38 protein-coding genes (1 of these 38 cut by a window edge) are annotated in these 49,764 nt (G+C 46.0%); 19 read left to right on the top strand and 19 right to left on the bottom strand.

Annotation, left to right across the window (positions count from 1 at the left end):
• The first annotated feature begins 251 nt into the window (after positions 1–251).
• Positions 252–1,445, top strand: a complete 1,194-nt coding sequence (locus tag ACE5CV_RS04600) for an anhydro-N-acetylmuramic acid kinase (protein WP_374948987.1) — start codon at positions 252–254, stop codon at positions 1,443–1,445.
• 201 nt (positions 1,446–1,646) lie between these two features.
• Here the strand turns inward: ACE5CV_RS04600 and ACE5CV_RS04595 are convergent, their stop codons facing one another.
• Both ACE5CV_RS04595 and ACE5CV_RS04590 read right to left on the bottom strand, forming a co-directional pair.
• Positions 1,647–2,966 (bottom strand): amidohydrolase family protein, encoded by a 1,320-nt coding sequence (locus ACE5CV_RS04595; protein WP_374948986.1) that lies wholly within the window; start codon positions 2,964–2,966, stop codon positions 1,647–1,649.
• A gap of 22 nt (positions 2,967–2,988) precedes the next feature.
• Complete coding sequence (locus ACE5CV_RS04590) at positions 2,989–6,069, bottom strand: amidohydrolase family protein (protein ID WP_374948985.1); 3,081 nt, start codon at positions 6,067–6,069, stop codon at positions 2,989–2,991.
• Between the two features lie 144 nt (positions 6,070–6,213).
• On the opposite strand from ACE5CV_RS04590, the gene ACE5CV_RS04585 reads away from it, so the two are divergent.
• The 6 genes from ACE5CV_RS04585 to hflX all read left to right on the top strand — a co-directional run bounded on the left by ACE5CV_RS04585 (position 6,214) and on the right by hflX (position 12,776).
• Positions 6,214–6,660 (top strand): cytochrome B, encoded by a 447-nt coding sequence (locus ACE5CV_RS04585; protein WP_374948984.1) that lies wholly within the window; start codon positions 6,214–6,216, stop codon positions 6,658–6,660.
• A gap of 213 nt (positions 6,661–6,873) precedes the next feature.
• A complete protein-coding gene (locus ACE5CV_RS04580) occupies positions 6,874–8,283 on the top strand; it encodes an anthranilate synthase component I family protein (RefSeq protein WP_374948983.1) in 1,410 nt (469 codons plus the stop codon).
• A gap of 35 nt (positions 8,284–8,318) precedes the next feature.
• Positions 8,319–8,888: an anthranilate synthase component II gene (locus tag ACE5CV_RS04575; RefSeq protein WP_374948982.1), complete on the top strand. Its 570-nt coding sequence runs from the start codon at positions 8,319–8,321 to the stop codon at positions 8,886–8,888.
• Positions 8,889–9,040: 152 nt separating this feature from the next.
• The gene (gene trpC / locus ACE5CV_RS04570; RefSeq protein WP_374948981.1) at positions 9,041–9,826 is read left to right on the top strand and encodes an indole-3-glycerol phosphate synthase TrpC; all 786 of its coding nucleotides are present in this window, start codon (positions 9,041–9,043) and stop codon (positions 9,824–9,826) included.
• Positions 9,827–9,875: 49 nt separating this feature from the next.
• A complete protein-coding gene (locus ACE5CV_RS04565; protein WP_374948980.1) occupies positions 9,876–11,288 on the top strand; it encodes an ATP-dependent RecD-like DNA helicase in 1,413 nt (470 codons plus the stop codon).
• A gap of 303 nt (positions 11,289–11,591) precedes the next feature.
• Positions 11,592–12,776 carry a GTPase HflX gene (gene hflX / locus ACE5CV_RS04560; protein ID WP_374948979.1) on the top strand — a complete coding sequence of 395 codons (1,185 nt, stop codon included), beginning with the start codon at positions 11,592–11,594 and terminating at the stop codon, positions 12,774–12,776.
• 71 nt (positions 12,777–12,847) lie between these two features.
• Here hflX and pepT read toward each other — a convergent pair whose 3' ends face one another.
• On the bottom strand, positions 12,848–14,131 hold the full coding sequence (pepT, locus tag ACE5CV_RS04555) for a peptidase T (protein WP_374948978.1): 1,284 nt from the start codon (positions 14,129–14,131) through the stop codon (positions 12,848–12,850).
• An 87-nt stretch (positions 14,132–14,218) separates the two neighbouring features.
• On the opposite strand from pepT, the gene ACE5CV_RS04550 reads away from it, so the two are divergent.
• From ACE5CV_RS04550 to ACE5CV_RS04535, 4 genes are read left to right on the top strand one after another with little or no spacing between them, the layout of a single operon-like run.
• Positions 14,219–14,941, top strand: a complete 723-nt coding sequence (locus ACE5CV_RS04550) for a hypothetical protein (protein WP_374948977.1) — start codon at positions 14,219–14,221, stop codon at positions 14,939–14,941.
• Complete coding sequence (locus ACE5CV_RS04545; protein WP_374948976.1) at positions 14,938–15,294, top strand: MmcQ/YjbR family DNA-binding protein; 357 nt, start codon at positions 14,938–14,940, stop codon at positions 15,292–15,294. The genes ACE5CV_RS04550 and ACE5CV_RS04545 overlap by 4 nt, the downstream gene beginning before the upstream one ends.
• A gap of 18 nt (positions 15,295–15,312) precedes the next feature.
• Complete coding sequence (locus tag ACE5CV_RS04540; protein WP_374948975.1) at positions 15,313–17,055, top strand: M14 family zinc carboxypeptidase; 1,743 nt, start codon at positions 15,313–15,315, stop codon at positions 17,053–17,055.
• A complete protein-coding gene (locus tag ACE5CV_RS04535; RefSeq protein ID WP_374948974.1) occupies positions 17,055–17,657 on the top strand; it encodes a rhomboid family intramembrane serine protease in 603 nt (200 codons plus the stop codon). Before ACE5CV_RS04540 ends, ACE5CV_RS04535 begins: the two co-directional genes overlap by 1 nt.
• Here the strand turns inward: ACE5CV_RS04535 and ACE5CV_RS04530 are convergent.
• The gene (locus ACE5CV_RS04530; RefSeq protein ID WP_374948973.1) at positions 17,654–18,643 is read right to left on the bottom strand and encodes a hypothetical protein; all 990 of its coding nucleotides are present in this window, start codon (positions 18,641–18,643) and stop codon (positions 17,654–17,656) included. The two genes, ACE5CV_RS04535 and ACE5CV_RS04530, sit on opposite strands and share 4 nt — an antisense overlap.
• A 42-nt stretch (positions 18,644–18,685) precedes the next feature.
• On the opposite strand from ACE5CV_RS04530, the gene ACE5CV_RS04525 reads away from it, so the two are divergent.
• Positions 18,686–19,708, top strand: a complete 1,023-nt coding sequence (locus tag ACE5CV_RS04525) for a dipeptide epimerase (RefSeq protein WP_374948972.1) — start codon at positions 18,686–18,688, stop codon at positions 19,706–19,708.
• Between the two features lie 157 nt (positions 19,709–19,865).
• Here ACE5CV_RS04525 and amt read toward each other — a convergent pair whose 3' ends face one another.
• The 4 genes from amt to dinB all read right to left on the bottom strand — a co-directional run bounded on the left by amt (position 19,866) and on the right by dinB (position 26,815).
• The gene (gene amt / locus ACE5CV_RS04520) at positions 19,866–21,167 is read right to left on the bottom strand and encodes an ammonium transporter (protein ID WP_374948971.1); all 1,302 of its coding nucleotides are present in this window, start codon (positions 21,165–21,167) and stop codon (positions 19,866–19,868) included.
• Positions 21,168–21,234: 67 nt separating this feature from the next.
• Positions 21,235–21,567, bottom strand: a complete 333-nt coding sequence (locus tag ACE5CV_RS04515; protein WP_374948970.1) for a hypothetical protein — start codon at positions 21,565–21,567, stop codon at positions 21,235–21,237.
• A 203-nt stretch (positions 21,568–21,770) separates the two neighbouring features.
• Positions 21,771–25,586 carry a cadherin-like beta sandwich domain-containing protein gene (locus ACE5CV_RS04510; RefSeq protein WP_374948969.1) on the bottom strand — a complete coding sequence of 1,272 codons (3,816 nt, stop codon included), beginning with the start codon at positions 25,584–25,586 and terminating at the stop codon, positions 21,771–21,773.
• Positions 25,587–25,708: 122 nt separating this feature from the next.
• Entirely contained in the window at positions 25,709–26,815 is a 1,107-nt protein-coding gene (gene dinB / locus ACE5CV_RS04505; RefSeq protein WP_374948968.1) for a DNA polymerase IV, read from the bottom strand.
• Between the two features lie 73 nt (positions 26,816–26,888).
• Here dinB and ACE5CV_RS04500 point away from each other — a divergent pair, with 73 nt between their 5' ends.
• The 5 genes from ACE5CV_RS04500 (at position 26,889) to ACE5CV_RS04480 (ending at position 30,935) form a co-directional block, all read left to right on the top strand.
• Complete coding sequence (locus tag ACE5CV_RS04500; RefSeq protein ID WP_374948967.1) at positions 26,889–27,452, top strand: thiamine diphosphokinase; 564 nt, start codon at positions 26,889–26,891, stop codon at positions 27,450–27,452.
• A gap of 139 nt (positions 27,453–27,591) precedes the next feature.
• Positions 27,592–28,755, top strand: coding sequence for a DUF6515 family protein (locus ACE5CV_RS04495; RefSeq protein ID WP_374948966.1), 1,164 nt, complete (start codon positions 27,592–27,594; stop codon positions 28,753–28,755).
• 84 nt (positions 28,756–28,839) lie between these two features.
• Positions 28,840–29,919, top strand: coding sequence for an SGNH/GDSL hydrolase family protein (locus ACE5CV_RS04490; protein ID WP_374948965.1), 1,080 nt, complete (start codon positions 28,840–28,842; stop codon positions 29,917–29,919).
• 61 nt (positions 29,920–29,980) lie between these two features.
• The gene (locus ACE5CV_RS04485; RefSeq protein ID WP_374948964.1) at positions 29,981–30,325 is read left to right on the top strand and encodes a four-helix bundle copper-binding protein; all 345 of its coding nucleotides are present in this window, start codon (positions 29,981–29,983) and stop codon (positions 30,323–30,325) included.
• 16 nt (positions 30,326–30,341) lie between these two features.
• Entirely contained in the window at positions 30,342–30,935 is a 594-nt protein-coding gene (locus ACE5CV_RS04480; RefSeq protein WP_374948963.1) for a flavodoxin family protein, read from the top strand.
• A gap of 60 nt (positions 30,936–30,995) precedes the next feature.
• Here the strand turns inward: ACE5CV_RS04480 and ACE5CV_RS04475 are convergent, their stop codons facing one another.
• Genes ACE5CV_RS04475 through ACE5CV_RS04465 form a run of 3 tightly spaced genes read right to left on the bottom strand, consistent with a single transcriptional unit; the run spans position 30,996 to position 34,778 of the window.
• Positions 30,996–33,155: a xanthine dehydrogenase family protein molybdopterin-binding subunit gene (locus ACE5CV_RS04475; RefSeq protein WP_374948962.1), complete on the bottom strand. Its 2,160-nt coding sequence runs from the start codon at positions 33,153–33,155 to the stop codon at positions 30,996–30,998.
• Between the two features lies 1 nt (position 33,156).
• A complete protein-coding gene (locus ACE5CV_RS04470) occupies positions 33,157–34,137 on the bottom strand; it encodes an FAD binding domain-containing protein (protein WP_374948961.1) in 981 nt (326 codons plus the stop codon).
• Positions 34,134–34,778: a (2Fe-2S)-binding protein gene (locus ACE5CV_RS04465; RefSeq protein WP_374948960.1), complete on the bottom strand. Its 645-nt coding sequence runs from the start codon at positions 34,776–34,778 to the stop codon at positions 34,134–34,136. The genes ACE5CV_RS04470 and ACE5CV_RS04465 overlap by 4 nt, the downstream gene beginning before the upstream one ends.
• A gap of 114 nt (positions 34,779–34,892) precedes the next feature.
• Here ACE5CV_RS04465 and ACE5CV_RS04460 point away from each other — a divergent pair, with 114 nt between their 5' ends.
• Positions 34,893–36,080, top strand: coding sequence for a class I SAM-dependent rRNA methyltransferase (locus tag ACE5CV_RS04460; RefSeq protein ID WP_374948959.1), 1,188 nt, complete (start codon positions 34,893–34,895; stop codon positions 36,078–36,080).
• Here the strand turns inward: ACE5CV_RS04460 and ACE5CV_RS04455 are convergent, their stop codons facing one another.
• The 8 genes from ACE5CV_RS04455 to ACE5CV_RS04420 all read right to left on the bottom strand — a co-directional run bounded on the left by ACE5CV_RS04455 (position 36,081) and on the right by ACE5CV_RS04420 (position 47,793).
• Complete coding sequence (locus ACE5CV_RS04455) at positions 36,081–38,975, bottom strand: DEAD/DEAH box helicase (RefSeq protein WP_374948958.1); 2,895 nt, start codon at positions 38,973–38,975, stop codon at positions 36,081–36,083.
• Between the two features lie 131 nt (positions 38,976–39,106).
• The gene (locus tag ACE5CV_RS04450) at positions 39,107–40,723 is read right to left on the bottom strand and encodes an ATP-dependent DNA ligase (RefSeq protein WP_374948957.1); all 1,617 of its coding nucleotides are present in this window, start codon (positions 40,721–40,723) and stop codon (positions 39,107–39,109) included.
• The gene (locus ACE5CV_RS04445) at positions 40,720–41,787 is read right to left on the bottom strand and encodes a ligase-associated DNA damage response exonuclease (RefSeq protein WP_374948956.1); all 1,068 of its coding nucleotides are present in this window, start codon (positions 41,785–41,787) and stop codon (positions 40,720–40,722) included. The genes ACE5CV_RS04450 and ACE5CV_RS04445 overlap by 4 nt, the downstream gene beginning before the upstream one ends.
• Before the next feature lie 129 nt (positions 41,788–41,916).
• Positions 41,917–44,052: a carboxy terminal-processing peptidase gene (locus tag ACE5CV_RS04440; RefSeq protein WP_374948955.1), complete on the bottom strand. Its 2,136-nt coding sequence runs from the start codon at positions 44,050–44,052 to the stop codon at positions 41,917–41,919.
• 195 nt (positions 44,053–44,247) lie between these two features.
• The gene (locus tag ACE5CV_RS04435) at positions 44,248–44,868 is read right to left on the bottom strand and encodes a hypothetical protein (RefSeq protein WP_374948954.1); all 621 of its coding nucleotides are present in this window, start codon (positions 44,866–44,868) and stop codon (positions 44,248–44,250) included.
• 310 nt (positions 44,869–45,178) lie between these two features.
• The gene (locus tag ACE5CV_RS04430; protein ID WP_374948953.1) at positions 45,179–45,865 is read right to left on the bottom strand and encodes a porin family protein; all 687 of its coding nucleotides are present in this window, start codon (positions 45,863–45,865) and stop codon (positions 45,179–45,181) included.
• A gap of 162 nt (positions 45,866–46,027) precedes the next feature.
• Positions 46,028–46,870, bottom strand: a complete 843-nt coding sequence (locus ACE5CV_RS04425) for an isoaspartyl peptidase/L-asparaginase (RefSeq protein WP_374948952.1) — start codon at positions 46,868–46,870, stop codon at positions 46,028–46,030.
• Positions 46,867–47,793 carry a cyanophycinase gene (locus tag ACE5CV_RS04420; protein WP_374948951.1) on the bottom strand — a complete coding sequence of 309 codons (927 nt, stop codon included), beginning with the start codon at positions 47,791–47,793 and terminating at the stop codon, positions 46,867–46,869. The genes ACE5CV_RS04425 and ACE5CV_RS04420 overlap by 4 nt, the downstream gene beginning before the upstream one ends.
• Before the next feature lie 157 nt (positions 47,794–47,950).
• Between ACE5CV_RS04420 and cphA the strand changes: the two genes are divergently transcribed.
• On the top strand, positions 47,951–49,764 hold the 5' portion of the coding sequence (gene cphA, locus ACE5CV_RS04415) for a cyanophycin synthetase (RefSeq protein ID WP_374948950.1). 814 nt of this gene lie beyond the right edge of the window; only the first 1,814 of its 2,628 coding nucleotides appear in the window; the start codon lies at positions 47,951–47,953; the stop codon falls past the right edge of the window.

Here is a 49,764-nt window from a genome sequence, read left to right as displayed (position 1 = left end):
TTTGCCTTCGGACTGCCGGGTGCGGATGAGCGCTGCGATGCGCTGCGCCACTGCTACCGATGCCGTTGCCTGATCGGCATAAACCGTTACCGGCAGCTTCTCATAACGCGTCTCTTCCAATAAGTTTAATCTTGCCATAATCAGGGGGTTGATCGTGTTTATAAAGGTTACAAAACAAATATATTCAACTATTTAAATAAAGGCCACTTTATTTTTATTTGCGCCGGGCGCTAAAACAATTAATTTAGGGCATGCCGAAATTAAACCATAACCTGCAAAATTTAGTCGACGTAGCACAGAAAAATGAAACTTTGGGTATAGGCCTGATGTCCGGCACATCATTGGATGGTTTGGATATTGCTCTTTGCAGTTTTACCGGCCATGGCACAAATACCCGGTTCACACTAAAGCACTTTATCACTATACCATACGATGCGGATTTTAAAGAAAGAGTACAGGAAGTGTTTGCAAAAAAGCAGGTTTCTTTGAAAAAAGTAACCCTTTTAAATGCTTTTACCGGCAGTTTTCATGCAAAGTTAATTTTGCAGGCATTAACAGAATGGGGTGTAGCGGCAACCGATGTAGATTTCATTGCCAGCCATGGGCAAACCATTTATCATGCGCCAAAACATCAGCATAACCAAACCGGGTACGGCAACGCTACCCTGCAGATCGGCGATGGCGACCATATAGCCGTAGGTACCGGAATTTTAACCATAAGCGACTTCCGTCAAAAACATATCGCTGCGGGCGGAGAGGGTGCGCCGTTGGCATTATATGGGGATGTTATTTTAGGCAGCTTACCTGGTGAGGACCGTATTTTGCTGAACATTGGCGGAATTGCCAATTTAACCTATCTGCCCGGTAATGGCGACAACTCCCGTATCATATGTACAGATATTGGCCCGGGCAATACTTTGATAGATGCCGCCTGCCGTAAATACTTCGGCAAGGCTTATGATAAGGATGCTGAAATAGCTTACTCGGGTACCGTAAATGATACGTTGCTGGATGCTCTTTTGCACCACCCTTTTTTTAATGAGGCCCTGCCAAAAACTACCGGCCCTGAACTATTTAATCTTGAATATGTTGCAGATGCACAAAAGGCAACCCGGCTGCTCAATATCAGTAAAGCCGACCTTGTGGCTACTTTAAGTGCGTTTACCGCGAGGTCGATAGCGCAGTTTATCCGGGCAAATTTTAACCTTAATGGCATTAAACTCTTTACCAGTGGCGGCGGTGCCAGGAACCCGTTTGTGACAGACTATCTAAAAAAGGCCTTACCGGATATAATGATAGGTAACACTGAGGATTTAGGCATTGATCCCGATGCTAAAGAGGCCATACTTTTTGCCTTGTTAGGTAATGAGGCCCTGTGCGGCGAGCCGTTGCAGATCGGCAGTAACCCGGCGGTGCTGATGGGGAAATTCAGTTTTCCCCGATAAAGTGTTCACGTTCACTGCCGTGAACACTTGCGAAATATTACAAACGACTCATTATCAGCTATTTGATTTTTTTAGTTTGTAACAATCGTGAACGGCTGCTTTTCAGTGTGCTAATTTTCATGAAAGTGGTAGGGCATCGCATAAACAAAAATAGCGACGGGTATAAACCCATCGCTATTAATTAAAAGATATTCGATTGCGTTAATCGGCTTTTAAGCCATATTTCTCGCTGAATTTACGGTAAAGCTGTTTGTGCAGGTTATCCAGGTTGATGTTGCGGCCCTGGATAAATGCAGTCTCTACATTCAGGCCTATCATATCCAACGCGTCGCCGGTTGAAATAAACAGGTTGGCATCTTTACCGGTTTCTATAGAGCCGGTGGTTTTATCGATACCCAAAATTTTGGCGTTGTTCAGGCTGATCATCGATACCGCCTGCTCTTTAGTTAAACCGTAACCAACAGCTTCGCCGGCCTCGAAGGGCAGGTTACGCTGGCGCCAAAAACCGATACCGGTAAGGCCGTATAGCACACCTGCATCCTGCAGCATTTTGGGTAATTTGTAAGGTAGGTACACGTCATCCTCATCCCTGTCCGGCAAGGTTTGTGTTTCACGTAGTATTACCGGTACGTTGTTCTCTTTTAAAACGTCAGTAACCAGGTAAGACTCTTTGCCGCCTACAATTACTACTGGTACACCCATTTGCTTGCCAAAAGCAACAGCCTGCATAATTTGTTTAGCGCCATCGGCAATTACAAACAGCTTTTTAGTGCCGTTAAATAATCCCTTCATCGCCTCGAACCGGATGTTTGCAGTAGCCGGCCTGCTGCCATCAGCATAGCCTTTTGCTTCAACAAATAAGCGTGTAATGGCATCGATAGATTTTTGCGCACGCTCGGCAGGGGTTTCCTGCGCTACACCAGGTACTGCAGGGTTAAAACCACCCCTGCGGCCACGACCTGCCGCGGCAGACGGCCAGTTTAAATGCACTGCCATGTCTTTTTTGTAAGTAGCATCTTCCCAGTTCCAGGCATCCAGCTGTACTACAGACGATGTGCCTGAAATGGTACCGCCCGAAGGTGTAGGCTGCGCCAGCAAAATGCCGTTTGTACGTACAGTAGGGATCACTTTAGAATCGGTGTTGTAAGCAACAATCGAGCGTACATGCGGGTTAAGGTCGCCGGTTTCTTCATCATCAACCGTACCGCGGGCGCCCGACTCCACTTCTACCAATCCGAGGGTGGTCATGGGTGCTATAAAGCCAGGGTAAATTTGTTTGCCTGAAGCGTTAACTACTTCATAAGCGCCTGTTGGGCCGGCACCTTCGCCAACACCGGTTATTTTACCTTTATCGAAAGTAATGTACCCGTTGTTGATCACCTGGCCGTTGCCTACGTGAATGGTGCCACCGGTAATTACCACCGGTTTGCTTTGTGCTTTTGCCGGCAATATGGTTGCCTGCCCGTAAATGAGGTTAATGCCAAGCAATAATCCTCCTAACGTTAATATAGTTTTTTTCATGTTGATTTCTTAATTAGGGGGTTTACTTGATTTTGGCTGCTCTTCTCTCTGCCGAGCGCACTTTTTCCATTTCGGTGTACTCATCAGCAACTACAAAGTTGTCTTCCTCTAAGCTTTCGCACTCGTAAAGGCGCGGGCGGCGGCCAAATGCAGGGCGCTGCGTGTTGTTGCCGGCGTTTTTAGACTCCAGCATTTTTTGCACAATACGGGCGCTCTCGTTAGTCATTGCTTTTTGTTTAGCGGCAGCTTGTGATAAGTCCCAGTAAGGGATCCCATCAACATAAGTTTTTTCAACCACAGCATAAATTGATAGCGGGTTAGCCGACCATAAAACCACGTCGGCATCTTTACCTGCTTTGAGGCTGCCAATGCGGTTATCTACGTGCAGCATTTTAGCCGGGTTAAGCGTTACCAGTTTTAAAGCCTCTTCCTGGCTCATGTGGCCGTAAGTAACTGCCTTGCCGGCTTCCTGGTTTAAGCGGCGTGCCATCTCGGCATCGTCTGAGTTAAAGCCGGTTACCAAACCAACTTCGTGCATTAGCTTACCATTATAAGGGATAGCCTCGGCCACCTCGTTTTTGTAAGCCCACCAGTCGCTAAAGGTCGATCCGGCAATGTTATGCGCCTTCATTTTATCGGCCACCTTATAACCCTCTAATATGTGGGTAAAGGTGTTGATCTTAAAGCCCATAGAGTCGGCAACGTGCATCAGCATATTAATTTCCGATTGTACATAGGAGTGACAGGTAATGAACCGTTTGCTATCCAGAATTTCGGATAAGGCATCCAGCTCCAGGTCGCGGCGGGCGGTGCTGCCCTTAACTGCGCGGGCCGCTTTGTATTCTTTTGCACGGGTAAAGGCATCTACATAAACCTCTTCAACACCCATACGTGTTTGCGGGAAACGCAGCACCTGGCCAAATTGAACATTGTTATTGCTACCCTTCACATTCTCGCCCAATGCAAATTTGATGAAGCCATCGCTGCCTTCAAACTTCATTTCCTCGGGTAATTTACCCCAGCGCATTTTTATTAGCTGGGTTTGGCCGCCTATAGCGTTAGCCGAGCCGTGCAGGATGTGCGATGTTGTAACACCGCCGGCCAGCTGGCGGTAAATGTTTACATCTTCCGCGTCGATCACATCGGCGATGCGGACTTCTGATGTTACCGATTGTGTACCCTCGTTAATACCGCCTGTAGCGGCAATATGCGAGTGTTCATCAACAATACCTGCAGAAATGTGCTTACCGGTAGCATCAATCACTTTAGCGCCTGCGGCAGATAGATTTTTTCCTACGGCTTTTATCTTACCGTTTTCTATCAGCACATCCGCATTTTGCAGGATGCCTTCCTTTTCGTTTGTCCAAACGGTGCCATTTTTAAATAGTACAGTTTCGGCTCTTGGTGCCTCGGCGTTACCAAAGGCGGTGAACGGATAAACGACCGGGCCAACAGCAATGCTTGGTTTTGGGGTGGGGCGGGCTGCCTGCGCTGCGGGTGCCGCACCGGCATAAACCGCGCTAAATGCCGATTGCGAACCATCGGGCATGATCGCGTTGCCTCGTATGGTTAACGGCGATGCAGAAGATATATGGCCCGCCAGGCGGATAACGCCTGCCGGTTTAGTACGCAGATTAAAGTATATGCTCACATCATCGCCGGTGCGGGTAATGGTGCCACGCGCTTTAGCGCTATCGGCACCGGTGCGCTCCACGTTTGCTTCGTAGGTGCCAGGTGTGCCGCTTATTTTGAGCGTGGTGTTGGCAAAGCCATCGCCCGCCATGGTATAGTTGCCACGCAGGTCAGACACATCCATTTTCGATACAACGTACTGGCGGCCTTCAACCCAGTTCTCATAGATCACGTTATCAGCTTTGAACAAGCTGTCAGAAGTGATCAGGAAGCTGGCCATCTTACCTTTTGCCAGGGTGCCTACTTTATCGCTTACGCCCAACATTTCTGCAGGGATAGTAGTTAAGGCATTTAAGGCTTGTTTTTGCGTAAGGCCGTAGTTGATGGCGCTGCGCAGGTTAGTCCAGAAATCGCGCGCATTGGCTATGCCGTATGAGGTAATGGCGAATTTAACGCCTGCTTTTTCTAAAGTTGCGGGGTTGGTTGGGGCAAGCTCCCATCCCTTTAACTGCTCGTAGCCTATGCTGCGGGCATCTAAAGCATCTTCTACATCAAATGCAGCAGGGAAGGTTAAGGGGATGATAAGCGATGCGCCGGTTGCTTTTACAGCTGCGATACGCTGGTACTCCAATCCATCAGTTTTAAAGATATACTGTTTGCCGAATTCCCTTGCGATCTTGGCGGCGCGGAAAATGCTTTGCGGATCACTCACCTCAAAGATCTGCGGCAGGGTTTGCGTGCGGTTAAATTCATCTAATGAGATGTTGTACTCCTGCTTTTGCGTTTTGTACCATTGGGCATCATAATAAGTTTGGCGCAGTAAAGCAATGCTGCCCATTAATGACGACGGGTAATTGGTTGCCGCGGTACCTTTGCTGAACGAGTAATGCGCGGCAGTGTTATCATTCAGGATAACATAATTGTCGCGCTCATCGGCAAGGCTAACGGTAATGGATGTGCCGCGTGCTATTCCATCATGAATAAGGGATTGCACAGTGCTAAAACCGTTCTTTTTTAAAGCTTCGGCAGCGGTAGCATTTACATGGAAAACCGTTTTGGCACTCATCTCCGGCTTAATGGCCTCATTCCAGCCGTAGGCACCGGGCTTGGTAGATACCGGTACAGATGAGCGGCCGAAACCGCCGGCAGCAAATGCCTGGCGCGGCGCCTCGGGCATACCATAAGTGGTGTAAGCATCAACCAGGCCGGGATAAATAAATTTACCTTTAAGATCTACCGTTACATAGCCTTTAGGCACTTTAACATCCGCACCGATAGCTTCTATCACGCGGTCTTTAATAAGTAGCGTGCCGTTTTTGATACTGGCATCGGCACTGGTTACAATGGTTGCATTGGTGAATGCATAAGCCCCCGGGCGAATGTCCCACGAGCCGTTTACCGGAAAAGTTTCTTGCGCGTAACCCACATGCAGCGTGAGTACCGAGAAACAAAAGAGTAAAAGTTTTTTCATTTAGTTTGTCAGTTAAGTTAATCGCATTAAATATATAAATATTCAAGATTATTAGTGTTTTAGCAGCTATTGGCGCACAAGTTTGTTACAATTAATAAGGCAAAATATTTTAATACCTATATTAGTAGCAAAAAAAATAAGGTCATGACCGCGTATAGCTTTTTCAAATATTTCCACTCCGGTTTCCGTTACATCGTAATTATTTTGATCCTTGCAGCAATTATTGGCGCCCTTGCAGGTTGGTTGGGCAAAAAAGGATATACCGATGGCAACCGCAAGCTTAATCTGTTTGCCATGATATCGGCTCACACCCAATTTTTATTGGGGCTGGTCTTATACTTTTTAAGTCCGTTTGTAGTATTTGCCAAAACAACCATGAAAGACCCGATGGCCCGGTACTGGACGGTGGAGCATATCACGATGATGATATTTGCGATAGTGCTGATCACTATCGGCCACAGCAAATCCAAAAAAGCGGCGCTGCCCGAAGCAAAGCACCGCTCCATAGCGATATTTTATATCCTGGCGTTTATTGTAGTTGCGGTAGCCATTGTGCAGAGCCAGCGCCCGTTCTTTGGCGTAACCCACTAAAAAACAGAAGAAAAAAATTTGGTAATTCAAATTTCTTTATAAATTTGTTTCCACATATGACAAAAACTACTCATAATACCAATTGGTGGCACTATGCAAAACATAGCAGCCGGATAGTTTTTGATATATAGTACACTAATCAAATATAAACCTAATTTGAAACCGGCGAACGCTCAATTCGCCGGTTTTTTTTGTTTAATACTCTGAGATAAAATGAATACTTATAAAATTACCACCACCCAAAAAAAACTGCTTGCCGATACTACAACCCCGGTAAGCATCTACCTGCGTTTGCGTGATGTGTTCCCTAATTCGCTGCTGCTGGAAAGCTCGGACTATCATAGCCGCGAAAATAGTATGAGCTACATTTGTTGCGCACCAATAAGCGGTTTTGTGCTTGACGATGATCAGCTGAAAATGAAGTTCCCCGACGGGGCGGAAGAAACTAAAGCCCCGGGTACGTTTGAACTAACCGATGAGATCACCCGCTTTTTAGGGCGTTTTGATGCAAATGAGCAAACCGGTAAAGTAATATCCAACGGGTTATTTGGCTATTTTACCCATGAGGCGGTTGAACACTTTGAAACCATTAAGCTTAAAAAGTCAGACGATACCACCCGGAGGATCCCGGTGATGCAATATCATATTTACCAATACATCATCGCAGTAGATCACTTTAAAAATGAATTGTACATTTTTCACAACCAGGTGCAGGGACAGTCCCAAACCAATGGGTTGGAAAAAATTGCTGACCTGATCAAGAACAAGAACTTCCCGGAATATAGCTTTAAAAGCAGCGAAACGGAAAAGTCTAACCTCACCAACGAAGAGTTTATTGCCATTGTCGAAAAAATGAAACAGCACATTTACCGGGGCGATGTGTTCCAGATAGTGCCGTCGAGGGCGTTTTCCCGCGGTTTCCTGGGAGATGAATTTAACGTTTACCGGGCACTACGATCTATCAACCCGTCGCCTTATCTGTTCTATTTTGATTTTGGTGATTTCCGGATCTTTGGTTCATCGCCCGAGGCGCAGATCACGGTTAAAAATAACGTTGCCGGCATTTACCCGATAGCGGGTACGTTTAAACGCAGCGGAGACGACGAAAAAGATGCCGAACTGGCCCGCCAGCTGGAAGCCGACCCTAAAGAGAGCGCCGAGCATGTGATGCTGGTTGACCTTGCCCGCAACGACCTGAGCCGCCACTGCGAGCAGGTGAGCGTAAAGGCCTTTAAAGAGGTACAATACTATTCGCACCTTATCCACCTGGTATCGCACGTGAGCGGTAAATTAAAGCAGGGTACGTCATCATTCAAAATTGTGGCGGATACTTTCCCGGCAGGTACCCTAAGTGGTGCCCCCAAGTACCGCGCGATGGAGATCATCGACGAGAATGAGAAAACAAAACGCAGCTTTTACAGCGGGGCTATCGGCTACTTTGGCTTTAACGGCGATTTTAACCACGCTATCATGATCAGATCGTTCCTGAGCAAGAACAACACACTGCACTACCAGGCGGGCGCAGGCATTGTGGCAGGATCTGTTGCAGAGAGTGAATTAAAAGAAGTAGATAACAAAATAGCTGCACTGCGCAAAGCACTTGAATTGGCAGAGACGCTATAGAAAAGATCAGAGTTTAAGATTAGAGATTAGGAATAATGAAAAAGATTTTAATAATAGATAATTACGATTCGTTCACCTATAACCTGGTGCATTTGGTTAATGAGCTGGGCCGGGAGTGTGAGGTGTGGCGTAATGATAAATTCGATATAGCTGATGTAGATGCATTTAACCATATCATTCTTTCGCCCGGGCCGGGCATCCCAAGCGAGGCAGGTTTACTGCTGGAAGTGATAGAAAAATATGCGCCCACAAAAAGTATGTTTGGCGTTTGCCTTGGCCAGCAGGCCATTGCCGAGGTATTTGGCGGCAAGCTTTATAACCTGCCCCAGCCAATGCATGGCATTGCCACACCTATAAAGGTAACAGATGCCGGCGAAGAGCTGTTTGCCGGGCTGCCGGAAACTTTTAAGGTGGGCCGCTACCACTCCTGGGTGGTAGAAAAAGACCTGCCGCAAGTACTGGAAATAACCGCTATTGATGAGCAGGATGGATCTGTAATGGCGCTGCGGCACAAGCATTACGATGTGCGCGGCGTTCAGTTCCACCCGGAATCGGTACTGACGGAATACGGTAAAGAAATGATGCAAAATTGGTTAAACGCATAGATCCCCTACCTGTCATTTCGAACGAGCAGTGGGGTGGCGGGAGCGAAGACCGAGGAGAAATCTTGTTCATTATTACAGGCGTCTGAGCATGTAGTATCAGGATTTCTCACTATGGTTCGAAATGACATAGGTTTATTATAGATTTGAATTAAATGAACATACTCGATAAAATAGTTGCCCACAAAAAGAAAGAAGTGGAACGGGATAAGGTGCGCACATCTTATACCGTGCTGGAAGAGTCGGAATATTTTCATAGGGAAACCTACTCTTTCAGAGATTTTTTGCTGGCACCTGAACGTACCGGTATCATTGCCGAGTTTAAGCGGAAATCGCCCTCAAAGGGAATTATTAATGATGATGCACTGGTAAAGGACGTAACTAAAGATTACGCTTCGGCGGGCGCCTCTGCATGCTCGGTACTAACAGATTACGGATTTTTTATGGGCCGCAAAATGGATGTTACCCGGGCAAGGCGTGCCGTTAACATTCCCATCTTGCGCAAGGACTTCATGATAGATGAGTATCAGGTTATCGAAGCAAAATCTTTGGGTGCAGATATCATCCTGCTGATTGCCGCCATACTTACCCCCACCGAAATTAAAAACCTGGCGGCATTGGCTAAAAGCCTGGAGTTGAACGTGCTGTTAGAGGTGCATAACCTGGAAGAACTGGAACGCAGCATCGATACTAACCTTGATGCCGTTGGTGTGAACAACCGCAACCTGGCAGATTTTACCGTATCGGTAGAAAACTCCTTTAAACTGGCCGGGCATATCCCAGCCGAATTTATGAAGATCTCGGAAAGTGCCATTAGCAATACAGACACTATTAAAGAGTTGAAAAAAGCAGGTTTTAACGGATTCCTGATAGGTGAGAATTTTATGAAGGAGCAGGATCCCGGTGCAGCCATGCGCGAATTTGTGAAGGATTTGAAATAAGTTATTGCTAACTTTTTTAGTTTTGCTGTAAATTGATATCTTAGCCGGAATGTCGGCCGAGATCACTTTAAACGTAGAACAAAAGGCAGCCTTTAAGGCTATCGAAAAGTTTTTAGAGCATCCTGCAGCTAATGTATTTGTATTGAAGGGTTATGCAGGTACCGGCAAAACTTTTTTGATGCAGCGCCTGGCCAAAATGCTCACGGATACTGAACAGGATTTTTGCATGCTGGCATCCACAGGACGGGCTGCAACGGTACTTAAAGGTAAAACCGGTTTCGAAACCAAAACCGTTCACGGCGAGCTTTACAATTTTAGTAAGGTTGATGGCATTGAACACATTGCCAGGGGCAACTCCGGCCCGGCAGATGTAAACCAGATGAGTTTAGAATTCCTGGTACGCTCGGCCGATGAAGAAAAGCGCGTTTACATTGTCGACGAATCGTCCATGCTGTCTGGCGAAGCATCCAGGGACGCATCATTTACCAATTTTGGATCGGGTAATCTGCTTGATGACTTTTTTAAGGTTGCAGGCAACAACAAGATCATCTTTGTTGGCGACCCCTGCCAGCTGCCGCCCGTAGGCCAAAACATCAGCCCGGCGCTTGATACTAACTGGCTCGCCGTGCAAAACCGGGTGGCCGTATCGTTCACGCTGCAAAAGATAGAGCGTGTAACTGCCGGTAATGACATTTTAAGGCTTGCTGCCGCCGTGCGCGAAATGAGCCAGCAAAGCACCTGGGAACGGTTCCCTAAGCTACCCGCCTCCGATCTGAATAATGTTAAACTCCATCCGTCTAACGAGGCGCTATTTGACGCCTATGTGAAAGTTTACCGTTCAACAGGCCCAAATGAAACCTTAGCCATTGCACGCAGTAACCGCGCCGTACAGGAAATTAACCGTAAAATGCGACAGGAGCTTTTTGGCGACGGATACGTCCCCTTACAAGTTGCCGAAGTGCTTTTGGTGACACAAAATAATTATACGGTGCCGCTATCCAACGGCGATTTTGTTGAAATACGCGAATTGGGTGCCATAGTGACTAAGGCTGATATGAAGTTTCAGAAAGTAAAAGTAAGGCCTATTGCTACCGAGATAGATTTTACGCTGATGCTGTCATTAGATGCGGTAAACCACATTAAAGGTAACTTAACCGAGGATCAGACCCGTGAGCTGATGGTTGATTTTAGTTACCGGATGAATGATAAACAGATCCAGGCAAACTCGGCCGAGTATCATAGCGCAATGCGCAAAGATGAATTTTTGGGTTGCCTAAAGGCCACTTACGGTTATGCAGTAACCTGCCATAAAGCCCAGGGCGGCGAGTGGAACAACGTGTTTTTGTTTTTGGAAAAGAGCATGTATGGGATGGACCGGCTTGAACTTTGCAAATGGTGGTACACATCAATAACCCGTGCAAGGGTACAGCTGCATCTGGAAAAGAATTGGTGGATAAAATAAGGCAGCTAAGCAGTAGCTGGTTCGTAACGCCAACCCATTTGTAAATAGCCCTGTTTTATAATATCTTTGTATCATCATGTACATTCAATAATACTTCCCAAACGCCTTACTTAATTTTAGCATAGGCCCCTGTAGTATCCGCGCATTGTCTGCGCCGTTAATACCTGCAATTAATTTAATTTTCACGGAAGTGCTGCAAGGCGTTTCCAAAACACGTAACTATGTGAACATAACCGCAAATAGCGAGTTATTATTGGGGTGATATCTTTTATTGCCCCGTTGTTTAATTGATAATTGTTTTTTATGAAGCCAAAATTTTTTGATACTGCTGTGAAGCAGGAAAAAGTTGTGCTGGTAGGGGTTATTACACCTAACGAAACCGAAGCGCAGGAAAAAGAATATTTAGAAGAGTTAAAATTTCTGGTGGCAACTGCCGGTGGCGATACGGTGAGAAATTTCACCCAAAAATTACAGCGGCCGGAGCGGTCTACTTTTGTTGGTACCGGTAAACTGGAAGAAATAAAAGAGTTTGTTGCTGCCGAAGAAATTGACATCGTAGTTTTTGACGATGAGCTTTCGCCATCGCAGCTGCGTAATATCGAACGCGAGCTGCAGGTAAAGATATTGGATCGCAGTAACCTTATCCTGGACATTTTTGCCGGCCGTGCACAAACCGCGCAGGCAAAAACGCAGGTTGAGCTGGCACAGCTGCAGTACCTGCTGCCACGCCTTACCCGCCTCTGGACACACCTTGAGCGCCAGAAGGGTGGTATTGGTATGCGCGGCCCCGGTGAAAGCCAGATAGAGACTGACAGGCGTTTGATCCTGAATAAGATCTCGCTTTTAAAAGAGCGCCTTAAACTGATAGACCGCCAGAACGAAACGCAGCGCAAAAATCGCCAGCAACTTATCCGGGTAGCATTGGTTGGTTACACCAACGTAGGTAAATCAACCATTATGAATATGCTCTCCAAATCAGAAGTGTTTGCAGAGAATAGGCTTTTTGCTACGCTGGATACTACTGTGCGTAAGATGGTGATAGAGAATGTTCCGTTCCTGCTGTCAGATACGGTTGGTTTCATCCGCAAACTACCCCACCATTTGGTAGAGTGCTTTAAGTCGACACTTGATGAAGTGCGCGAGGCTGATATTTTAATACACGTGGTAGATATATCGCACCCTAATTTTGAAGATCAGATCCGTACGGTAAATGAAACGCTTAAGGACCTGGGCGCTATTGACAAAACCATTATTACCGTATTTAATAAAATAGATGCTTTTGTGCCCGAACAGCATCATGTTGATGTGACCGAAGAGCCGTTAACGCTGGATGATTTCAAACACAGCTGGATGGCCAAAAACAATAGCCCTGCTATTTTTATATCGGCTACTCAGAAAGAGAATGTAGATGAATTCAGAGACCTGCTTTACAAATATGTGAAAGAGGTGCATACGGCAAGGTACCCTTATGATAATTTGCTGTATTAAAGAAAGAAGATCCGATTATAAACGTGAACGCCGGTAGATAATATCTTTCGGCGTTCAATGTTTAAAATAGATCATTTAATAGTAATTACGGTTTTTGCGGGCGGTGCAGTTTCCTCCCAAACCATGCACAAATGCAAAATGGTTTCTACCGCTTTTTGCATATCCTGTACAGAAACCCATTCTTCTTTACCATGAAACGCATGCTCGCCTGCAAAAATATTTGGCGTGGGTAACCCCATAAAAGACAGCCGCGAGCCATCGGTACCACCGCGAATGCTGCAAAGTTTGGGCTCCATCCCGGCGCGTTTGATAGCTTCCATTCCATAGTCAACAATCTGCGGATATTTGGCCAAAACATTTTTCATATTGCGGTACTGTGGCTTTACATCTAGCACATAAGTAGCGTTTGGAAAGTTCACTAAAACCTCTTCCGTTATTTTCCTGATCACATCGGCATGGTTAGACAGTTTTTGTTCGTCGAAATCCCGGATGATAAAATCAATGGTTGCAGTTTCTACGTGGCCTGTTATATCGACGGGGTGTACAAAGCCCTGCATCCCCTCCGTTCCCTCGGGCGATAGTTCGTGTGGCAGCGCTGCGACGATGAGTCCGGCAATTTTTATGGCGCTTTCCATTTTACCTTTTGCGAAACCCGGGTGCGCGCTGATGCCGTTGATGGTGAGTTTGGCACCATCTGCACTAAAGGTCTCATTTTCCATATTTCCAGCACTTTCACCATCGATGGTGTAACAGGCAAATGCACCAATCTTGCTAATGTCGGCTTTATCCACACCTCTTCCAATCTCTTCGTCGGGTGTAAACAAGATTTTGATAGTGCCGTGCTTTATTTCCGGATGATGCATGAGCTGGTAGCAGGCATCCATGATTTCGGCAACCCCCGCCTTATTATCTGCCCCAAGCAGCGTTGTGCCCGATGCTGTAATTACATCGTTACCTATTTGGTTCTTCAGGTCGGGATGGTCTTTTAGCCTTAGCACCTGTGTTGTATCATCAGGCAAAACAATGTCGGCCCCATCATAATTTTTATGAATGATAGGTTTTACATTTTTACCACTGCAATCCGGCGAGGTGTCCATGTGCGAGCAGAAACAGATCACCGGTATATCGGGCTTTGCGGAATTGGCGGGTATAGTAGCGTACACATATCCAAATTCATCCAGGTGAGCGTCGGTAACGCCCATAGCAAGCAGTTCCTGCACCAGTACCCGGCCAAGCTCTTTTTGCTTTTCGGTAGATGGGCAGGTTGGTGATGAGGGATCGGACTGGGTATCTATCGTTACATATCTTAAAAATCTTTCGGTAGCGGTAAAACTTAAGGGCGTATTAAAAACCATAAAAGCCTATATTAGTAGATTATTATATTTTTGCAGGTGTTATAAAGCACAGACCGTATTTTGTAAATATCCTATATATAAATCACATTGAAAAAGCTCATTTTATTTATTGCCATAACACTTACTGCGTTAGCCGCAAATGCGCAATACAATTATAATACCCTTGGTGTAGGTATCGGTGCCAGCAGTGTTAGAGGCTATACAAATGTTAAGCGCAATTACGATGAAAAGGCTTACAACCTTAACATAATATACAATTACAGCCCCTATGTACCGGTAGCTGTTGAGTTTCAGTTTGGTAAACTTACCGGTGGTGGCCTTACCGTCGACCGTGACCTGTACCGCAGGCAATATTCTAACAAATACAAAGCGCTTATTGTACATGCCGACCTGTATGCCGGCGAGGTAATGGATTATGACAACAGCTTCTTCAAAAACTTTCTGAAAAACTTCTTTTTAGGTACCGGCGTGGGCGTAATAAGTAATGACCTTACCGTGCAGCGCACCAGTTTAGATGATCCAAACTATGTGTTTCCGGGTGATAATAGCGGTGTCAACCTGATGATCCCGTTGCGTGCCGGGTATGAAATACGCCTTTATGGTGAGTACAACCAACCGTTTGTCGGCCTGATTTTAGGGTATAACCACAGTGTTGTATTTGGCGAAGGGCTGGACGGCTACAACGACCCATCAAGCAAGTTTAGGAACAACGCGCTAAGCCAGTATCGCCAGATTACGGTGGGCTTAAGGGTTAATTTTGGTAACGAAGTATCATACACTAAACCCATACGCGGAGGCCAGTCGTTTTGAATATTGAAGAGATCCGCGAGTATTGCCTTGGCAAGGCCGGCGTAACCGAAAGTTTTCCGTTTGGCGAAGAAACCCTTGTTTTTAAGGTTGGCGATAAATTATTTCTATTGTCGGGACTGGGCGAGCATAGTTTTAACGTAAAATGCGACCCGGAGATGGCTGTTGACCTGCGCGAACAGTATAGCGAAGTGCAACCGGGCTATCACATGAATAAAAAGCACTGGAATACCGTGCGCACCGATGGCTCACTTACCCATAGACAGCTACGCCAGATGATTGATCATTCTTACAACCTGGTTAGGGCCAGCCAGCCTAAAAAACAACAGGCCGAAATTGCCGCGCTTGATGAGTAGCCAGCCAAAGTATTACTTATGAAAAGAGTCCTGATATTTTTTCTTTCGATGATTTACTGTTTAGAAGTTGACGCGCAGCAAACGCCCTTTGAGCTAAGCAGGGATAAAAATTATACGGCAACTTATGCCGAGGTGATGAGCTATTATCAGAACCTTGCCAAACAACAGCCGCAAATGCGCTTGTTCAATTACGGGATGACAGATATTGGAAAGCCGCTTACCCTGGTAGTACTTTCTAAAGATAAAGTATTTGACCCGCTGCAGATCAAAAAGCTAAATAAAAGGGTATTGCTCATTAACAACGGCATCCACCCCGGTGAGCCCGAAGGGATAGATGCCAGCATGATGCTGGCCCGAGACCTGCTGAAAAAAAACGAACTGCCAAAAGATGTGGTGATATGCTTTATAGCAGTTTACAATATTGACGGTAACATGAACCGGGGCATCTCCCGTGCCAACCAGAACGGACCGGGGGCTTATGGGTTCAGGGGCAACTACCGCAACCTTGACCTAAACCGCGATTTTATTAAGGCCGATAGTAAAAATGCTTTAGCCTTTGCACAGATCCTGAATACCTGGCAGCCCGAAGTTTTATTAGATAACCACGTTAGCGATGGTGCCGATTATCAGTATGTGATGACGCTGATAGAAACGCAAAAGGATAAGCAAAACCCGTTGCTGGCCGATTATACAGCCAAAACCATGACCGCCGACCTATACAAGGGGATGAAAAAGAGCGGTTATGAGATGATTCCCTATGGTGCCGGTGAAGAGGACCTGCCTGACTCCGGCATTGTAAGTTTTATGGAAACGCCGCGCTTTTCTACCGGTTTTGCAGCCCAGCACAACATTATCAGCTACATGACCGAGACGCACATGCTAAAACCATTTGCCCAGCGTTTGCAGGCCACTTATAATTTTATGCAACAGCTCATTGCTATTTGCCAACGGGATGCAAAGCAACTTGGCGACTTGAAAAAACGTGTTGATGCCGAAGTAAGCAATCAAAAAACATTTGGTTTAGCATGGGCGGTTGATAATAATAAGGTGGATACCATCACCTTTAAAGGCTATGTGGCAGGCTACAAAACCAGTGAAGTAAGCGGGTTAAAGCGCCTTTATTACGACCGCAGCAAGCCGTACACTAAAACCGTTAAGTTTTTTAATACTTATAAACCAACCGCAACAGCTGATAAACCCGTTGCCTACATTATACCGCAAGCCTGGGCAAAAGTGATAGATCTGTTTAAATTGAACAGGGTTGCCATGAGCCGCCTGAGCCATGATACTACCCTGAACCTGCAGATGTATTACATTGGCGATTACAAAACGGCTACACGGCCTTATGAGGGCCACTACATTCACACCAATGTTAAGCTGAACCCGGTAAACAGCAAGATCAGGTTTTATGAGGGCGATTATGTAGTTTATGTAAACCAGCCCATTAACCGTTACATTGTAGAAACGCTGGAGCCGCAGGGAGTAGATTCGTTTTTTGCCTGGAACTTCTTCGATTCGGTATTAGGTCAAAAAGAATATTTTTCTGATTATGTGTTTGAAGATATTGCTGCCGACCTATTAAAGAACGACCCGGCGCTGCGCAAAAAGCTTGACGATGAAAAGGCGGCCAACCCCGCTTTGGCCAACAGTGCGGCACAACAATTAAATTTTGTTTACCGCAATTCGCCTTACTTCGAAAAAACATTTATGCGATACCCCATCGGGCGATTGCTAACCGACACCAAACTTGATCTTAAATAATGGAATTACTACAGTATGCCCCTGTGGCATCCGTGATATTTATTTTAACTATTGCTACATCGCTTTGGGCATTTAATGATGAAAACATCTATGCCCGTTTTATATTGAACCCTTACGGCGTATCGCGCGGTGAGCGGGTGTACGCGGTGATCACCAGCGGGTTTATCCATAAAGACTGGAACCATTTGCTGTTTAACATGTTCTCGTACTTTTTCTTCGCTTTTCAGTTAGAGGAGTTGATAGGGCACTGGCAGTTCGGCCTGCTTTATATGCTCAGTTTGATTTTAAGCGATTTGCCATCTATCCAAAAACATAAAGAAGATATCTGGTATAATAGCCTGGGCGCTTCGGGAGCGGTAAGCGCCGTAATATTCAGCTATATTATGTATAACCCGCTGGCCAGCCTGGGTATTATGTTTATTCCAATTCCTATCCCTGCCTGGATCTTCGGAATTTTGTACCTGGTTTATTGCCACTTTGCGTCAAAGCACGCCAGAGATAACGTAAACCACGATGCACACTTGTTTGGCGCTATTAGTGGATTAGTGATCACCATTGCGCTTAGCCCGCATGTGGTGCATGATTTTATCACTAAATTTTAGTTAGGCAGTTCAATATCCGCGGCATTGATCTTATTACCGTCTTTGTCGAATAAAAAGCTCATCGGCTTTTCGGGATTTTTGATGATCTCTAACAGCAGGAACCCCCAGTTTTTCCAGAAATTTTCCAAAACCTGGCCGTATGTTTTATTTATCCAATCGTCAAACAGTGGTTTGCTGCTCATACCGCGAAGGGGCATGGCTTCGATATAGATCTCATCGCCAACGGGCAATATATTGTACTCGGGTAAGCGGTTAAACAGGTAGTTGGAGTAAAAAACACGTCCCGAAAACTCTTCAAACTGAATGGGATGCAGCGTATCGCCCTTTATTTGATCATAAATTTCGCGATGGTACATGCCGTTGGCGCCGTTGTCCTGCAGGCAAATCACCAGCCCAAAATCTTTTATGCGCAAGGCAAAAGTTTGGGTATTGATCTCGTCCCGGTAACCAAATTCCGCCTCGTTATTATCTACCCGGAACAAAAACAAACTGTATGGGGTAAAATCCTCAAAGTGCAGCGGCAGGTTGATGCTCTGCAGCATCATATGCAGGTGGCTGAATTTATGGATAATGGATTGTGATATATTAAAATCTTCGCCCTGTGAATGCATCAGCCGGATACCCGCCTGGATCTCGTTAAAGATGATACCGTAAAGCAGCTTTGCAGCCCATCGGTAAAGTTTGCTAGTGTCTAACGCCTTTACGCCATCGTAACCATTGGCAAATGCTGCGGCGATATCTTTTTCAAGCGGTTCTAAAAATTCGTCGTTTATGGCAGCCGAACAAGGGATTTTCAAATCCTTGTAAGTGGCGATTGTTTCATCGAGCAGTTTAAAAGGCTGATCTTCCAGGTTGTAAAGTGTCATTAGCCATTGCGGAAAAACCTGGATCTTTTCTTCCTCGCTGTTCAATATCTGCCCGCTCAGAAAGCACTGCTTATTGCTGAAGTTGAATTTTTGGAACGGGGAATAAATTTGTGCCGGCATGGCGGCAAAGATAAGCAGGATTTTAATTGTAAAACTTTAGCTTTGATATTTGACATGCAGCTTACTTACCAACCATTCGAACTACTGCTGAGGCACACTTTTACTATTGCCAAATTCTCCCGCAATTCTACCCCATTAATGCTGGTTCAGGTTACGCACGAAGGGCACACCGGTTATGGTGAAGCGAGCATGGTGCCATACATGGGCGAAAGCCATCAGACGGCTTTAGCGTTCTTAGACAAGGTTGATCCGTTAAATTTTAAATATCCATTCAATTATGACGAGATCATCGGTTACCTGGATAGCATTGCCCAAGGGCTGCCTGCTGTTAAAGCGGCAATTGACATTGCCCTGCATGATCTGGATGGCAAGCTGCAAGGCAAACCTTGCTGGCAGCTACTAGGCAGCAACCCCGGTTTAATGCCGGTAACAAGCTTTACAATTGGAATTGACACGAAAGAAATAGTTGTCCAAAAAGTTAAAGAGGCCGAAGGCTTAAAAGTTATTAAGGTGAAGCTGGGCCGCGATACGGATAAAGAGTTAATTCAAACTATACGCTCGGTTACCGATGTGCCGCTGTATGTAGATGCCAATCAAGGATGGACCGACCGCAAACAGAGCCTGGATATGGTCTATTGGTTAAAAGAGCAGGGTGTAAGGCTGGTAGAGCAACCTATGCTTAAAACCGACATGGATGGCAACGCCTGGCTTACCGAGCATAGCCCAATTCCCATCATTGGCGACGAAGCCGTGCAGCGCCTGCCTGATGTGGCGAAAGCAAAAGGTGTTTACCATGGCATCAATATCAAGCTCATGAAATCTGCCGGGATGCATGAAGCGCAGATGATGATCAAAAAAGCCCGTGAACTTGATATGAAAATATTGATAGGCTGTATGAGCGAAACCAGTTGTGCCACCCTTGCTGCCGCTGCCCTTGCCCCCCAGTGTGATTGGGCTGATTTAGACGGCCCGTTGCTTACCAGCAATAACCCGTACTTAACGCCGGACATGGTTAATGGTAAATGGGTTTTGACCGATGCGGCCGGATTAGGATTGCAGTTATAAACGGGATTAAAAGCATTCGCTTTAGTGCTGATAACATGCAATTCCTTCAGATTATCAACGCTAATTAGCTCCAACAAACAGCTTAAATCAAAAAGGGAATGCTTTCGCATCCCCCTTTCTTCGTTAGTTAATTATGAGTCAGTTTAGTTAATGCAATTTAAAGTTCTTCGTCGTGTTGTGAGATGTCAAGGCCTGCAATTTCTTCTTCAGGGGTTACGCGTAACGGGCTGATCAGGTCGGTAACTTTCAACAAAATAAATGCTCCTACGAACGCGAATACCGATACGGCAACCAGTGCAACCACGTGTTTGATAAATAATGCGGTTTCGCCATAAGCCAAGCCTTCGGCACCGGCGCTGTTGACTGCTTTGGTAGCGAAAATACCGGTCATCAGCATACCAACCATACCGCCCACACCGTGACAAGGGAAAACGTCCAGTGTATCGTCGATATTTGTTTTGCTTCTCCATATCACTACCAGGTTACTTACCACCGCGGCAACAATTCCTACAATTAATGAGCTTGATACCGTAATGAAACCGGCAGCGGGTGTAACCGCAACCAAACCAACAACAGCACCGATACAGGCACCCATCGCCGATGGTTTTTTACCTCTTAAGATATCAAAGAAAATCCATGACATTGCAGCCGCTGCAGACGCGGTAGTGGTAGTAGCCAGAGCGGTAGCTGCCAATTCACCTGACCCTAATGCTGAACCGGCGTTAAAGCCAAACCAGCCGAACCACAGCAAGCCGGTACCCAATATTACGTAGCTGATACGTGCAGGGGTATGAACTTCTTCTGCCCCGGTACGCTTTTTAAGATACAATGCTGATGCCAACGCTGCCCAGCCGGCGCTCATGTGCACAACGGTACCACCGGCAAAATCTAACACACCGTATTTAAAGAAAATACCTTGCGGATGCCATGTTGCGTGAGCAAGAGGGATGTAAATCACTACAATAAATAGTGTGATAAAAATCAAGTAAGAGTTAAAGCGGATACGCTCGGCAAATGCACCGGTAATTAGCGCCGGGGTAATAACCGCGAATTTTAACTGAAACATAGCGAACAGGATTACTGGAATTGTACCCCAGGCCACACCTAAAGTATTTTGCATCATAAAAAATGATTTAGGGTTACCTATCAAACCCATTCCGCCAACATCTTCGCCAAATGCCATACTGAAACCAAATACCACCCAGATGATAGTGATCAGGCCCATACATACAAAGCTTTGCAACATGGTAGATATGACGTTCTTTTTACGTACCATACCGCCGTAAAAGAAAGCGAGGCCCGGTGTCATTAATAATACCAGCGCCGTAGAGATAAGTAACCAGGCAATATCCGCACCGTTATAAGTGGTTGCCGGTTTTGCAGCTGCAACGTTACCCGGGAACATGAAAGCCAGGATAACTACAATAACAAGAATGCCAAAGGGTACAATTTTTTTCATTTTTTTAGTTATTTGTGATAAGTTAAGTTAGTTGTGCGTTTATGTTTTTAAGGGGTGGTTGGTGATTTTAACGGTCAGTCAAAATTGCCGTTCGCGCTGACATCTTTAAAAATGATTTTCTCATCCTTATATTGGTAAAACAAATTGATTTTTCATTTGACATGGAAAATCCCAATTGTAAATCATCACTTTGTATGCTTATTGAGCTATATTTACTTCGAGAAGGCAATATTTTATAAAATTTAGCCTTGGTATCCACATTAATCGACTTAACTTTTAAATTAATATTTAAATTTGGTTGCGGATATGGAACTATTTTGGTAGAATAAGCTAGAATAGCAATTGAAGTCATAAATATTGACGTCATAAAAACAAAATTTTTTGCTTTATTGGATTGCATAAGTTAAAAATATACTTTAAAAATCAATATGTCAATAAAAAACTCAATTTTTTAAGATAATTGTTTTTAAATATTATAAAATATGCAAATATATTACTCGTGATATGCTGAGAAACTAATTTAAGCTCCGGAAATCTGGTTGAAACTTTATAATAATTATGGGAGAAGAATAAGGAAGCATTAAAGTACCCGATTCACAATACTTATCGTATGATCATCAGATTTCCTGACATGGTATTAACATTGTTTTTAATAAGGTAATAATAACTGCCTGGCGGAAGTAATAGTCCTTTATAGGTGCCATCCCATGGCACACCGTAGCCTAATGAATTGAAAACTTTCTGCCCCTGGCGATTAAAGACTTCGATGGTGGTATTGGGATAGGCATCTACATCGCCGATATTCCAGGTATCGTTAATACCATCGCCATTAGGCGTAAAAGTATTGGGGACGAAGATCTTTAAATGTTCTCCGCCTATAGTGAGTACACCTGCCAAATATTTGAACAAATAATTAGGTGATAAGCCGTTTGATACACTAATTACATACTCCCCAATTGGCGAGCGTGTTATGGCGTTGGTGTACGCTGTCGGCTGGATCAATAAATTTTCAGGCTCCTCATTGTTTACAAACCCGGTATATGTAAGTGTAAGCGGCGGGTTAACCGCGCCAAAATCTTTCGTCAGGTTATTGGCGGTAACCGTAAGCAATACCGGTTCAACAATAACATCGCCCGGTGCGTAAACTATTTCATAGTTAGCTAATAAAAAACCATTGCTGCCCAATACATTCGACAGCGTAATGGCGCCGGGATATTTCCCAACAGCGGCTAATGCATCTGCACCTGCATTGTAGTTAAGTGCAACAGCGCTAACCGTATTGTTATTTTTTAAAGCACCCGCAACGATCTTGAATTTGTCAGATGCGTTATCATCGGGTAAGGGCGTGCCGTAAGTTTTAGTGACGTTATTTGTACCTATAGTGAGTGGCGCAGGCTTAACTATACAATCAACCAGGTTGATAATTGCATCATCCGCACCGCTACTAGTTACGATAATTTTGTCGTTTAAAGTGCCGGCCGGTGCGGTAGCTGCCAGTCGGGCGTAAATTGGAGTAGTGGCCAGGTCGGCAGTTAAAGGACTTAATAATTCGTTGTTCGATCCTTTAGTAATGGTAACAATATAAGTTTTTGTGGTAAATCTGTCTGGCGCGGTCACTACTGTGGTGATAATGGTGCTTCCATTTGTATTTAATGGTATGGGGGACGAAGCGGTGCCGGCTATAACCGGTTGACCGTTAACGGTTATGGTAGTGTTAGCGTCGGCTGGTATAATAGTTTGCTGGACGCTGGTTACCGCCGGCGTTACAGAACCGATATAATTGTTTGTGCCATCAATAGCCGTGAGATTGACAGATGGTGTTAGGTAAAGTTGGCTAACGTCCGTATTGGTCGATCCATTTTTATTCACGGTTACAGTGTACGTTTTGGCACTTACCCTGTCCGGAGCGGTAACAATAGTAGTTATAACCGTGCTCCCTGTTGTATTGAGTAACACAGGAACAGATGCGGACCCATTTCTAACAGCTGTGCCGTTTACGGTAACCGTTGCATTCGGATCGTCGGGAATTACAGATAGCTGCACACTGTTAACCGATGGAGCGACAGAGGTTAAATAGGCGGACTGCGAAATTGGGGTAAGGGTTTCGGCAGGTGTTAATGAGATTTGCCTGATAGCGGTATTGGTAGAACCATTTTTGCTCACTATTAACTTTATAGTTCTGCTGGATACGCCATCTTGTGCTTTTATAACTGTGGTTATTGTAGTAGTTCCTGTTGGGTTCAGGGGGATCGCTTCAGATGCAACGCCTGCACTTGCAAGCGCACCATTTATTCTCAAGGTTGCATTTTTATCCTGTGGCGTAATTGTCTGCAGGATGCTGTTAACGTCGGCAGCAACCGAGGTGGTAAAGTCGTTCGTGCCCGGTACCTGTATAAGCGTTGAGTTAGGTGATAATGTGATGTTAGAGACCGAGGTATTGGACGAGCCGTTTTTGCTGATGATAAGCGAGTAAGTTTGGGTAGTAAGCCCATCCTCGGCTGTAACAACATTAGTAATAGTAGTAGTGCCGGTTGCGTTTAGCGGGATAGGCTGAGATGGCGCACCCGAGGTAGCCGCAACACCATTTACTTTAATCTTCGCATTTGGATCGACAGTGGTAATAATTTCCTGTACACTTGTGGCATCCAGGCTTACAGAAGTGGTGTAATTTTGAGTGCCTAACGCCTGACCTATTGTTGATGGTATAGTTAGCGAAAGCTTGGCAAGGTTAGCATTTGACGATCCTTTTTTATTCACGATAACGGTATAAGTGACGGTAGTCGTGCCATTTGGTGCAGTTATTCCAACCGCAATGCTGGTTGTGCCGGTTGTATTTAACGGTATAGGATTGGAAAATTCCCCCGATGATATCAGTACGCCGTTTATTTTAATCACTTGTTGCTCGTCATTGGCAGTAGCAGCTAATTGAACAGTGGCGAGGGTTGAGCTAACCGAAACGTTGTAGTTACGTGTGTTACCGATTTGAGTAAAATATGAAAAAGGCAAAAGTGTAAACCTTGCAAAGCTGGTGTTGGTTAGCGAACTTTTGTTTACCGTTATAATGTAAGTTTGGTTAGTTATCCCATCCTGTGCGGTTATGGTGGTTGTGATGGTCGTAGTGCCTGTACTATTAAGCGTAACAGGTGCCGAAGCCGTACCGGATGCCGTAATTATTCCGTTTACTTTTATTACCGAATTGGCATCGCTCGCTACCGCTATTAACTGTAACGAATTAACACCCGATGGCACTGTTGTAACGTAATTGGTAGTTCCCAACGTGCGGTTAAGCGTATACGATGGTGTTGTGATCAGTTGCGCTAATCCGGCGTTAGACGATTTGGTGTTAATAACTGTCAAATTATACGTTTTAACGGTTACGCCGTCCTGAGCGGTAACGGTAACCGGTACCTGGTTAGGGCCGTTTTGTAAACTGATGCTTCCTGATGTGCTGCCTGGCGCAACCACCTGTCCGTTAACCTTTACTGTCGCGCCGGAATTATTCACAGTCGGGGTAACGGTAATTGCGCCATTGTAAACAGTGGTAGTGTAATCCAGCGTACCCGGTGTAAATGTTGGGCTGATTGTCCCCTGGTCGGTACTTAAATTTGATAGCGTGGCGTCGGACGAACCTGCCCTGGTGATGTTAAGTGCGTAGTTTTTTGTAGTGATACCGTTTTGGGCTGTGACGGTTATAGCTATGACATTTTGCCCGGGGTTCAAGGATATTGACCCGGACGATGCCCCACCCGGCAAGTCAACCCCATTTATTTTGACAGAAGCTGCTGCAGATGCCGTAACCGGTCTGACATTAATCGCTTCTACGCTATTTTCAACCGTGGCGGTAAACGTTGTGGTGCCGTTATCCGTAGTAGTTGTACGGGCAACGTCCGGGTTCAAATTAATATAGCTTAGATCTGCATTATCATCGTTCAGGGCAATTAAATTTGAAAACGTTATACCATCCGCACTTACTTCAAAACCGGCGGGAGGTTTTATCTCAACCCCAGACCTTAAGTACTTGCCTGATACCGTAAAGATTCCAACAGCCGACAGCGTACCGTAAACGGTGTTTAAGGTGATATCCGGATTGGTAATGGTTATAACCGGTACTGTAGGGTTAACCGTGATATTTAAAGTGATTACCGGGCAACCTGCTGCACCTAATGCTGTTACGAATGCAACAATCGGGTTATTCCCGCTGTTTATTGCCTTAAAAGGAGAAATATTGCCGGTGCCGCGTGCTGGTAACCCTATCTGGGGGTTGCTGTTTACCCAATTGTAACTGCAGCCGGTATTTAAGAAATTGATGGAAGTAGTGAAAGCGCCATTATCAACTAACTGATTGGATTGCGCCCAAGATTGCCGACTAAGCGTAACTATAAACGTTATAATGCCTATAACAAGCAATAAGCGTTTCATGGATTTCAACAGTTATAGCAGGGGTTAAACTAAAGCGCTAATTTAATTATATTTTTTAATGGTTATGCGCTGATAATCATTTACTTCTAAATGAAGTAGCGTTGTGTAATTATAACACAAGGCTAAAGATTAAATAGTGTCAATTGAGTTGAAGGCGCTTTCTCAACCGGTATAGGTGCCGTGAAATTTGATAGGGTGATACCAAGCAGCCTTACACGGTCAGTGTCCGTAAAGGCTTGTTGCAGTAGGTTTTTGGCTGTGTTTAAAATAGTATCTGTTTCATTTAAAAAGGCAGGGAATGACTGGCTACGGGTAACCTGCCTAAAATCGCTGTACTTAATTTTAATTGTTACCGTACGGCCTTTAAGTTGGTGCTTTACCAGGCGGTCATGCACCACAAGCGCAATTTTTTCTAACTCCGAATACATTTCCTCTAACGATGTCAGATCATAAGCAAAAGTGTCTTCGGCACCTACAGATTTTGTTTCGCGGTGGGGTTGTACCGGGCGGTCGTCTATACCCCTCACAATTCGGTAATAAAAGCTGCCCGCTTTGCCAAAATGCTGTTTAATCTCCTGCTCAGTTAGCTTCTTAAGGTCGGCGCCGGTAAATAATCCCATCCGTTTCATTTTATCGGCAGTTACCCTGCCCACTCCATAAAATTTTTCAACGGGAAGGTTTTCTATAAAGTTCTCAATGGCTGACGGGCCGATAAATGTGAGCCCGTCCGGCTTTTGCATATCTGACGCTACCTTAGCCACAAACTTGTTTACCGAAACCCCTGCAGATGCGGTTAAATTCAATTCGTTTTTAATGGCCTGTTTAATTTCTTTGGCAATATCAATGGCCGAGCCAATGCCCAGCTTATCTTCGGTCACATCCAGGTAAGCTTCATCTAACGACAGGGGTTCTATCAGGTCGGTGTAGCGGCTAAATATCTCCCTGATATGCTGCGATACATCCTTATATACCGCAAAGCGGGGGCGCACAAATAAAGCATGAGGGCATAGCTTTAACGCTTGCTTAGATGGCATGGCCGAGCGTATCCCAAACTTTCTGGCCTCATAGCTGGCGGTAGCAACCACCCCACCGCGCCCTTCCGGCAGGCCGCCAACCACCAAAGGTTTGTTCCTGTATTCCGGAAAGTCGCGCTGCTCTACCGACGCGTAGAAAGCATCCATATCAATATGGATAATTTTTCGGCGTGCAGGTGTTGCTTTTTCTTCCAAAACTAGGCTTAGATATTAAATTGCTTAATTATTTATCTTTGTTAAAGGTAAACACCAGCACTTAAAAAATAGTATGTCATCTCATCATATCATACGCGAAAAACAAGAACCTGCCTTGCTGATCTTAGGGCTTGATAATTTTGACGACGAATTTTTAGGGCAGTTGCTGGAATGGAGCCCAACCATAATTACCACGCCACTTACCGCCGAGCAGATGAATTCCCAGGGGATTAGAGTCGATATAGTGATCAGCAACGATGTGTTGGATGTGCAGTCGGATGTCAGGCTGATCAAAACCGATGGGAATGTTGTTGCTACCGTGTTAGATTTCCTGATTGCCAATGATTACAAAGCGGTAAACATTATTACTGACGATTTCCGGACGGAAGATTTTTTGCGATATGCGGACAAAATCAACCTGGTGATATTTTTCGGCGATAAGAAGATCTATCCTGTTACAACCGGGTTTAGTAAGTGGAAGCCCGCAGCAGAAATTATTACGGTTTTATCGCCATTTGGCAGTTTACAGGCCACCGGCTTAACCCTTTCAAATGCGGCAAATTACCATACAATTGCCGATGGCTTTTTTACCCTCCGTTTTAACGAGCCGTTCTTATTTATCTCAGAAGACATCTGATGTTCGTCGCCCTAATTAAGGCACATAGATCAATGGCTGGCTTTTTGTTAAAAATAATTAAACCCAGGTTAAACCGTTGGTGCGGTTTATAGTCTTAAATACATCAGCATAATAAACTGAGCTATTATAATCTTTCATCATGAAAATTACATATAAAAAATTCTTAACATTAACACTAAGCGGGCTTTTAGGCCTGTTCTTAGCGCTGCCCGTGAGTGCCCAAAGGGGTGCGCGCGGCGGAGGTGGCGGCGGCAGTTTTGGTGGCGGCGGTGGCCATTCATCAGGTGGTGGGTTTAGCCGCGGCGGCGGTGGTGGTTTCAGCAGGCCCTCTGGTGGTGGCGGTTTTAGCCGTCCCTCTGGCGGTGTTGGCATCAGCAGGCCGCAGGGTGGTTTTAACAGGCCACAATCGTCTGCAATTTCACCTCAACGTGGCGGCGGCTTTTCGCAGGGGGGCTTCAACAGAGGTTCTCGCCCGGGTAGTGGTTCTATAACCAACGGTTTCCAAAACAGGGGCGCTTTCGGCCGTCCCGGATTTAACAATGGTGTTACCCGCGGCAACTTTGGCAACCGCTCTTCATTTGGTAACCGTTCTGCATTTGGTTACCGTGGCAATTACGGTCGTAATTATGGCAGGGGCAATTATGGCCGCGGCGGTTTTGGTTACAGGCCGCGTTACTATGGGTCGCGCTATTTTGGCTATGGCTTTTACAACCACCGTGGTTACTATAATTCTTACTACCTGCCACGTATAGGTTTTAGCATTGGTGTGTTACCATTTGGTTACTATCCGTTCTATTATGGCGACCTTCAGTATTATTACAGCGATGGTTTATACTATCAGCAATACAACAACCAATATACTGTAGTTGAACCGCCGGTTGGTGCACAGGTCAACTCCCTGCCATCAAAAGCCGAGGCTATTACGATAAATGGTGAGCAGTACTACGAATCGAACGGTGTTTATTACCGCGCAGTTACTAAAGATGACGGTACTGTAGTGTACGAAGTTGCCGGTAAAGATGGTGAGCTGAATACCGAAGAAGGCGGTGGCGGCGACCCTAACTATACCAGCGGCGATACAAACTATTCTAATACGAATGGCGCTTACGATGAAGCACAGCTGCAGGTTGGCGATATTGTAAAAGTATTGCCGGATGATAGCCGTAAGATAAAAGTTAACGGTGAGAAACTGTTTGTATCACCGGAAGGTACCTACTTTCAGGAGCAAAAAGACGCCGAAAACAACAAGGTTTACAAAGTAGTTGGCCTTGCCGGAGATGAGCCGGACGATCAGCAAAAATAATTATAGCGGTAATTCCCTTGAAAGGCAGCACCACCCGGTAGCTGCCTTTTTTATTGCTTATGTTTTGCCTAAATTTATCCGGATATGATCAAACAACCGCTTGCACTGTTTATCAACCTTTTATTGTTTACGGTACTTGGCTCGTGCAAGCCCGCGCCGCAGTTGCCGGTATTTAGGGCCGATCATAAATATTTTCAGTACACGGGGCGGGTGGATTTTAGCGACCCGCAGAAACCAAAATTCTGGTCGCCGGGGATTTACATCACTGCAAGGTTTAAGGGACCGGATTGTGATCTGTTGATCAACGATGAGGCATTAGGCGATTACAGCCTTAACTATATAGAAGTTATTATTGATAACAAACCGCCGGTAAGGCTGCAAACAAAAGGAAAAATTAATACCATTAACATAGCCAGCGGGTTATCCAACACTGCGCATACAGTAGTGATTTGTAAAGATACCGAATCCGGGGTTGGCTACCTGGAGTTTTTAGGCTTGCGATGCGCCGAACTGTTACCACCGCCCGCAAGGCCGGTCCGCTCTGTTGAGTACATTGGCGATTCAATTACATCAGGAACAGGGAGCGATGTATCTGTAATTGCCTGTGGTGCCGGCCATTGGTACGATCAGCATAACGCTTACCAAAGTTATGGTGCCCGTACATCGCGGGCTTTAAGCGCGCAATGGCAACTCACCGCAGTTGCAGGGATAGGACTTATACACAGCTGCTGCGACATGGGAATTACTATGCCGCAGGTATTCGATAAAATGAACCTTCGTGCCAATCAGGGCGCTTATCAATTCAAAAGTTATCAGCCTGATGTAGTAACCATGTGTCTTGGCCAGAATGATGGGGTGCAGGATTCTGCTCAATTTTGCGGTGCCTACGTAAAATTTATTAAGGATGTGCGCAGCAAATATCCTAAGGCAGATATTGTGTGCCTTACCAGCCCGATGGCAGCAGATGCAAAATTCCTGGCTATGCTAAAGCGATACCTAACCGGCGTTGTTGCTGCTGTTAATGCCGGCGGCGATGCAAAGGTGAGCAAATTCTTTTTTTCGCGCAGTTTCAACAGTGGTTGCGATCATCACCCGGATATTACTGAACATGCGCTTATTGCCAGGGAGCTTACGGCCTATATTAAAAAGCTTAAAAGCTGGTAGCAATTCAATTAACGCAAAACCTTTTTAAACCTGATGTATTGTTATAGTATATAACAACATTATGGAAAGACATGATCATACCGCCATCCTGGAAAAACTGTTGGCATGCGTTGCCGCCTGCGAGCATTGTGCTACTGCCTGTTTAAATGAGGATGATGTAAAACCGATGGTCCGCTGTGTTACGCTTGACCGTGATTGTGCCGACATTTGCTCTTTAACGGCACGCCTGCTGCAACGCGAATCTGAAATTGCCCACCAGTTTTTAGTGCTTTGTGAAGAGATTTGCATTATGTGTGCTAAAGAATGCGACATGCATGAACACGACCACTGCCAGGCTTGTGCCGAAGCCTGCCGCCAGTGTGCCGAAGCTTGCCACAAACATCATCAGCCGATTACCCAGGACTAACCACTTAAATCGCCCGATGAAAGCATTGGTATTGAATTGCACCCTTAAGCCCTCGCCTCACCGCTCAAATACCGAGGCGTTGGTTAAAGAATTTATGACCGAACTGGAAAAGCTGGAGGTAGAAACGACGCTTATCCGTGTGGCCGACCATAACATCCTTCCGGGCAGTTGGTCTGACATGGGCGATGGTGATACCTGGCCGGTGATACTGAAACAAATGCTTGAATCGGAAATACTGATCATTGCCTCGCCAACCTGGATGGGCACCATGAGCAGCATGGCCTTAAAGGTTTTGGAGCGGATGAACGGCCTTTACAAGGAAAAGGATGAACAGGGCAGGCCGCTTACCTTTAATCGTGTAGCGGGGTTTGTAGTAACCGGTGCCGAAGATGGCGCCCGCCATGTGGTGACAGAAATTGCCGGTGCGCTGATGGACCTCGGCTTCACTATCCCGCCCCAATCTTACACTTATTGGAATAACGGCCCCGGCCCGGGTGATAGCTACCTTAAATCTGATAACCGTAAAGAGTGGACGTTAGAAACAGGCAAAGCCGCAGCTGCCAACATTGTGGCTGTAGCTACGGCTTTGAAAAAATCTCCGATTGGGTGATCGTATTACCAATGCTAAGCTCTGAAAATATGCATTTGAGTACCAATACCCCCGAGGTGCTTAAATTAACTTATCAGGTGTTATAGGCAGGTCGCGCACGCGTTTACCGGTGGAATTATACACAGCATTCGCTATCGCGGCAGACATTCCGATAAGCGCAATCTCACCCATGCCCTTAGCCCCCATAGCATTTATCTGCGGATCAGGTTTGTTTACAAACATCGCTTCGATCTGTGGGATATCTGCATTTACGGGCACATGATAATCGGCTAAATTGTTATTTACGTAACGGCCATAACGCTGATCTATCACACCCTCTTCCATCAGGGCCATACCAATACCGCCGATAGCCCCGCCCACAATTTGGCTGCGCGCCGTTTTGGGGCTCACAATGCTGCCCGAGTCTGCCACGCATACTACCTTATCTACCTTTACCACGCCTGTTGTAGGGTGCACCAAAACTTTTGTAAAATGCACCGACCACGACTGCATGGAATATTTGCGCCCTTCGGAACCTAAGGACGACTGCACCGTTACATCCAGCGATGGCAGGTTGTTATCCTTTAAAACCTTCGCATAATCGGGATTGTCTGATCCGCCGTTGCCAATCAGCTTTTGAAATTTTTGTTTCAGATCGCGGCAGGCATCGTAAACAGCGCCGCCCACTGTAGCCGTTGTAGCCGACCCGCCTTGCATTGGTGCTTCGGGTAAAGATGAGTCGCCCATTTCAAAGATCACCTTATCTGGCGATATGCCTAATTCTTTAGCGGCTATCAGTGTCATGGCGGTTCCCGTACCGGGGCCAATATCGCTTACAGCGGTTTGCAGGGTAAGCATACCGTTTGCACCCATAATCGCCTTAACAGAGGCTTTATCGCGATAAGCGCCAAACATGCCGCCGCCCATTCCGTATCCTACCAGCCAGCCATTGTGCAGGTTGGCCGCAGGCTCGGCCTTGCGGTTGTCCCAGCCAATTTGTTTAGCGCCCATTTCATAAGCCTCGTCCAGGTATTTGCTGCTGTATGGCTTCCCGTCCTCCGGATCTACCTTGGCGTAATTGATCAGCCGTAGTTTTATCGGATCTATTTTAAGTTTGTAGGATAACTCATCCAGGGCAGATTCAAGCGCAAAAGCGCCTGTTGCTTCGCCGGGGCCGCGCATCCAGGTAGGGGTGCCTACATCCAGCGATACAATTTTGTAATGCGTGGTAACATTAGGGCAGGCGTAAAGGCCTTTACTGGTATTAACCGGCCCTTCTGCAAAATCCTCATATGATGATGTTTGGCCGGCAGCCTGGTGGGTAATGCCCACTAACTTACCGTCGGCGGTTGCACCCATTCCTATTTTTTGCCAGGTGTACGGGCGATAGCCCACAGCGGTAAACATATCCGGGCGGCTTAACACCAGTTTAACCGGCCTGTTAACCAGCTTTGCACCCAAAATAGCTGCAATTTCATGCGGCCAAACTTGTAATGCACTACCAAATGCACCCCCAACAAATTTGGAGTTAACCTGCACATTTTCATTCTTCAGTTTAAAGGCTTTTGCAATATCGCCACGGGTAGCTTGTACGCCCTGGGTTTTATCCCAAACGGTAAGCTTATCGTCCCCATCCCATTTGGCGATGATGGCGTGCAACTCCATCGGATTGTGAAATTCGTTGGGAATAGTGTATTCCTGCTCCAGTTTAACAGGGGCGTTTTGCCACGCGTCCTTTGTACCGCGTGTAGTTTCTTTTCCACCCCAGGGCTCTTTCCCTTTACTGATATCTTCGGGCGGATGGGTGTCATGTGCTTCTTTGTTGTAAGTTGCTTTAACTAATGATGCCGCGTACTGTGCGCGCTCAAAAGTATCGGCTATTACCATAGCCACCGGGTGATTGTTATACAAGATCTTACTGTCGTCAAAGATCTTTATCGGGCCACTTTTGGCTTCGGGCTTACCCGGGTTTTTAGCTTTTTGATGTCCCGGTACTTTTGGCGAATTCAGATAGGTTACCACCGCTAACACACCCGGCGCTTTTTCGGCAGCTTTTATATCAATAGTAGCAATAGTGCCTTTTGTAATTGTGCTACCCACTAAAACGGCATAAGTCATGCCGTCCGGTTTGTACTCGGCAGAATATTTAGCGGCGCCGGTTACTTTAGCGCGGCCGTCTATACGGCTCAGGCCCTCGGCCGAAGTTGGTATTGCTGAAATTGTTGCTTCTTCCATCATCATATTAAACTAAGCCTGCTGCATGTTTTAACGCCTCGACAATACTTGCCGGGGCTAATTTTAATTTAAACGAGTTGTGCCCGTAGCCTTTTGCACCTTGCATAGCGATAAGTGCGGCTGCTTTAAAGCTGTCTTCGGTAGCCGGTTTGCCGGCTAATGCCTTTTCGGCATCGAACAAACGCCAGGGTTTGTGGGCCACGCCACCCATAGCAAGGCGTGCATTTTGAATGACCCCATTTTGGATATCCAACGCAGCCGCTACAGAAACCAGCGCAAAGGCGTATGATTGCCTGTCGCGTACTTTAAGATAGTAGCTGTTTTTAGCAAAGTTGTTTTCCGGGATCTCTACAGATAAGATCATTTCGTCGGTAGCCAGCTTGTTATCCAGCTGCGGTGTTTCGCCCGGCAGGCGGTGGAATTCGGTAAAAGGGATCCGCCTTTGGCCGGTTTTGCCGGCGATAACCACTGTTGCATCAAGGGCGGCAAGTGCAACACACATATCGCTTGGGTGCACGGCTATACATTTAGGGCTAGTTCCAAATATGGCATGCATGCGGTTGTACCCTCCAATAGCGCCGCAACCTGTTCCCGGTGCCCGTTTGTTACAAGGCATTGTAGTATCGTAAAAATAAGGGCAACGGGTACGCTGCATCATGTTGCCGCCAACGGTTGCCATATTACGCAACTGCGGCGATGCGCCGGCTTTTAAAGCCATAGCTAAAAGCGGCTGTAATTGCATCACTGATGCGTTTTCTGATACTACGCTATTTAAAGCAAGCGCGCCGATATGAAGCGTGCTTTTTACAACGCTTATTTCTTTTAAAGGCAGCGCGTTGATATCTATCAACCTATCGGGAGCCATTACGCCTTTCTTCATCAGATCTACCAGGTTGGTGCCGCCGGCTATTATTTTTGCGCCGGGTTTGCCAATGGCCGCGATGGCCACAGCCTCAGATGCAGGTTTTACGTAGGTGAATTGTTTCATACGGCTTGTCCTCCGTTCTTCACTTCTAAAATGGCGTTCACAATATTGGGGTAAGCCCCGCAGCGGCAAATGTTGCCGCTCATGTATTCTCTTATTTCGCCCTCGCTGTTGGCATGCCCTTCCTTAATACATGCCACTGCCGACATGATTTGCCCGGGTGTGCAATACCCGCACTGGAAACCATCATGTTTTAAAAATGCTTCTTGCATGGGGTGCAGGTCGTCTCCTTTGGCCAGGCCTTCGATGGTGGTTACTTTTTTACCGTTCACCATTACGCCAAGCGTTAAACACGAGTTTACCCTTGTACCGTCCACATGTATGGTGCATGCGCCACATTGGCCATGGTCACAGCCTTTTTTGGTGCCGGTAAGGTCGAGCTGCTCGCGCAGGATATCTAACAGGGTTGACCGTGGTTCAACCGAAAGTTTATATGGCTTGCCATTGACTTCCATTCTTAGCGGCATTTTCTCCAATGCTCCGGCCAGCTTTTCATCAATGTGCTCATCGGCAGCTTTTAACGCGGTGGCTGGTGTTAACGCTACGGCGGTTATCAATCCGGATTGCTTCAGAAAACTACGGCGCGAGGAATCTTGAATGTCATGGTCTTGCAGGTCGACCTGACAGTTATTTTGTTTTTCCATAAATAAAGGCTTAACGAAGTGTAAGTTAAAGATTTGATTGCCTAACTATCAAATCAAAAGCTTATTTATAACGATACTAAAAAGCATGGTGCCGATATTATTACCTTTGCATTTATGATTGATGTTGTATTAAAAAAGGGCAAAGAGAAAGCGGTACTACATAAACACCCCTGGGTATTTTCGGGCGCTATAGAAACTGTTAAGGGTAAACCGGTTAACGGAGAGATCATCCGGTTGCTGGATGCGAAAAAGGATTTCTTGGCCTATGGTTTTTATAACGATCAATCGCGTGTGGCGGTACGTTTGCTGGAATGGGACGAAAATGTTGCTGTTGACGAGCACTGGTTTCGTGAAAAGGTACGGACCGCCATTGCCGGCCGTGCACATATCCTGGCAGATGGCAGTACCGATACCTGCAGGCTGATCTTCAGCGAATCTGATTACCTGCCCGGGTTAATAGTAGATAAATATGCAGATCACCTGGCTGTACAGGTGCTTACATCGGGCATGCAGAATGCGCTGCCGGTTATTATAGATGAATTGAACACGGTACTTAAACCCGCAAGCATTTTTGACAAAAGTGATGCCGCATCGCGATTGCATGAAGGGTTGACGACAGATAACAGTTTGTTAGCAGGCAATCAGCCGCCCGAACTGGTAATGGTAAAAGAGAATGGAATTACCTACGGCATCAACATCGCCGAAGGGCAAAAATCGGGATTTTACTGCGACCAGCGCTATAACCGCCAGGTGTTGGCCAGTTACGCTAAGGGTAAAAAAGTGCTGGATTGTTTTAGCTATACCGGTGGCTTTAGCCTGAATAGTTTAATGAATGGCGCAGCGCAGGTTACCAGTGTTGACAGCTCGGCACTGGCGTTGGAAACGTTGCAGGAAAACATCAGGTTGAATGGATTTGAAAATACAAAGCACAATGCCATTAAATCAGACGTAAACGTGCAGTTACGCAAATTTAGGGATGAGGGCGAAATGTTTGATGTTATCGTACTCGATCCGCCTAAATATGCGCCGTCTCGTTCGGCGTTAGACAGGGCCTCCCGCGCCTACAAAGACCTGAACCGTTTAGGCATGCAGTTGCTTAATAGCGGCGGCTTACTGGCTACGTTCTCCTGCTCGGGCGCTATGGATATGGAGACTTTTAAGCAGGTATTGGCATGGGCTGCGTTAGATGCCGGTAAGCAGGTGCAGTTTGTTTATCAGTTCCATCAACCCGAAGACCATCCCGTTAGGGCGTCCTTTCCGGAAGGTGAGTACCTCAAAGGGCTGTTGTGCAGGGTGTGGTAATTAGCCCAGTATCTCTTTAATATCCTCTGCTGAAAGCGACTTGATAAAGCTTTCTTCGGTAGTTATCAGCGAGCGGGCAACGCTTAATTTGCGCTGCTGCAGGGCCAGGATCTTTTCTTCGACCGTATCTTTGGTGATAAACTTATAGATGAACACGTTTTTGGTTTGGCCAATGCGGTGCGTACGATCTATGGCTTGCTGCTCTACAGCCGGGTTCCACCATGGATCCAGGATAAATACATAATCCGCTTCGGTTAAATTCAAACCCACACCACCGGCTTTTATAGAGATGAGGAACACTCTTGTTTTTTTATCTTCCTGAAACTGCCTTACTACATCGCCGCGGTTTTGGGTACTGCCATCCAGATAAACGTATGGAATGCCTTCCTTATTAAAGTGTTCGCGGTAAATGGTGAGCTGCTTTACAAATTGCGAAAAGATGAGCACTTTATGGCCACCATCCAGCACACTTGCCAGCGTATGTATTACGTTCTCGAATTTGCCCGAATCGCCCTCGTAATCGGCATCAATCATGGAAGGGTGGTTTGCTATCTGCCGGAGTTTGATCAGCCCCTGCAGCACCTGGATCTGGGTTTTGGCGTAGGTGCCATCCTCAAGGCTTTTAAGCAGTTCGTTACGATATTCGGATTTTACCTTGTCGTAAACCTCGGCCTGTTCATCGCTCATCTGGCAATAAAACAAATTCTCGGTTTTTGGCGGCAGTTCGGTAGCTACCTGCTCTTTGGTGCGGCGCAGCACAAATGGTTTTATAATTGCCTGCAGCTTGCGGGCTTTTTCCTCGTCCTTCTTTTTTTCTATCGGCGTTACAAATTCATTCAGAAAAAATTGTTGCGCTCCTAATAAGCCCGGATTGATAAACGACATCTGTGTCCAAAGGTCGTTCACTGAATTTTCTACCGGGGTACCGCTTAGTATTAGCTTGAAGCGTGATTTTAGCTGCCGTACCGATTGAAAAGATTTAGACGACGGGTTTTTGATGTTTTGGCTTTCGTCCAATATCACGTAGTCAAAGTAGTAAGCCTTAAACATTTCAATATCTATGCGGCTGATGCCATAAGTTGTGATAATTACATCATAATTGGCAAAAACTTCGGCCGATTTATAACGGAACGCCCCGGTGTGAACCATTAACCGCAGTTGAGGGGCGAATTTTTTAGCCTCGTTGAGCCAGTTGTATATAAGCGAGGTAGGCATGATAACCAGGGATGTAGCCTTACTCCCCGCATTCTCGGTATCTTCTTTATGTTTTTGCAGTAGCGCCAGGGTTTGGATAGTTTTACCTAAACCCATATCATCTGCCAGGCATCCGCCAAAATGGAATTCCTTTAAAAAATGGAACCAGTTATATCCTGCTTTTTGATACGGACGTAAGCTGCCGGCAAAATTAACCGGCATGGGTACATCTGCAGTTTGTTCAAAATTAGTAAGTTTTTGAAGCTTACGGTTCATGGCAATTTCTGCCATTTCGCCATCCTGCAGGTCGCTTACCAGGCCAAGATGATGACGTCGCAACTTAAGCTGATCGCCGCCCTCGCTAAAGTGCAGCAGGTTGCCATATTGCGAAAACCATTGTTCCGGAATTACAGCTATCTCACCGGACGGCAGCACAAACTCTTTCTTATGATTAAGTATGTGATTTTTTAGCTGAATAAACGGTATACGATACGGGCCAAAATAAACTACCGCGTTAATATCAAACCAGTCGTTATTTTCCGTGATCTCCAGGTCTATTTTTGTGTTGCCAAAAACGTAGCGTTTCTGCCCGTCAGGTTGTTCGATTTCAAAACCCGATGCGATCAGCTGATCGTGATGTTGGTTAAGCCACTCAAACACCGGGAAAGTCTTTTCGCTGTCTTCGTCGCGCCCGGCAACTTCCAGGTTCTGAAACAGTGAAGATGCCGTTTGCAGGCCCATAGCCTCGAGCTGGGCAAGCTTGCCTTTTTCCCAGCTAACAGAGCGCTTGATGCGGTGAAAAAGGTAATCGTCGCCCGTCCGCTCCATCCGTACAGACACCTGCCTGCCATCGCCGTAAGGGAAAACATAGCCTGCATACTTAAAGTACAGTTGCAACTGTGATGTGCCGCCTTCTACATATATCGGCTTTAAAACAGGTATCGCCTCGTGCTTTTCGGTATTGATGGTAAAGCCTTCGGCGTAAACGTTATGCTTTTCTATAAGCGGGGCAACAAACTTTTCAAAGTAGGATACCTCTGAAGATTTGGGGATGGAGATGTAGCGTTTGTTTAAAAACGGCAAAAGCTTTTTGCCTTCTATTTCCTTATCAAAGTAATACAGGGTATCATCAAGCAGCATCCACGCAGGGTGGTTGCAAATGATCTCGGCATCTTTAAACATAAATTCGATACGCATCCCCAGGTATTTAATGGTAGGGAAGTACCTGATCTCTTCTTCGTTTCGCCTGAAATGGAACAGTACTGATGCGGCATCATGCGCAATTTCAACCTTGCGGCCGGCAGGGTAACCCTCCTTGCTCATCAGGTAAATTTGTTTATTGCCTAATAAACCCAACGCTTCCGAAAGTTTCTTTTCCATCTTGGGGCGGATGGTTTCGAAAAGCTGCTCGTTAAAAACCTTTGCAAAAAACTCGAATGGCCGGATAGGTTTTTTATAGAATTTTTTAATAATGTTACCCTGCTCAATATCTTCCAGGATCTTGATCAGCTTACGGTCTACATCATCTATACATTCCGAAAATTCTTCGGCAGTGTTACTAAAAAGGCGCTGATGGGTAAAAGAAAAGCCGCCATTTGGGTTTAGCTGTACAATATGCGGTTCTATAACATACGACAGGTAGTCATGCCGGGCAATGGCATATATGATCTGGCATGGTTTACTACTGTCTACGCGTAACATCAATTTTTCGGGGTAGGTAAAAAATTAATGAAAGCTACATCAACAAAAAATTCAAACGTAAACTAAAAAGTTTGTATCAAAAAATTTTGCAGCCAAATTTTACTAACAAGCGTGGTAAACCTTAATAACGGTTACTCATTAAGCAGGTCTTTTAAGCTTTCAAGCGTATCGGCCTCTTCTTTAGGTTTATCGTGCCGCCAGCGCAGTATACGCGGGAAACGCAGCGCAATGCCCGATTTATGCCGTGTTGACCGATTGATGCCTTCAAAGCCTATTTCAAATACCAGCTCGGGTTTTACGGTGCGCACCGGCCCAAATTTTTCGAGCGTGTTGCGTTTAATAAAGTAATCCACTTTGTTTATCTCGGCATCTGTAAGCCCGCTATAAGCCTTGGCAAAGGGCACCAGCTTATCACCATCCCAAACGGCGAAGGTGTAATCGGTATAGAGATCGGCGCGGCGGCCATGACCTTTTTGCGCGTAGATCATTACCGCATCAACAGACAATGGGTCGATCTTCCATTTCCACCAGTCGCCACGCTTGCGTCCAACCTGGTAGGTAGCGCTTTTACGCTTTAACATGATACCCTCGGCAATCATTGCGCGCGATTGTTCACGGATGGTTTCCAGCTCTTGCCAGGTATCAAATTTTATTAACGACGAGATACGAAATACTTCCGGAAACATGCTTTGCGCCTGTAAGCTTTCGAGTATTTCCCGCCGTTCTGACTGGCTTTTATAGCGGATATCCTCGCCCCCATATTCCAGGCAATCATATACTATGGTGGCCACCGGGCTATCTGTCAAAATCTTTTTACTCAAATTTTTCCGGCCGATGCGGGTTTGCAGCACCCCGAATGACATAGGCAACCCATCCTGGAAGCTCAGGATCTCGCCGTCGAGTACGGTGCCATCCGGCAGGGCATTTAAAAAAGGGTGCAGCTCCGGGAATTTTTCAGTAGCCAGGTCTTCACCCCGGCTCCAGACGAAGATCTGTCCGTCGCGTTTGATCATTTGCGCACGGATACCATCCCATTTCCATTCGGCCTGCCACTCATCTGCCGGCCCAAGGGCGGCGTTTACCTCATCGGCAGTTTTGCGTTTTTCAGATGTTTCCTGTATGGGGTAAGCCAAAAAGAATGGGTATGGCCTGGAGATGTTATCAGCAGCGTTTTGCTCCTGTATCAGCTGGTCATAAGTATAATTTTCCGGCATCCAGCTGCCCATGATGCGATGGGTGAGCGCCGGCGCTTCGATGCCTGTAATGTCTGCCAACGCCTCGATCACCAGGTTTTGCGAAACCCCTACACGAAAACTGCCGGTAAGTAATTTGTTAAAAACAAAGCGCTCCTGCGCGTCCAGCATCGCCCATGATTCTATCAGCCAAAGCTTACGCTCTTCTTCGGTACGGGCGGGCTGTTGATTGATCTCGGCAACCCATTCGGTCAGTGTTTTGCTGCTGCTGTTAGGGCTTTCGGGCATTAGTAATGACATGGTTTCGGCCAAATCGCCTACCACCTGGTAGCTTTCCTCAAATAACCATTGCGGGATGTTTGAGGCTTCTATAGCGTAATTACGGATCAGCGTGGAATTAATCGGGCGTTTTGGACGCCTGCCCGTAAATAGCGCAAGCATGTGCATTTTATCGCTATCCGGCACGCTGGTAAAGTAATCTTTAAGGATCCGTACCTTTTCATTGGTCTTATTAGTCTCATCAAGTGATAAAAACAGTTGAGCAAATGCCTTCATATGGCGGCCTCCTTTGCTTCATCGCCCGATGGCGATGTTTCTACTTTCTCTTCTCCTTCGGTGATAGTGGCATCCTCCTCCTCGCCCCCGTACAGGGTATGTACTTCACGAGCGTTAAAGCCAATCTCGTTAAGATAGCGGGTAAATGATGCGGTGTAACCATGCGTAAGGTAAACGCATTCGCAACCGGTGGCGTCAATGGCGCTTACCAACCCGTTCCAGTCGGCATGGTCGGACATGATGAAGCCGCGGTCGGCTGCCCGGCGCCGTTTAGCCCCGCGAATAGCCATCCAGCCACTGCAATAGCCAAAACTGTAGGGGCCGAACTTGCGCATCCAGGGGGTGCCAACGGATGATGGCGGTGCAATGATGATCCCTTTACGCACTTCTTCTTTAGACGACTCAAATGTGATCCGCTCAGTGGGGTTTAAGATCACCCCGTTTCGGCGCAAAGCTTCGTTAGTGTTCTCGATTACGCCATGGGTGTAAACTTTGCCGATGCTTAGATCAAGGTTTTGCAGGATGCGCTGCGCTTTGCCTAACGAGTAGCCCACAATAACTGTAGCTACGCCGTTGCTAACGTTTGTGCGCCACCAGTTGTTAACCTCGGTAAAAATTTCTGACTGCGGTTTCCACGAATATACAGGCATCCCGAAGGTACACTCTGATATAAAATGATGGCATTTAACCGGTTCAAAGGCTGTAGAAATGCCATCGTCGTCTGTTTTGTAATCGCCGGATACTACCCAAACTTGTCCTTTATATTCCAGGCGGATCTGGGCAGAGCCGATAACATGGCCTGCGGGGAACATGGAAATTTGAACGCCGTGTTTGGTAACCGTTTCCCCGTATTCGATAGTGCGCAAATTAATATCGCCCAGGCGATACAGCATCACCTCGCGCGACAGATGATGCGCCAGGTAATTCTTATGGCCAAAGTAGGCATGATCGGCATGGGCATGGGTAATTACCGCTTCGTCCACCGGTTTCCAGGGGTCGATGTAAAACTTCCCCTGTTCGCAGTAAATGCCCCTGTCTGTAAATTCAAGCAATGGTTTGGCCATAGTTAAACAATAACCTGCAGATTGCTAATTGGTTTTAACGGGAGTGCCGGCAGGTAAAAAAACGGCATAAAAAAAGAGGCGGATGATAGTCCGCCTCTTTTTTATAACCCTAAAGGGTGCAACATAACCTTACTTTTTGATCATGCTCATTTTGTTGTCCATCGTGATATAATCTGTTAAGATCTGGCCCGCTTCTTTTTTCAGGAAGTCCAGGTCTTCATTCTTAGGTTTGGCCTGGCCTTTTTTCAAAGCCGGTAAGCCCATTGCCGAACGGCGGGCATTGTTCTTTTCTAAAAACGTTCTTTCGTCGTCATCACGTTTTTGTTTAAGCTGCGCCTCGTTTAACGTGATGATTTTTTCGGCGTCGCGTTTTTTGGCATCGGCGATATCGGCCAGTAAATATTTGTAACTATCGCTGGTGCTCATGCGCTGCTCGTGTAGTTTTTTCAGATCCGGTAAAACCGATGTAAAATCGCCTGCCTTTGTGTAAGTAGTTTTAGCTATCACATCATAAGGCATTGCAGATGGCTCGGTATCTTCACCATATTTATCCAACGGGATAACAGATGGGAAGGTAACATCAGGCAACACACCCTTATGCTGGGTTGCGCCGCCGCTTATGCGGTAAAACTTGGCGATAGTTAAGTTCAGCTGTCCAAATTTGTTTTGGCTGCCGGTAGCTACCGATTTGCCTTTACCCGCTAATGAAAGTAAGCGGTCTTTGATAGTAGGGTTGATTACCTTATCCAGGTCGATTGCGTTTTGTACAGAACCTTTACCATATGTCTGGGTGCCTAAGATCAGTCCGCGGCCGTAATCTTGTATCGCTGCAGAGAAGATCTCTGATGCCGACGCGCTAAACCTGTCTACCAATACCGCTAACGGGCCTGAGTAAGCAATTGCCGGGTCTTCGTCAGGATCAACCTCTACCTGGTTGCGGGCATCACGTACCTGCACTACCGGGCCGGTTTTAATAAACAAGCCGGTAAGTTCAATGGCTTCCATTAAGGAGCCTCCGCCGTTTTCGCGCAGGTCGATAACTACACCGTCAATGTTTTCGCGTTTAAGGGTATCCAGTATCAGCCTTACATCGCGGGTGGTGCTTTTGTAATTAGGGTTACCGGCTTTATAATCGTTAAAGTCGAGGTAAAACGCCGGGATTGATATTACACCAATACGGGTTACTTTACCATTATTGTTATAGGTGCGGATCTCTTTTTTAGCCGAAATATCTTTAAGGATGATCTTTTCACGCACCAATTCTATTGTACGGACCTTGCCGGTTGCGGTATTGCCTTTAGGCAACAGCTGCAGCCTTACCAAAGTGCCTTTTGTACCGCGTATCAGGGCAATGGCGTTTTCTAAACGCCAGCCCACTACATCCTGGAATGCACCTGTTTTACCTTGTGCCACACCAATAATGCGGTCATCGATATTTACGAGCTTGCTTTTATCGGCAGGGCCGCCCGGAACGATGGTTTTAATAGTTACATATTCACTTTCTGAGGCAAGTGTAGCACCGATACCCTCTAATGAACGCGACATGTCGATGTTAAAATTGGCCGCATTTGATGGGTTAAAGTAATTGGTATGCGGGTCTATCGCCTCGGTAAAGGCATCCATAAACGCCTGGAAAACATCCTGATTAGATAGTTTATTACTTTGTGAAAGAATATTATTATAGCGTTTTTTAAGCGTTTCTTTATTAGCTGCAAGGCTTTTGCCGGTTAGTTGCAGGTTAAGCAGATCATACTTAACACGCTGCGCCCATAGATTGTGTACCTCGTCTACAGATGCAGCAAAAGGCAGGCTGTCGCGGTCGTAAGTGAAGGTTTCGTTTTTAGTAAAATCAAAATCTTTGCTTAATTGTGCTATCGAAAAGTTTACATACTCGGTGTACCTTTTTTGAAATACATTAAAAATATAGAAGGCGTTGGCCAGGTTACCGGCCTTAATATCATCATCCAATACGTTTTTGTATTTCTCAAAATCCTTCAGGTCGCTGGATAACAGATAGCTGTGGTTCTCATCCAGTTTTTTGATGTAATGATCATATATGATAGCTGATATAGAATCATTCAAAGGCACTTTTTTGTAGTTGTAACCGGTAACCAACGTAGCCACCTGCCGGCAAACAACGCTTTGCTGCTCATCAGGTACCAGATCATTAGCGCCGGCGCCTTTTGTGTGTACGGGTTTATTTGGAGATGCATTGCACGCAAGGGCCGCGGCTAATACACCCATTAAATATAATTTCTTGAACATATCTTTTACACTATTTAGATGGGAACGGTGGTAAAACATCAATACTTGTGCCTGTTTTTAATTTCGCAATATAAAAAAAGAGACAGCTAAAAAGCCGTCCCGCTATATATTGAATAACAATATTACAATAATGTTTGGTTTGTTTTAAAATAGGACGGGCATTTTACGCAAATGTTACAAAGCCCTGTAACCTATTTACTTTGCTTTGGTAAGGGCATCTATAGCCTCGGCATAGCGCAGTTCAGATTTTGGTAACCAAACCTTGTTGCTCTGCACAAATTTCACCTTTTTATCGATAACCTTTACATCATCCGTACGGCCGTTGCTCAGGGCAAGTTCACGGGCTTCAGCAAGGTCTTGCCGGGCTTGCACCAGGTCGCCAAGATCGGCTTTCACCATTGCCAGGCTTATCAGGCTGTTGATGGTATGCGGGTTATCGTTATTGTTTTTAGAAAGCAGGATGCTTTGCAGGTAATACCATTTAGCTTCAGACAGGCGGTTTTCTGCTACGTAGATCCTGGCCAGTTCACTAAAATCGTAACTTGCCAGGGCATACTCGCGGAACCGCATGTTGTGCTGAGCCGACCGCATTACTATACGCTCGCCCGCTTCCAGGTTATACGCCGTACGCGGCATAGGCACTTTAGCCAGCTTTTGTTTGGCAAATAATGCAGGAGAGGTATTAAGCTTAAATGATATTGGTTTTACCTGGGCAATTGCAGGCATTCTTTTATGGCTTTTAAAATCGCCGCGCCACCATTGTGCCGAAGCAGTAAGGTTGATTGCGCAAAGGAGAACTAAAATGATGTATCGCATTAAAATTTCGCCGTGGTATAGTTAAATTAACTGGTATGCAAAAGTAGAATTTATCCTGATGAATTACAAGAACATAATTAGTGCAATTTAACTGATTTACAACGAAATAAAAAATGATGACAAAAAAGCAACAGTTGCGGTAAAAGGACCAATTTTATTGTGCAAAGTGTTCATGTTCACGGCCGCGACCAACGCCAAATTTTACGAATTGTTGATTATCAATTAATTATAGAATTGTGTTTGCTATCTTCTATTGTAGTCAGAGACTATAAGCATAATGGTCCGAAGTTGGAAACTTCGGACAGCGGGGTTAAAATTGGTAGCCTAACCCAAAATGCAAACTGCGGTTTTTAGTGGAGCTATAAATATAGCTTTGGCCTTCAATATTGCCGAGCCCTAGATCATAACCTGCATCAATCAATAACCCATTATTTAAACGGAAGCCTGCAAGAGCGTTTAACCCATAGTCAAACCGTTTAAAACTCCGATTTTGATCAGTGCCAATTGTAGCTTTAAAACTGTAACTATCCTCGTATTTTTCTTCAATCCTGTAACCATCGATTCTCTCGGCGGAAAATTTGCCACTTAGCGCAGTGCTGATGTACGGGCCGGCACCTACATAAAACGATCCGGCTGCTGTTGGCAGGTTATACAATATATTTACCGGTACCTGTATATAAAACAGGCGCCAATTGCCGTAGCCGGAAAAGATGATGTCGCCCTGATAAACTTCTTCTGTTGTTTTGCCACCGCGGGTATTAAAATATACTCCCGGCTGTATTGAAAACCGGTTCACGTTTAAAGTAGCAAAGGCACCGGCGTAATAGCCAATCGTCGCTGTGTCGGCATCCCGAACCTGAATATCGGGCTGTAAAGTCCGGCTAAATTTAGTAGAACTTATGCCTGCCCGAAAGCCGAATTGGATTGCTTTTTCCTGCGCCGAAGCTGATAATCCTTCAAGAATCAGTACTGTTAACAAGGTGAACGTGAGTTTCATGGATGAGCGTTTGTTACAATACGCAAAGCATTGATTGAATGCGACATAGCAATAATAAAATTTGCAATGTTTTAATAAGCGGGGAAATTATCCAAAAGGTTCTAAAGTGACTTTAGTGTACTGATAAACTGCCAGTGACGGCGGTTTATCACCCAATTTGTTTTACTCAAAAACTTCCACCTCACCATCATGCAGTGCCCAAACCATGTAAGGGTGCGTATCGGCATGGTATATATCCCCGGTGTTGGTAATGGCGATGACGCCGGCAAAACCGTCGTAAGGTTTCATTTCGTCGAGGGTTTTGGCAGTTGCCGCGGCTAAGGTCATACCATCGGTAACGCGGGTTACTATTTTTGTAGCTACAGATCCGCTGGTTATGTCTTCGCCCACACCGGTGCAGGATACGCCCGCAAAAGCATTAGCGTAATTGCCCGCCGTAGTGGCAGAGTCGCTCACCCGGCCCGGGATCTCAAACCCTTTGCCGCCTGTTGATGTTGCTGCGGCTATATCGCCGTAAATATCAAGGGCAACACAGCCAACGGTACCCAGGCGGATAGAGTCGCTTAACTTTTTTTCATATTCCTTACGGCGCTGAGGGATCTCGGGGTTGTAGTATTCAAAGCCATTGTTGGCAGCAAAGTCGTTGGCGCATTTGCCGCCCAGCACGCGGTCGTCATAGGCCATCAGTTTTTCCGCCAGGCATATGGGGTTACGGATATCTTCAATGTTGATCACGCCGCTAAACTTTTGGGTTTTGCCATCCATCAGGGCGGCGCTCAAACGGATCTTGCCGTCGCTCTGGATCTGTGATCCGGTTCCGGCGTTAAAAAAGTCGCAATCTTCCAGCAGGCGTACGGTGTACACAACAGTTTGGGCTGCGGTATGGGTTTCCAGATACTTATGGCCCAGGGTCACAATTTCGCGCAGGGCACCCTGTTTAGCTTTTTTAACCTCCTGGTTGGTGTTCGATTCACTAAAGAACCCGCCGTGTATGATCAGTTTCATTGTATCAAATCGTTACTGCTTTGGGCGGCCGTTATGTATACGTCGTCTTCCAGCCTGATAGCTTTTTTGATGATCATGCGCTGCTGTTGCAGGTCGTATTTATAAAATATCGACATCACATGAACCTTTAAATTTTCGATAGAAACAGGGTCGCCTATCTCTACATCATATACATTCGTTTCAACAATATTAGTGCCATCTACCAGCATGATCAGTCCGGAACCTATGGCTTCCATCATTTCGCCGCCGGTTATCAGCAAACCGGCATCTTCGCCCAGGCCAATGCCCAGTATACCGGGATTTGTTGCAACGGCATATAGTAACCTGCCAATACGGCCGCGCTGTACAAAGTGGGTATCCACAATAACCGAGTCGATAAAGCCTAAACCGGCAGTTATCTGCACTTCGCCTTTTATTAGGGCCTCGTTACTTTGCCCGCGGTATATCATGTGGGTTGATGCCGCTGCCGCCCCGGCAGATGTACCTGCTATAACAAAGTTCTCCTCATTATAGCGTTTTTTTAAGATCTGTAAAAACTGTGTGCCGCCAAAAATTGCGGTTAACCGCAGCTGGTCGCCGCCGCTAAACATCACAACATCCGCTTTGGCAATACGCGCTAAAAGATCAGGGTTCTGGGCGTCTTCGCGACTTTTGATGTGCATTACGTTAACGTGGGTAACACTAAGCTGGTTAAATGCCTTAATGTACTCGTTGCCTACAAGCTCGGGTATTTGCGATGCGGTGGTAATTACCTCAACTACAGAGCCCTCTTTATTCGCCGACTCATTTATAATGCGGCGCAGGATACCTTTCTCAAAGAATTTGATGTAGTGCGGCTGCATAATATGCTCCGTTACACTTACATTACTGCCCATATCAACAGCACCACCAATTATAACGAGTTTTCCTTTAGGGGCAATCATAATTTTTGTATCAGTTTATACAAATTAAAATAAAAATGATTAAAAGCTAATGGTTTAATTAATAATAATGCATTTTTCGGTCGAAACTTTTTATTAAGTTGATAAGTTCTTTAGATTTAAAAAGAATTTTTTCTGCAACAGGTTTTTAAACGCATTTATGAAGATTGAGAATATACAGGTACTGCGCGGCCCCAACTTATGGAGTATCAGCCGCAAAAAATTAATTCAGATGCGGTTGAATTTGGAGGAGCTGGAGCAACGCCCAACAAATACTATCGACGGGTTTTACGAGCGCATGAAAGAGCTTATCCCCAGCCTGTATACGCACCGGTGTTCGCCGGGGGTGCCGGGCGGCTTTTTTGAGCGGGTTATAGCCGGCACCTGGATGGGCCACGTAATTGAGCACATTGCCTTAGAGATACAAACCCTTGCCGGCATGGCAACCGGTTTTGGCCGCACACGCGAAACCAAAACCCCCGGTACCTATAACGTTGTTTTTGCTTACCTGGAAGAAAAGGTTGGCGTGTATGCTGCAGAAGCAGCCGTGCGCATTGCCGAAGCTTTGATTGAAGGCAATGAATACGACCTGGAGGCCGACATCCAAAAGATGCGCGAGATTCGCGAGAATACGCGTTTAGGCCCCAGCACAGGCTCGATAGTGGAGGAAGCCATTTCACGTGATATCCCCTGGATCCGTTTGAACAATCAATCGCTGGTGCAGTTAGGTTACGGCAAAAACCAGGTACGTTTCCGTGCCACCATGACGGAGAAGACCAGCAGCATAGCGGTAGATATAGCCAGTAATAAAGACGAGACCAAGCGCCTTTTACAGGAGCAGGCTATCCCGGTTGCCAAAGGGATGACCATAAGCAGTGTGGAGCAGGTGGTTGAGGCAGTTAAAAAGATAGGCTATCCGCTGGTTTTTAAACCGCTCGACGGTAACCACGGCCGGGGCATCAGCATCAACATCAGCAGTATGGAAGATGCTATTGCCGCTTATGAATTTGCTGCCCGCATATCCCGCAAGGTAATTGTGGAGCGCTTTATAACCGGTTTTGATTTCCGTGTACTGGTAATTGATAACAAGATGGTGGCAGCCGCCCTGCGCGATCCGGCCCATGTTATCGGCGATGGCGAACTGACCATACAGGAACTTATTGATAAAGAAAATACCGACCCCCGCCGTGGTTACGGCCATGAAAATGTGCTTACGCTGATCACCGTTGACAGGGATACGCTGGACCTGCTGGAAAAGAAAGGCTACACCTTAGAAACCGTGCCGGAGAAAGGCGAGAAGGTTTTTGTAAAATCTACCGCTAATTTAAGTACCGGCGGCACCTCTGTTGATGTAACCGATCATGTGCACCCGCAAAATATTTTCATCTGCGAGCGGATCTCCAAGATCATCGGCCTGGATATTTGCGGTATCGATATCATGGCCGAGAACCTTACCCAGCCGCTTACCGAAAACGGCGGTGTTATATTAGAGGTTAACGCCGCGCCGGGTTTCCGGATGCACATTGCCCCAAGCGAAGGTTTGGCCCGTAACGTTGCCGGCCACGTGATAGATATGCTTTACCCGGCAGGCAAATCGGCACGGATACCTATTATAGCCATAACCGGCACCAACGGTAAAACCACCACTACCCGTTTAATAGCACATATTGTAAAAAATAACGGCCACAGGGTAGGCTTTACCACCAGTGATGGTATTTATGTACAAAACAACATGATGCTGAAGGGCGATACCACCGGCCCGGTAAGCAGCGAGTTCATCTTAAAAGACCCTACCGTAGATTTTGCGGTGTTAGAAACCGCGCGCGGCGGCATTTTGCGCAGCGGGCTGGGTTTCGGCTTTTGTGATATCGGGGTGATCACTAACATCCAGGAGGATCACTTAGGGTTATCGGATATCCACTCATTAGAAGATCTGGCCAGAGTAAAAAGTGTGGTGATCAACTCGGTTAAAAA

It is taken from the genome of Mucilaginibacter sp. (assembly GCF_964263795.1).
Taxonomy (GTDB): Bacteria; Bacteroidota; Bacteroidia; order Sphingobacteriales; family Sphingobacteriaceae; genus Mucilaginibacter.
The sequence above is the reverse complement of the archived record's forward strand: the minus strand, read 5'-3'. Positions and strand labels throughout refer to the sequence as shown.

Bases quoted from the DNA above. Each gene is read 5' to 3' on its own strand.
- ACE5CV_RS04600 (WP_374948987.1), top strand. From the start codon at position 252: ATGCCGAAATTAAACCATAACCTGCAAAATTTAGTCGACGTAGCACAG.
- ACE5CV_RS04595 (WP_374948986.1), bottom strand. From the start codon at position 2,966: ATGAAAAAAACTATATTAACGTTAGGAGGATTATTGCTTGGCATTAAC.
- ACE5CV_RS04590 (WP_374948985.1), bottom strand. From the start codon at position 6,069: ATGAAAAAACTTTTACTCTTTTGTTTCTCGGTACTCACGCTGCATGTG.
- ACE5CV_RS04585 (WP_374948984.1), top strand. From the start codon at position 6,214: ATGACCGCGTATAGCTTTTTCAAATATTTCCACTCCGGTTTCCGTTAC.
- ACE5CV_RS04580 (WP_374948983.1), top strand. From the start codon at position 6,874: ATGAATACTTATAAAATTACCACCACCCAAAAAAAACTGCTTGCCGAT.
- ACE5CV_RS04575 (WP_374948982.1), top strand. From the start codon at position 8,319: ATGAAAAAGATTTTAATAATAGATAATTACGATTCGTTCACCTATAAC.
- trpC (WP_374948981.1), top strand. From the start codon at position 9,041: ATGAACATACTCGATAAAATAGTTGCCCACAAAAAGAAAGAAGTGGAA.
- ACE5CV_RS04565 (WP_374948980.1), top strand. From the start codon at position 9,876: ATGTCGGCCGAGATCACTTTAAACGTAGAACAAAAGGCAGCCTTTAAG.
- hflX (WP_374948979.1), top strand. From the start codon at position 11,592: ATGAAGCCAAAATTTTTTGATACTGCTGTGAAGCAGGAAAAAGTTGTG.
- pepT (WP_374948978.1), bottom strand. From the start codon at position 14,131: ATGGTTTTTAATACGCCCTTAAGTTTTACCGCTACCGAAAGATTTTTA.
- ACE5CV_RS04540 (WP_374948975.1), top strand. From the start codon at position 15,313: ATGAAAAGAGTCCTGATATTTTTTCTTTCGATGATTTACTGTTTAGAA.
- ACE5CV_RS04535 (WP_374948974.1), top strand. From the start codon at position 17,055: ATGGAATTACTACAGTATGCCCCTGTGGCATCCGTGATATTTATTTTA.
- ACE5CV_RS04530 (WP_374948973.1), bottom strand. From the start codon at position 18,643: ATGCCGGCACAAATTTATTCCCCGTTCCAAAAATTCAACTTCAGCAAT.
- amt (WP_374948971.1), bottom strand. From the start codon at position 21,167: ATGAAAAAAATTGTACCCTTTGGCATTCTTGTTATTGTAGTTATCCTG.
- ACE5CV_RS04515 (WP_374948970.1), bottom strand. From the start codon at position 21,567: ATGCAATCCAATAAAGCAAAAAATTTTGTTTTTATGACGTCAATATTT.
- ACE5CV_RS04510 (WP_374948969.1), bottom strand. From the start codon at position 25,586: ATGAAACGCTTATTGCTTGTTATAGGCATTATAACGTTTATAGTTACG.
- ACE5CV_RS04500 (WP_374948967.1), top strand. From the start codon at position 26,889: ATGTCATCTCATCATATCATACGCGAAAAACAAGAACCTGCCTTGCTG.
- ACE5CV_RS04495 (WP_374948966.1), top strand. From the start codon at position 27,592: ATGAAAATTACATATAAAAAATTCTTAACATTAACACTAAGCGGGCTT.
- ACE5CV_RS04490 (WP_374948965.1), top strand. From the start codon at position 28,840: ATGATCAAACAACCGCTTGCACTGTTTATCAACCTTTTATTGTTTACG.
- ACE5CV_RS04485 (WP_374948964.1), top strand. From the start codon at position 29,981: ATGGAAAGACATGATCATACCGCCATCCTGGAAAAACTGTTGGCATGC.
- ACE5CV_RS04480 (WP_374948963.1), top strand. From the start codon at position 30,342: ATGAAAGCATTGGTATTGAATTGCACCCTTAAGCCCTCGCCTCACCGC.
- ACE5CV_RS04475 (WP_374948962.1), bottom strand. From the start codon at position 33,155: ATGATGATGGAAGAAGCAACAATTTCAGCAATACCAACTTCGGCCGAG.
- ACE5CV_RS04470 (WP_374948961.1), bottom strand. From the start codon at position 34,137: ATGAAACAATTCACCTACGTAAAACCTGCATCTGAGGCTGTGGCCATC.
- ACE5CV_RS04465 (WP_374948960.1), bottom strand. From the start codon at position 34,778: ATGGAAAAACAAAATAACTGTCAGGTCGACCTGCAAGACCATGACATT.
- ACE5CV_RS04460 (WP_374948959.1), top strand. From the start codon at position 34,893: ATGATTGATGTTGTATTAAAAAAGGGCAAAGAGAAAGCGGTACTACAT.
- ACE5CV_RS04455 (WP_374948958.1), bottom strand. From the start codon at position 38,975: ATGTTACGCGTAGACAGTAGTAAACCATGCCAGATCATATATGCCATT.
- ACE5CV_RS04450 (WP_374948957.1), bottom strand. From the start codon at position 40,723: ATGAAGGCATTTGCTCAACTGTTTTTATCACTTGATGAGACTAATAAG.
- ACE5CV_RS04445 (WP_374948956.1), bottom strand. From the start codon at position 41,787: ATGGCCAAACCATTGCTTGAATTTACAGACAGGGGCATTTACTGCGAA.
- ACE5CV_RS04440 (WP_374948955.1), bottom strand. From the start codon at position 44,052: ATGTTCAAGAAATTATATTTAATGGGTGTATTAGCCGCGGCCCTTGCG.
- ACE5CV_RS04435 (WP_374948954.1), bottom strand. From the start codon at position 44,868: ATGCGATACATCATTTTAGTTCTCCTTTGCGCAATCAACCTTACTGCT.
- ACE5CV_RS04430 (WP_374948953.1), bottom strand. From the start codon at position 45,865: ATGAAACTCACGTTCACCTTGTTAACAGTACTGATTCTTGAAGGATTA.
- ACE5CV_RS04425 (WP_374948952.1), bottom strand. From the start codon at position 46,870: ATGAAACTGATCATACACGGCGGGTTCTTTAGTGAATCGAACACCAAC.
- ACE5CV_RS04420 (WP_374948951.1), bottom strand. From the start codon at position 47,793: ATGATTGCCCCTAAAGGAAAACTCGTTATAATTGGTGGTGCTGTTGAT.